The organism is Brevundimonas sp. C43 (assembly GCF_030732185.1).
GTDB lineage: Bacteria > Pseudomonadota > Alphaproteobacteria > Caulobacterales > Caulobacteraceae > Brevundimonas > Brevundimonas diminuta_C.
The window spans coordinates 2,116,334-2,171,312 of the sequence record NZ_CP132231.1; the positions used below are offsets into that span (position 1 = coordinate 2,116,334).

Below are 54,979 nucleotides of genomic sequence, written 5' to 3' on the forward strand. Positions count from 1 at the left end.
CTTTTTGGCCTGCCTCGCCGCCGTCGCCGCCTCCGCCGCCGACCGCGCCGCGCACGGCTGGGCCCGACAGCTGGGCGCGGAGGCCACCGTGCAGGTCCGCCCCCGCGTCGGCGAAACCGGCGACACCGCCGCCGCCCGCGCGGCCGAGACCCTATCGGGCGTCGATGGGGTGGAGGAGGCCGCCGCCCTGAGCCGCAAGGCGGCCGAGGACCTGCTGCGCCCCTGGCTAGGCAACGCAGTCCTGCCCGATCTGCCCCTGCCTCATCTGGTGACCGTGCGGTTGAACCGCGACGCCCCCGCCAGCGCCGTCACCCTGAGCCGCGCCCTGGCGGAGGCCGGGCTGGACGCTACGGTGGACGATCACAGCCTGTGGCGCGGCGAGGTCGAGCGGTCCGCCGGCATGATCAGGGTCCTGGCCGGCGCCGCCTTCCTGGCCGTCGCCTTCGCTGCGGCCGCCGCCATCGCCTATGCGACCCGGGCGGGGTTGGCGGCGGGTCAAGGCGTGATCGAGACCCTGAGCCTGAACGGCGCGACCGACGGGACCATCGCCTGGCTGTTCCAGCGACGGTTCGGCCTGATGGCGGCCGGTGCGGGCGCGATCGGTGCCGGACTGGCGGCGGTCCTTCTGATCCTCCTGCGGTTCATCGGCGGATCGGGCGGCCTGACGGCGGCCCTGCCCATCAGCTGGAGCGACCTGGCGTTGCTCTCGCCTTGCCCGCTGCTGGCGGCTACGGTTGCGGTTCTCGCGGCGAGATTCGCCGCCATGCGAATGCTGGCTTCAGGACGGCCGACAGAGGGAGGGGGCGCATGAGACTGTTGAGCGTCATCTTCATCGCCGGTCTGATCTGGCTGGTCGGCCTGTTCGCCTTCGCCCACCGGGTGCGCGAACTGACGCCGGCCGACGACCCCGCCCGCGCCGACGCCATCGTGGCCCTGACCGGTCCGTCGTCCGAGCGGGTCAACACCGCCATCCGCCTGCTGGAACAGGGCAAGGGCGAGCGGGTGCTGATCTCCGGCGTCAATCGCGAGGTGCGCCGTCAGGAGCTGCGCGACCTGACGCCCGGCTCCAGCCGTCTGTTCAACTGCTGCGTCGACCTGGGCTTCGAGGCCGAGGACACCGTCGGCAACGCCCAGGAGATCGCCGCCTGGAGCCGCGCCAAGGGCTATCGCAGCCTGATTGTGGTGACCTCCGACTATCATATGCCGCGTTCGCTGGTCGAAATCCGGGGCCAGCTGCCGGGCGTCAAACTGACGCCCTACGCCATCTCCACCCCGTCGCTGGACAATGCGCGCTGGTGGCGGGCGGCGGTGACCGCGCGTCGGATGACGCTGGAATACATGAAATATCTCGCCGTTCTGGGTCGTGAGGGCGTACGCCGAATCACCCGCGACCGGCCCGCCGCCGTACCGGCCGAGAGCGAAACCGCCACTGACGAAAAGGCCGCGCCCTAAGTGAACACCCTGCGTTCCCTGATCTTCACCGCCTGGCTCTATTTGTCGATGCCGATCATCGCCATCGGCCTGTCGCCGGTCCTGCTGCTGCCGCACCGCTATGTGCAGGGCGTGTGCAAGCTGTGGGCGAAGATCGTCCTGTTCGGCCTGCGCTGGATCGCGGGGGTCAAGGTCGAGGTGCGCGGGTTGGAGCACGCCCCGTCGGGCGCCGCCCTGATCGCGTCCAAACACCAGGGAATGCTGGACATCGTGGCGCTGCTGGCCGTCCTGCCCGACGCCTGTTTCGTGATGAAGAAGGAGCTGATGCCCCTGCCTTTCTTCGGCTGGTTCGCCTGGAAGGCCAAGATGATCGCCGTGGATCGCGCGGGCCACGCCAAGGCGCTGAAAGACATGACGCGACAGGCGCGCGACCGCCTGTCCGAAGGCCGCCAGATCGTCATCTTCCCCGAGGGCACTCGCAACGATCCGGGCGTGCCGGGCGACTACAAGCCCGGCGTCGCCGCAATCTATCGCGATCTGGAAGGCCCCTGCTGGCCCGTCGCCACCAACTCCGGCGTCCACTGGCCGGCACACGGCTTCCGCCGGTATCCCGGCACGGTCGTTTTCGAATTTCTTGAGCCGATCCCGGCCCAGCTGAAGCGCGGCGCGATGATGGCGTTGCTGGAAAGTCGCATAGAGACGGCGTCGTTGGCGCTGCTGGAGCCAAAGGCCCAGCTTGCGCATTCTGAACCGGCCTGACCTCCCCGCTCGGGCGCCACCCATGGAAACGCCCGATGCTTCGCCCCCTTCTGCTCTCCGTCGCCTTCGCCGCCGTCGCCGGCTCCGCCCTGGCCCAGTCGCAACCCTACGAGCAGATCAGGCCCGCCCCCCAGAACTGGACCGTCGATCTCGGCGCGGGCGTCCTTTATCGCAACGATTCCAACGGCGACACTGGCTCCAAGACAACGGTCGCCCCGTGGGTTTCGGCCAATTATCGCGACTTGGTTTATCTCAATCCGATCGACGGCCTGGGCTGGAACGCGATCAAGACCGACGACTTCCGCGCCGGCCTTCAACTGCGCCCACGCTTCTCGGCCGATGATATCGAAGGCCTGACGCTAGATCGTCCGGGCTTCGGCGCCGACCTGGCCGCCTATGCCTACAAGCGTCTGCCCGGGAATGTGGTGGTCGGCGGTCGGATCAGCCGCGACGTGTCCGACGTCAGCGAGGGCACGGAATACTACGCCTCGATCGGCCATCAGCGCGTGACGTCGGTCGGCCTTCTGAACGCCTCGGCCTATGTGCGCGGCGGCGATTCCAAACTGGCCGACGCCTACTACGGCGTCAGCACGGCCGAGGCGACCGCAAACGGCATCAGCGCCTATTCCCCCGGCGGCGGGCTTCAGGGCGCGGGCGCCAGCCTGGTCCTGCTGGTCCCCATCGGCGACAAATGGGGCGCCGGGGCCTTGCTCAACTACGAACGCCGCCTGGGCGACGTGGCCGACAGCCCCCTGTCGCAAAGCGACGACGCCGTCCGCACCGGCGTCTTCATCGCCCGTCGCTTCGGCGGCTGATAGCAATGCGGCGGCTGCGAATGCGGCCGCCGCTTTTACCCCTTTGATAAGGTGGCCGCGAACTCGCTGAGCGCGTCGATGACGGCGCGGTTCTGGTCTTCAGTGCCGATGGTGATGCGCAGGGCCTGAGGCAGGCCGTAGCCGCCGACGGGGCGAACGATGATGCCCTTGGTGTTCAGATAGTCGTTGGCGGCGGCGGCGCGCTCGGCGCTGTCGAACAGCACCAGCACGAAGTTGCCGGCGCTGGGCAGGACGTTCAGCCCAAAGCCGCGCAGGGCCTGGGTCAGGCGCGGCTTCCAGTTCGAGATCAGATCGCGCGACGCCGTCTGGTGCGCCTCGTCCGACAGGGCGGCCGTTGCGGCCTCAAGCCCCGGCACAGAGACGTTGAACGGCAGGCGGATACGGTCGATGGCTTCGGCGACCTTTAGCGGCGCATAGCCGAAACCGATGCGCAAACCGCCCAGGCCGTGGATCTTGGAGAAGGTGCGGGTGACGACGATGTTCCCGGCGTCCTTGGCCAGCGGGAAGGCGGTTTCCCAGTCGGCCTCGGTCACATATTCCGCATAGGCCTCGTCCACGACCAGGATGATGTGGGCCGGCAGGGCGGCGTGCAGGCGGCGGATCTCCTCGCCCGTATTGTAGCTGCCGGTCGGGTTCGACGGATTGGAGACATAGACGATTTTGGTGCGGTCATCGACCTGGGCCAGGAGCGCATCGACCTCGGCCTTGAAGTTCGGCTCGGGCGCCAGCTTGACCTGGGCTTCGCAACCCAAGGCGCTGATGCGGTAGGCGAGAAAGCCGTACTGGCCGCAGACAATGTTGTCGCCCGCCGTCAGATAGGTCTGGTTCAACAGGGCGAAGACCTCGTCCGAGCCGTTGCCGAAGATCAGCCGTTCAGGCTCCAACCCGTGCAGTTCCGACACCGCGTTCCGCAGCTTGGTCGCCCGGCCGTCGGGATAGATGTGAATGTTCTTGATCGCCGCCTCATAGGCCGCACGCGCCTTTTCGCCCGCGCCCAGCATGTTCTCGTTGGAGGACAGCTTCATCGGCTCGGCGACGCCGGCGATGGACGACTTGCCGCCGACATAGGGGGCGATGTCGAGGATGCCGGGCTTGGGGGCAGGGCCGTGTGGCGCGGTCGCGTCGGTCATGGAAAGCCTTGATCTCAGAAGATGGGGGCGGCGCCGATCACGCCGCTCATTCGGCCGGGCGCGCTCTTCAGCCGCCCGTCGTCGACCTGCACATAGCCCGTCAGCATGAACAGCTTCAACCCGCCCGCCGCCGCCAGCGGATCGGCGACCAGTCCCGCGTCGCCCAGGGCGTCCACGATCTTGGTCTCGGACCAGCCGCTGTCGGTGACCCAGAAGCTGCGGTCGTCGCCCGTGGGGCCGGATGTTTCTTTGGACACGACGAAGGCCTGTGGCCGGCCGCGCCGGTCGTCCGGCAGGGCGGCGACGATCTTCAGTTCGGGCCGCGCCAGCAGGCGGCCCCACCACGGCCGGTCGGGCGAAAGGTCGATCACGGCGCGCGAGCCCGCCTCGGCCGCCTTCAACGCCTCGTCGGCGGACAGGGGCCGCGACCGCAGGCCGTAGCGGTCCGTGGCCAGGGCCTGGGCCACGCCGCCACAGACGACCAGCGCGGGTCCGGTCGCTGCCTCGATCCGGCCCCACACCGCCTTGACCGCCGCAGCCTCATCGGCTGAAGCGCCGTCCAGCAGTTGACGCAGGGCGATGGCCGAGGCGTCGGCCCGGTCGCGCGGACCGGCGGCGACCCGCGCCCGCACCGCCTCGACCAGGGTGCGATCCAGCGCCAGCAGGGCGTCGTCGGCTTCGGGTTCGTCCAGCAGGGCCATCAGAACAGCTTGGGCGCCGGGGCCAGCGGGAAGGGGCCGAGCCAGGTGCGGCCTTCGCGGAAGACCAGCGTCAGCGGCAGCTGCTCCTGTCCCGTCGCCTCGGCCGCGCCCGCCGCTGCGGCGGCCCCGGCCGCGCCGATGCGGTTGACCGGCCCCTGACGCGTCGCCATCAGGCCCGCCAAGGCGGGCAGAGGCTTTTGCGCCTGAAGCTGGACCTGGCCGGTCAGCCGGCCGTTCGCATCGGCTCTCAGAACGTCGCTGGAGAGGGTCGCACGGCTGTCGCCGGCCTGCAGATCGCCGCGCACATTGCGGAACGTCCCGCCCGCCTTGGTCCAGGCCGAGAAGACGCCCGCCGCGTCGCCGCCGGTCTTCAGCAGGCTGGCCTGGCCGATCTCGGCCTCCAGCTGGGTCGTCAGGCGGCCATCCTGGGCGAAGCCTTCGACGGGGCCGTCCGCCCGCCCCTGCCCGTCCACCAGCTGGAACATGACATCGACGTCGTCAGTCGGCGCGGTCGAGCCTTCCAGATGCGGTCGAGCATAGAATTCGATGCGCGCCGCGCGGGCGATGGGGAAGGGTTCCGCGCCGGTCTGGGCCGTGAAGACCGGATTGACCATCTCCAGCGCCAGGTTGGGCCAGCGCTGATCGATGCCGCTGGCGCTCATGCGGATGGCGTCGCCCTTGACCGCGACCTCGCCCTTGCCGGCGCGGGTCAGCATCAGGCCTTGCGGAGCCACCACGACCCATTTGGTCGGCTGATAGGCGTTGGCCTCCGCAGTCAGTTCGGTCGCCTTGATCGCATGGCCCGACGGCGCCTGAACGATCAGGTTCGTCAACGCCACATGGGTGCGAAACGGCCAGCCGTTGATGGACTTGTCGGCGAAGCGGATGTCCCAGCCGTCCTGACGCAGGGTCCGGACCTGGGCCTCCAGCCGCATATCGATCTGGCGCGTCAGAAAGATCCACCATCCGGTCCAGGCCGCCAGCGCGATCAGCACCAGGATGAAGGGCGCATACAGGCCCTTGCGGCTGTGTCGCTTGGTCGTCAAGGCGTCGGTCATGCCGGACCTATAGCGCGCCGCACCTGGCGCTTCTAGGCGGTCAAGTCGGCCAGCATCGCGTTCGCCGCCCGCCGCGCATCCTCCGGCGCCAAACCCAGCAGAAGCCCCCGCTGACCGCCGTTGATCAGGATCTGATCGAACAGGATGGCGGTTTCGTCCATCGCGGTCGGCACGGCCTTTCGCTGGCCGAACGGGCTGACCCCGCCGACCTTGTAGCCGGTCAGCCGTTCGGCGTCGGCCGGCTTCATCATCTGGGCCGACTTAGCCCCCAGAACCGCCGCCAGCTTCTTCATGCTGACCTCGCAGTCGGACGGCACGATGACACAGGCCGGAGCGCCGTCGACCAGGACCATCAGGGTCTTGAACACCTGCTCTGGCGCCACGCCCAGCGCCTCGGCGGCCTGCAACCCCACGCGCGGCGCGTCGGGATCATAGTCGTAGGGAAACAGATCGAAGGCGACGCCGGCCTTGGTCAGGGCGACGGTCGTGGGCGTGGTCTTGGACATCCTACGTCGTCTCGGGGTTCAGGAAGTTGCGGGTCAGTTCGACCGCATCGGCCAGACCCATGCGCTGGACCTCGGTCCCGGGCGGCAGGCTGGCGAACAGGCGGGTGGGGGTGGCGGCGTCCAGCATCAGGAACACCCCCTTGTCGTCGCCGCGCCGGATCAGCCGGCCGAACGCCTGGGCGATGCGGGCGCGGGCCAGGGCATCGTCATAACCCTTGCCCCCCAACCGCTCGCGCCGCGCCTTGTGCAGCAAGTCCGGGCGCGGCCACGGCACACGGTCGAAAGCGAGCACCCGCAGCGACCGACCCGGCACGTCCACCCCGTCGCGCACGGCGTCGGTGCCCAGGAGGCAGGAGTTCTCCTCGACCCGGAACATATCCACCAGCGCCCCGACCTCCAGCGGATCGACGTGCTGGGCGTAGAGCGGCACGCCCGACTTCGCCAGATCCGGGCCCAGCCGCTCGTAGACCGCCTTCAATCGGCGGATGGCGGTGAACAGGCCGAGGCCCCCGCCGCCCGCCGCAAGGAACAGTTCGCGCATCGCCGCCGCCGTCTGGCGCGGATCGTCCTTGACCAAGTCGTTGACGACGATGACACGGCTGTTGGCCGCATAGTCGAACGGGCTTTCGACCTTCAGGGTTCGGGGCGGCTCGATCAAACGCGCCGAGCCGGTCCGCATCCGCGCCAGGTCGAACGGGTCTTCCTGCAAGGGATCGGACAGGGTGGCAGAGGTCACTAGCACCCCGTGCGACGGCACGATCACGGCGGCCTCCAACGGAACGGTCGGGTCGATCCAGTGGCGACGCAGCGCCACGTCGTGGATGCGGCCGAATGCGGTCTCGGCCGACAGCCAATCGACGAAATCGGGATCGGGCTGATCGCTCCCATCCTCCAGCGCCGCCAGCATCGACCGCCATCCCGGCAAGGTCATGCGCGCGCGCCGATCCAGCCCGCGCAGCGCCCCTTCGATGCGCGACCGCTGCGACCCGTCCAGCTCGGCTGCCTCGTCGTCGAGGATGTCCTCCAGATGCCGCGACAGGGCCAGCAACGGCGCCTCGATGGCGGCCAGGGCCTGAGCCGCCGCACGCGCCGTCTCCGCCACCGGATCGGTCACCGGCTTCAGCGCGCACTCCATGCCGAACTCGGGACCGCCGTACGTATTGGTCTCCGCCGTGCGGGCGCGCAGCTGGTCCAGGGCTGCGGCCAGGAAGGCTTCGATCGGGCCGATCGGATTGACCTCGCCCGAGGCCGGCGCGACGCGGCCCGACACGCCTTCCCCCGGCAGGGCGGCCGAGGCGCGGATGGCGTCCTGCAGCGCCTTCATCGCCGCCTCATTGTCGTTGACCATGTCGCCCAGCCGCTGTTCCAGCCCGCGACCGCGACGCCCCCGCCCCTCCGGCCCCCGTATCCAGCGGCGCAGCTCAGCCGCCTCCTGGCCCGACAAGCAGGCGGAAAAGGCGCTGTCGGCGGCGTCGAACAGGTGGTGCCCCTCGTCGAAGACGATCCGCTTCAGCGCAGCCGTCTCACCGTCCTGCTTCTGGCCCCGCGCCGAGCGCGCGCCGTCGAACGCCGCCTGGGTCAGGACCAGGGCGTGGTTGGCGATGACCAAGTCCGCGCGGCGGCTGGCGCGGATCGTCTTTTCGACGAAACAGGTGCGGTAGTGCGGGCAGGCGGCGTGGACGCATTCGCCGCGCCGATCCACCAGATTGGCCGCCCCCGCCGCATGGGCGGCCGGCATGGCGAACAGGCCGGGCAGCCAGCCGGGAAAATCCCCGCCCGTCATGTCGCCGTCGCGCGTATGCAGCGCCCAGCGCCCGGCCAGCGCCAGGCCGATCAGGTCGCCATTCCCCAGCTGAGCCGCCTGCACCATGTCCTGCAGATTGAGGACGCACAGATAGTTCTCGCGGCCCTTGCGGATCACCGCCTTCTTCTTGCGCTCGGCCGGATCGGGCCACAGCGAATGGCTCTCGCGGTCGATCTGGCGTTGCAGCGCGCGGGTATAGGTCGAGATCCAGGCCGCCCCCTGGTTCCGCTCGGCCCACAGGGAGGCGGGCGCCAGATAGCCCAGGGTCTTGCCCGTGCCGGTCCCCGCCTCGGCCAGCAGCATGCGGGGCCGACCCTCTTCGTTCCTCGGCGAAAAGGCGAAGGCGGCTTCGGCGGCGTAATCGGACTGCGTCGGCCGCGTCTCGTCCAGACCCGAGGCCTGAAGCAGCTTCTCCAGCCGGATGCGGGCGCTCTCGCTGTCGACCGGCGCCGATCCCGCCTCGCCGCGCGGCGCCTCGTCCTCCCATTCGGTCAGCCTCGACCAGACATCCATCCCCGACCCGCGATGCTGGCGCGCCCGTACGCCGCCGGCCTCCAGCGCCTGAACGACCAGCTCGCCCCAGGCCCAGCCCGCCCGCTGCATCGTCAGCGCCAGGACATAGGCCGCCTCGCGCTCCGGATAGGCCGGATCGGCCAGTTCGCGCAGCAGCAGTCCCGCCGCCTCACGCAGGGCCGCCGCCTGTTCCTCCGCCGACTTCGGCTCGGCCAGACCCAGCGACAGGGCCAACCCCGTCGGCGACGGCGCACAGAAGCGCGCCGGCCGCACGAAGGCGTAAAGCTCCAGCACATCCATCAGATCAGTCGATCGCGGCGGCGGCGTCAGCCCCAGCCGGCGCGCCGTCAGCGACGCATGCGCCACCATCACCGGCCCGGTGCTGAAGAACCCCTCGGCCGCCCCGCGTCCGATCTTCCTGGCCCCCACCTCGTCGCACACCGCCCCTGCGCCCGGCGGCGTGGCGAGGGCTGGCGGCAAGTTCGCCCACGGCTGGGCGCCGCTCAGGCGGGTTTCGGAAAGGACGGATTCGTCGAACACGTCCGATAGATAGCGAGCCTGGGGCTGAAACGGAACGGGAACATGCTATATCCCGTCCGTGACGACCGCCGCCGCTCCCGCAACGCTTCCGCCTCTGTTCGCCGACTGGTTCGCGTCGCGCGGCTGGTCGCCCCGGCGGCATCAGCTGGAGATGGTTGCGGCGGGGGAGGCCGGCCGCCACGCCCTGCTGGTCGCGCCGACCGGCGGGGGCAAGACGCTGGCGGGGTTTTTGCCCAGCCTGATCGACCTGGCCGAGCGCGGACCGAAGCCGACGACCGGGCCGGGGTCGGGGGTGCATACGCTTTATTTGTCGCCGCTGAAGGCCCTGACGACGGACGTCGAGCGCAATCTAATGACGCCGATCCGCGAGATCGGGCTGAACATCCACGTCGAGACGCGCACCGGCGACACCAAACAGTCCAAGCGCCAGCGACAGCGCGACTTTCCGCCCGACATCCTGCTGACCACGCCCGAGCAGCTGGCCCTGTTCTGCGCCTGGGAAGGCGCCCGGTCCTATTTCGCCGATCTGAAATGCGTGGTGCTGGACGAGGTGCACGCGATCTGGAGCGGCAAGCGCGGCGACCTGTTGTCGCTCGGGCTGGGCCGTTTGCAGAGCTTCGCCCCCGACATGCGCCGGGTGGGTTTGAGCGCGACCATCGAGGATCCCGATCTGATCCGGGGATGGCTCAGTCCCTCGCCCGGAGTGAGGGACGTGACGCTCGTCCGCGGAGACCCCGGCGCGCCGGCGGTCATCGACGTGCTGATCTCCGAGGGCAAGGTGCCGTGGGCGGGCCACACGGGGCAGCACGCGATCCCGGAGGTCTATGCCGCCATCCAGCGTTCGACCCTGGCGCTGATCTTCGTCAACACCCGCTGGCAGTCAGAGTTCGTGTTCCAGCAGCTGTGGGCCATCAACGACGAGAATCTGCCCATCGGCCTGCACCACGGCTCGCTGGCGGCCGAGCAGCGACGCAAGATCGAGGCGGCCATGGCGCGCGGCGATCTCAGGGCCGTGGTCTGCACCTCGACGCTGGATCTGGGCATCGACTGGGGCGACGTGGATCTGGTCATCCAGATCGCCGCGCCCAAGGGCTCCAGCCGCCTGGTCCAGCGGATCGGCCGCGCCAACCACCGGCTGGACGAGCCGTCTCGCGCGCTTCTGGTGCCCGCCAGCCGGTTCGAGATGCTGGAGTGCCAGGCGGCGCGCGAGGCCGTCGCCGACAACGCCTTCGACTGGGAGCCGGTCCATATCGGCACGCTCGACACTTTGGCCCAGCACGTCATGGGCGTCGCCTGTTCCGAGCCGTTCGACATGCAGGTCTTGTATGACGAGATCACCGGCTGCGGCCCCTATCGCGCCCTGATGTGGGAGCAGTTCGAGGAGGTGGTCGATTTCGTCGCCACCGGTGGCTATGCGCTTCGCACCTATGACCGGTTCGCGCGCATCGTGCGCACGCAAGACGGCCGCTGGAAGGTCCGAAACCAGCATATCGCCCAGCGCCACCGCATGAATGTCGGGGCCATCGTCTCTGCAGGAACGCTGAACGTCCGCGTCGCCAGCCGTCGCGGCGGCGCCTCGCGCCAGCTGATCGGCGGCCGCAAGGTGGGCGAGGCCGAGGAGTGGTATTTCGAACAGCTGACACCCGGCGACACCTTCCAGTTCGCCGGCCAGACCTGGGCGTTTCAGGGCATCACCGGGACCGACGCTCTGGTCACCCACGCCAATGACAGCGACCCCAAGATTCCGTCATGGGGCGGATCGAAGTTCCCGCTGTCCACGTCGCTGGCCGACCGGGTGCGGACGATGATCCACGACCGCGACCACTGGCGTGTCCTGCCGCCCGACGTGCAGGAATGGCTGGAGTTGCAGGAAACCCGCTCGGTCATTCCCGACGCCGAATCCATGCTGGTCGAAACCTTTCCGCGCGGCAGCCGGCATTTCCTGGTGGCCTATCCGTTCGAGGGCAATCTGGCCCACACCACCCTGTGCATGCTGCTGACCCGGCGGCTGGACCGGATGGGCGTCGGGCCTCTGGGCTTTGTCGTGACCGACTATTCGCTGGCGATCTGGTCGATCAAGCCGATGGACACGATCGATCTGGACGCCCTGTTCCAGCCGGACATGCTGGGCGACGATCTGGAAGCCTGGCTGGAGGAAAGCTTCATGATGAAGCGATCCTTCCGCAATTGCGCCCTGATCTCGGGCTTGATCGAGCGCCGCCAGCCCGGCGCCGAAAAGACCGGCCGGCAGGTGACCTTCTCCACCGACCTGATCTACGACGTGCTGCGCCGCCACCAACCTGACCATCTGCTGCTCAAGACCGCCCGCGCCGACGCCGCCTCCGGCCTGCTGGACGTGGCGCGCCTGGGCCAGATGCTGGCGCGGATCGAGGGACGTATTCGTCACCAATCCCTGAGCCGCGCCTCGCCCTTCTGCGTGCCCGTGCTGGTCCAGATCGGACGCGAGCGGGTCAGCGGAGACGCCGCCGAAATGATCTTGGACGAAAGCGCCGACCTGCTGATCGCCGAGGTCATGGACGACGCCGAGCCAGAAGCCGCCGCATGAACGCCGCCCTGCGTCAGACCCTGTCCCCGGCCCGCAAGATCTGCGGTTCGCTGAGCGTGCGGATCGCGGGCGAGGCCTGCGTACTGCGCTGTTCCGGAGCGATGTGGGTTCCGGCCCACGGCGCCCTGATCGTCGCGGACCTGCATCTGGAAAAGGGGTCAGCCTTCGCCGTGCGCGGCCAGCTTCTGCCGCCCTATGACAGCCGCGCCACGCTGGACAGGCTGGAAGCCGAGATTGTCGAACTGAACCCCGCCATGGTCGTGCTGCTGGGCGACAGCTTCCATGACACCAAGGCCATTCCCCGCATGGCGGCCGACGACCGGGCGCGGCTGGACGGGCTGGCGGCGGGGCGCGACTGGCTGTGGCTGGAGGGCAATCACGACCGCGAGGCCTTGAACCGCAGCATGGCCCGCGATGCGGAGGCGACCGTCCGCCTGCCCGGCCGGATCGTCGGCGACATGATCCTCGGCGCGCTGCGTCTGACCCACGAACCGGAGGCGCTGACCGCCGACGACGACCGTCGTGGAGAGGTCGCGGGCCACCTTCACCCCGCCGCCAAGGTCGCCGCCTATGGGCGCGGCGTGCGCCGTCCTTGCTTCGTCACCGACGGATCGCGCATCGTCCTGCCGGCCTTCGGCGCCTTCACCGGCGGACTGAACGTGCGCGATCCCGCCATCGCCGACCTGTTCGCCGCCCCTCCCCTAGCCGCCGCCCTGGGACGTGACCGGGTTCACGCCCTGGATTGGGCGATCCTGCGATAGTCTGTTTGTAAAGCGTTCAGCACGTCGCTTCACCGCATCTTGGCGGACGGCGATGCAGGATGACGGCGGATCAAGGTCACGGACACCCGCCTCATGCTCACGCCCCGTCGCATCGTCATGGCCGCCCGCCTCGGCTTCGCCCTGGCGGCCTTGGGCATGGCCGTCCTGATGCTGGGACCATTTCAGGGCCTGGAACAGGTCTTCGGGCTGAACGACAAGGCCGCCCACGTCATCGCCTTCTATGGCGTGGCCAGCGGCCTGTTCCTGATCGCGCCGAACCAGCGCCGCGACGACCTGGCCCTCTATGTCATCGCCGCGGCCTTCGGGGCTGAACTGCTTCAGGCCCTAACTGGCCGCAGCGTCTCGGTCATCGACTTTCTGGCGGGCGCGGCCGGCGTCGCCGCCGCCTGGGCGCCCGGCCGGATCGAACAGTTGCGCCAAGCCTTCCGCCGCCATCCGGATATGACCCTGGCCGAGATCGACCGCCTGGATCGCCGCCTGCGCCGTCGCCGCGCCGAAACCACCCGCCCGGGCGTCGCCGTCCTGCGCCCCTAGGGCTCCAGCTCGATGTCCCAATAAAGGAAATTCGATACCGCTTATTCTCGCCCTATCATCCTGATAATGCTGAAATTTTCCGGGATTTGAAAAATCTCAGCGGCGATTGGTCACCATATGGTCACCAGAGAAAGGAAACGGCCAGCAACGCGGATCGCTTCCAACATCTCGAAATATCCTAGCACGTCCGGCGTTCCAAGTCGTGTGCGCGCCGGCTTGAGACAGTTGCAGACATCCGGAAATCATCTGTTCCCTACCGAAACGAGTGTAGGATCGCGCAGATCAGTCCACGTATGAGAAGGGGCTCAACGGAGGTATCGAAGAGGACCCCATACGGCGTCAGCTCGCCCGCCGCGGCGAACGCGCCGCTTGGTCTGACGCTCTAAGGGTAGACCCGGCCATGACATACGGCCGAGGATTGGTGACCCCGTACACGTCGTTCTGCGCGCGCCAGAGCGCGTGCGGTCGAATCCCAAAAGGACATAGCTGCTGATCGCTGACCGCTTCGTCCGTCGACGGCTGGCCGGGCGACGCCCTCGAGCCTATCTGATCTGGAATGCCAGCCACGATACCCGCCGATACTTCCGCCCGCCTCGCCCGGCTGAAGACCATCCTTCAGGGCGTTACGCCCAAGGCGTTCGAGGAGGTCGCGGCCGCCCTGATCTCGGAGCTGCTCGACGTCGGCATCGCCATGGCCAAGAGCGGATTCCAGCACGGAGGGGATGCGGGGTCCGCGGGGCGTCAGGGACGACGGTTCCGGATCGAGACGAAGCGCTATGCGGACGGGACGGACATCAGCAATCGCGAGCTGCTGGGCGAGATCGATCACGCCCTGACGCGGGACAGGGCGCTCGAAGGCTGGTTCCTCGCCGCCACCCGCAAGGCGTCCGAACAGCTGGAACAGGATCTGCTGGGCAAGAGCGATGAGCTTGGCCTCCCTGTCGTGGTGATCGACTGGAAGCCGGATACCTTCCCGGCGCTGGCCGCCTTGTGCACCTGCGCTCCGGACGTCCTCGACAGCCTGGTCAACACCGAGGCCGGGGATCTAGCTCGTGCTTTGACGTCGGACGGCGCATCCGCGCTGGCCCGCCTGAAGCGCGAGATGGAGACTTGGAACCTCGGCTTCGACCGGCTGCGGACGCTGAGCCATGATTATCTCGACGCGGCCTGGATGGATCGCCGCCGGCGGGAGCGCAGGACCGCTTACCCTTTCGTCGACGATTGTCACCCATGCCCTGGGAGCGGCCCTGCTCGAACATCTGCGCCTGATCGAGGCGAGTGCCGGTGCCGGGGCGCTGGAGGGCAAACTCGCCGCCTCGCTCGACCCGATCGCGGCCATCGACGAGCGCGCCGAAATCCTGCGCGCCGCCGTCTCCATCATCCTGGAAAGCAATCCGGTCGGGCAGGAGGCGGTGCTTCGCCTGCTCGTCAAGGACTGGATGCAGTCGCAGAACCTGCCCGAGGCGCACCGTGAGGAGATCGTCCGTCTCGCCGTGCCTCTGTGCGGGCCGCTCCTCGATGTGGTCGAACAAACATGGGGTCCGGCATCGACCCTCGCCATCGACGCCCTGAGGCGTATGCCGCGGGATGACGCCGGGTCTAGGGACCTGGTCATCACGCGTTGCGAAGCCTGGCTGAAAACGATCTCCCGAGACGTCGACCTGCCCGCCCATCGCAACGAGGACGCGGACCGGGCGCGATCGAACCGGCTCGTCGACCGCGTCGGCACCGACGAGGACGGGGAACGGACGGTCCTCGGGGAGCGCCTGACGTTCGTCGAGCGCACCCACCACAACGGGCTCCGTGCGATCCCCACACTCCTAGACGGCTATCCGCTTCGCCCCGCCCTGCCCGTACTGTCCGCGGCCGCCTTCAACATGGCGATCCGCGGTCGGGAGAATTTCTGGGACGGACTGAAGTGGCTCTGTCTTCTCAACGGGATCGACGCGCCGGACGTCTCCAGCGCTCTGCGCGCGCATGCCGAGGCCTTGCAGAACCGAACGGCGGAAGACGGCGTTCATCCGCAGCTCGCGGCCCGCATCGGCGCCCTGCTCCTCTGGCTCAGCGGCGACGAGGATCTGGAAGGCGAGGCCGTCGCCACCGATCCCGGTCTCGACCGGGGGCCGGACTATCAGGCGGAGTATCTAGCCGACCCGGGGCGGAGCTTCTTCTCGCTCCAGCGACGCCACGCCAATCAGGTCGCCGGGGACACGACGTTGCCGCTGGCCCGACGCATCGACAAGGTCAGTCCCTTCCAGGTCGACCCAAGCCTGGATCTGCCCGCCGTCTTCGCGGAACAGCTTCGAGCCGGTACCGTCGAGTTCGACGTGTCGGAACTGGATGCCCACTTCGGCCGCACGGTCGAAGACAGCCGGTGGGAGGACATCGAGCCTGTCCTCGCCCGCTTCGCGCCGGACGCCCTGGCGGATCTGGTGCGACGCAAGCTCGACGGCCTGGCCGCCCGCGAGCCGGACAAGCGCCGGATCGGACTGTCGCGCTCGACGTCGGACTTCCTGCTGGCCGATCGTCTGTCGGACGAGACCCTGACAGCCTTGGCGGCAGGCGGGACGACCGAAGACGCTGATGAGGCTGAAAACGGATTTGCACGCAGTCGCGCCCTGCTCATCGCCGCGGCGGGTCTGTCGCCGGTCGACCGGGTGGCCTTCCTGCTCGACCGGGACGCCGATCTCTACAGCGACCTCGCGGAGGTGCTGGCCCCGCTCGACCCCGTTGAGGTGGACCGGCTCGTCGAACGCTACGGTGATGGGGCCAAGGCGGGCGACCTCATCCGCCTGCTGTCCCTTATCCACGCCAGCCCGGGCGTGGGCAGCTGGGACTGGTTCGTGGACAGGGCGCTGGATGCCGGGTTCGACGCCTCCGGCACGGCCAGTCGGCTGCTGTGGATCGCGGACCGCGTCCGCTTTGGTCGCGACCTTCAGTCCCGCGGCTGGTCCTGGGGGGCGGACCGGGGCGACTGGGACAACCATTACGGCTCCCTCGCCTTGGCCGAGGCCAATATGGGCTTGCCGTTTGAGGACAGCGTAGTGCGGATCGCCCCGTGGCTGGTTCCCCACGCCGTCGTCCTGCGCGGAAGCGACCCCGCCGACGCTGACCTGGCGTAGCCGCGCGGATCGTCCTGGGCGAGGGCGACGGCAGGCATGACGAGGACGGCCGCGGTGGCGGCGAGCAGGATCTTGATCATTCTGGGAGCTCGAAAATCTGTTGTTCGATAGGGGGAAGAGATCCCCCGTCGGGATCTCGGCACTGAGACGTTGTCCCTCGTCGAAACCCTTACGGTCCGAGGAAATAAATCCGCAGCCTCTGATCAGTTGGCTGGCGCTACGCTCGCCCGATCAAAAAAGGGCCGCCACCCCGAGGGGTGACGGCCCAGATGTCCCGCGTCGTCGACAGGGGGGCTGGAATGGACGCGGGCCAACGGCGGTGCGCAGCGGGGAAGGAACGCTGCGCCGCCGATCTCTAGAAGCGGTAGCGCACGCCGAGACGGACCCCGCCGCCGCTTTGTCCCTCACCGAATCGACCTTCGGCCTGGAGGGACGCCTGCAGCCCTTCCGAGAGCTCGACCTGCACGCCCGCGAGCGCGCGCCCATATCCTCACGGTCAAGGGAGCGATTCCTGGTGACCGAACGATCCAGGGCGCCGAACGAGAGGAGCGGGCCGATGGCGCGACCGAGTGGATCCTGCCGGTTCGGCTGAAACACCGGCACAACGCGGTCTTGATCGAGGCCGAGGGCCAATCCCCGATCGCAGCCAATCGGATCGATCGCGCCCTGGTCAGGGCCGTCGCCATGGCCAAGCGATGGACGGCCGACCTCAGGACCGGTCGTTATGGATCGACCACCCAACTGGCCAGGACCGAGAATCTCTGTGTTCGTTACCTTGGCCAGATCCTGCCCCTGGCCTACATGGCTCCGGATCTAATGGAGCAGATCATCTCGGGGCGTCAGCCTCAGGCCCTGTCGCTCGGCGCCTTGATCGCCCATCCCTTCCCGATGGACTGGAACGAGCAGCGCAGGCTGTTCATGGCCATTGGCGCGGTCGGCTAGACCCCGACACCAGACTTCTCGATCAGAGACCCAGTCCCGCCGCCGGTCCTCCGGCGGCGGCTCAGTTCGGGCTAACCCTTCTCCGCGAACAGGCACCGCCAACCCGGAAGTGGAAATGTGGGCCTGGAGAATGGGGCGGGGCACAGCCGGCTAAACAGCGCGGAAATCCTCTCCACGGAGAGATTGGCGCCCGAGTTAACCGTCTAACTGTCTGAAAAGAGTGGCCAGTCTCCCCCCTCCCCGGCTGGCCGGTGAAAGGGGGAGACTGATTGGTGGTGGAGCACCCCCCAGGCGCGCCGCTCTGACACGTTCAACTCGGCCCGCACCTTGTCGATACAGGCCCAGAGACGGGCAGGGCTCAGAAGTTCCCTCGGGCCGTATCCGACAGGATCAGCTTGTCCAGCGTCAGGTCCGACACCGCACGACGCAGTCTGGCGTTCTCAAGCTCCGGCGCCTTCATCCGTTTGACCTGATCGGTCTTCATCCCGCCGAACGCCGCCCGCCAGCGGAAGTACGTCATCTCCGTCACCGCGATCGTCTTCAACGCCTCCGAGATCGACTTGCCTTGCCCCGTCAGCACCTCGACATGGCGCAGCTTGGCTATGATCTCTTCGGGCTTGTGACGCTTCCTGGCCATCCTTGGCTCCATCCATTCCGGTCCGCAGACCAACATAGGGGATGGATCACTTAAAAGGGCGCAGACCACGATCGCGGATACGGTAAGCCTCAGGGCAGTTATTCTCGGCCTGCGCCGTGATGCATTCGGCCAGCAGACCCTCGACCGCGGCCTTCAGGGCGGCTGCGATCAGAGGGGCGGCAGTCCGTTTTCCGAACGACACGTTCAGCTCGTTATTTTCCGCAGTTTGAGCGCCAGAGCGACCGTGAGCACGCCCGCGACGATGGCCCAGGCGCCGATCAGCCAGACCAGGGCCAGGGCGCCGGCGCCGGGGGCGGCGATGACGGCCAAACCGAACAGCACAGAGATCGCGCCGGACAGGATCAGCAGCCACTCCTTGCGGATCGTCTTGCGCAGCTGGATGGCGCCGACGATCTCGAAGATACCGCGCGCGATGGCCGCCGCGCCGATGATGACCACAAGGGCGACGGCGGTCAGGTCGGGCAAGGCCAGGGCGACCGCGCCCGCCGCCAGTCCCACGAGTCCCACGACGGCCAGCCACCAGCGCGGCGCCAGGCCGCCGCCACGGATGGCCCCGAGCAAGGCGAACGCGCCGTCCAGAATGGCGTAAACTCCGTAGAGGATCACCAGCGTCAGCAACGTCACCTGAGGCCAAACGAAGGTCAGGACGCCGAAGGCAATGGCGGCCAAGCCGCGCAACAGCAGCAACCACCAGGCCCGGCTCAGAAAATCTCCAAGCGGATTGAAATGCGTATCCATGAGTTCAGCCCCGTCATTTGCGGCGTCATTCGCCGCGTGGAGGCCGGGCGTCATCGCCCGACCGGAAAACTACCAGCCGCCGAAACGGCGCACGATCAGAATCCCCCCGCGATAGCCATCTCCTGTTCGTCTCGAGCCTGGATCAGGGGGCTGTCGGCGACGTCGCTCATTGCCCGCTCGGCGTTGGCGAAAGTCGCCACGGCCCAGCGGTCGCCGATCGGCGTCAGCATCAGGAAGGCGACGCCGGTGTTCCGGACGCCGCTTCCCGGCGCATAGGGCGTAAGACCGGTCACACTTGCCGCGTCGGCGTCGACGCCGAAATAGGCGTCGTTGCTGCGGGCGTCACCGCCTCGCGCATACAAGGTGCTCTGCAACAGGCCGATGCGCGTCACGCCCTGGTGCGAGGCCGAGGCGTAGTAGGTCGTTCCGTCGGTCTGGCCGCTGATGTCGCGCATGACACGTCCGCCGACCGAGATGTTCCCCGGAATCCGGACGAAGCCATAGACCGCCATGTCGGCGCCGAGGTCGGGCAGGTCCAGCCCCTCGATAGCCGACTTACCGCAATAATGCGGCCGAAGCTGCACGCCCGCCCTCAGCCCGTCGTCGGCCACGATATTGTAGCCGAGCCCGTCGAGCGGATTGCCGTAGACCCGGTTGCGCCAGTTGAAATCGGCCCAGGGCGTGGCGTTCACCCGGTTCGCCTCTCGCCCGGTCGAGCTGAAGCCAGAGACCGCCCCGGCGCTGATGTCGACGTTCCATTCCGGTGTGTCCGGCACGGGTTCGAACGGCTGGGGCTGGGCCGACGCCGCCCCGGCGACCGCCATCCCCAGAACGACGCCCAATGCGGCGCCGAGGGCGCCGGCCAGCATATTACAGGCGCCGAGACGCCGGAAACCGGGACGCGGCATCATGGTTGCTCCTGGTTGACCGGTGAATTCCATCCGCCGCCCAAGGCTTGATAGAGGGCGACTGCATTCAGCAGCTGGTTTTCGCGCAGTTGAACGATCATAAGTTCCGCGCTGAACAGGCCACGTTGGGCGTCAAGCTCCTCCAGGTAGGCGGCGTAGCCCGCGCGGTAGCGGTTGCGGGCGTGGAATAGGGCTTCGTCCTGGGCCGCGCGCTGGGCTTCGGCTTGGCGGGCCTGGGTCTCCAGACGCGTCGTGCCCTCCAGCGCGTTCTCAACCTCGGCGAAGCGACGAAGCGGAGCAGGATCAGGAAGCCGTCATCCTGATCGGCCACGCGTGTGGCTTCCGCTTCGACCTCCTGAAGTCCGCGCTGGAGCAGCGCCATGATCAGGGCTTGTCGGTCGGCGAAATTGCGAAACAGGGTGATCCGCGCCACGCCCGCGCGCTGGGCGATCAGATCAAGCGGCGCGTTCAAGCCCATCTCGACGAAGGCGGCTTCGGCGGCGTCCAGGAGTTGGGTGCGGTTCTGTTGGGCGTCCGCCCGGTGTCTGGCCATGCGGTCGTTGGATGGGACCAGTCCGCCGCTGTCAAGCCCGCCAGCAGGAGGGGCGGGCGACTCGACGGCGGACATCGTCGATTTCGTTTTCAATCGCCCCGGCGCGCCTTGGCCTGATGGTCGAGCCAGTCGCGGGTGTCGCTGAGCCAGGTGTTGACCTGCGCGGCGGCGGCGTCGCGGGTCAGGTCGAACCGGGTCTGAAGGCGCGAAACCAGCAGATCGATGTCCGCCTCCACCGCCTCGCGCCGGTCGGCCAGGTCCGCCCTGGCGTCATCGACCTGGGCCTTCGCGGCCGCCCAGCGATCGGCCATCACGGTGTTGAAACGGTCCCCTTGGGCCTGGAGGGTTGCGACCGGCTGATGCTCCTTTTGCCAGCGGTTCATGGCTTCCTCGGTCTGCTCCGCCGCGAGGCCGAACTCCCTCTGGACCAGGCCCGCGATCTCCCTGAGGTTGCCCTTGATCGCTCCGGTCTGGTCATCGAGGCTTTCGGCCCACAGGCGCTGTATGCGCCCCGAAATGATCTTCCATTCGCCGGCCAGCTGGTTCTTGTTCATCGAAGCGGTCCGTGTGCTTGGCTGTCTGGGACAGGCTGAGTGATATGGATTTTATCTTTTAATCCCGCTCCACGGATGCACCTTGATGTGGATCAATCACCGGTCGGGGAGAACTGAGGGCGTCCGCTTCGTCCACTTCGACGCGCGGCCCCGGCGGTGTGACGTCCCGGGCGTCATCTGCGATCGTGCGCGTGTCCGAGGGCGCGACCGCCTCGGCGGGGGCGGCCTGGGGCTGACGCGTCACCGGAGCCTTTTGGGAGATGTCGGAAGTGATCGCCTCGGCGACGTCCAGAACCAAGGCGCCTAGCGGCAGGTCGGAGCTTCCCGACAAGCCCGGGCCGGACACCAGGCTGCTGCCCAGCAGCCGGACCACCTCGGGGCTCTCTGAGAAGACTGAATGGTTCAGCCGGTCACGGCCGCGGACATCGGCCAGATTGATGACGGTGACGCCGCCGGTCCGCTCCAGCTGGCTGCGGATAGGCTCCTCGGAGGGGTCGAGGGCGCCGACGCGTTGCACGCCTCCGGCAAGCAGGCGCGAAACCCGCAGGGCCTGGTCGTCGCGCGAGACCAGGAAGGTGAAATGGGGCCGGTCAGGGCCCAGAACCGCGACCTGCTGGGCGAAGACGTCCACGTCCAGGTCCGGCGCGGCGAGGATCACATTCTCGATCTTTGGGTCGACCCGTCCCTCGCGGATCGCGTACTGGCGCAGCGCCTCGACCGCGATCCAGCTGCCCATCGAATGAGCCATGACGGTGACCTCGGTCACATTCGGATTGCGCGCGGCCAGCCGGAGCAACTGTTCCAGGGCGTCGCGTGAATAGTTGGCGCTTTCCCTATCGTAGACATAGGCATAGATCCGGCCCAGCGAGGGCCATGTGAACAGGACCGGCGCGGCCTGGATGCCGGAATCATTCGTCAGCTGGGCGAGGGAATAGACGGCCCGGTCGAACGGCACATTGAAGCCGTGCACGAAAATCAGCAGGCGGCCTTCCTTCAGTTGCGCGTTCATCCACGCCTCGGCCGAGGCGTCGTCGACGACCGGATCGATGGAGAGGGTGGCGAACTCCCGCGCGGGATCGGCCTCGCGCCGACGCGGCCATTCGACGGCGCCGATCTGGTGGGCAGGAGGGATCGAGACGTCGACCACCATGGCCGTCAGGTGTTCCCCCCTCTTGCCTGAATAGACCACGCCCGGCGCCTCGGTTGGGGCGCGCGTGGAATAGACCAGCATGCTGATCTCCTGCACGCCCGGATGGGGCGTGGTGATCGGCAGCAGCACGCCGGACGGCGCGGTTGCGCACGCCTGGACCCCCAGGCCGAGAAACAGCAGAAGGCCCAGCGCCAGGGCTCGGGGCAGGGAGCCTGGACCGGCCCAGGCCGTTCGAAAGGGAATCATTGATCGCACGCCTGGATGCCGCTACCGATTATTGGAACTCGACGTATCATTTGGGTTCGCGCTGATCCAGTCAGATTATCGGTGTCGACCCGATGCCAGGACGACGCGAGGAAATAAGTGTTGAATCGAACGGCGCGCGCCGCGGCGAGCCTTCTCATCGTGGTCCTGGCGGTCTTCTGCGCCCTGGCGATCCGCTACTGGGTCCCGTGGCCGGTCTGGATTCGCGATGCGGGCGCAGTTGCGTTCCCCGTGCTGGTCCTGGGGCTGTGGTTCGCGCCGGCGCGATGGCGGCGCGCGAGGCGCGGCGTCGCGGCCGCCATGCTCGCCATTGTCCTGACGGCTTACTGGACCAAGTCGCCAGCGCCTCAGGACTGGCGCGACCTGCATGCTCAGGAGGCTTGGGCGGTGATTGAGGGCGACCGGGCGACCATCCACAATTTCCGCGACGCCCTACATGATCCTGGCGTCGCGTCGACGCCGCGCTGGACCACAGCGACTTTCGATCTCGCGACCCTCGAGGGGATGGATCTGATCCTCCAGCCGTTCGGCGACCTGAAGGCGATGGAGCATGTGATGCTGTCGTTCCGGTTCGCCGACGGCCGTCACGTCGTCGTCTCCATGGAGGCGCGCCAGGCGAGGGGCGCCGAGTTCGACCCCCTGGCGGGCTTCTTCCGGCGCGACCCCATCTATCCGGAACTGGCCACCGAGCGCGACCTGTTCTGGGAGCGGTTGGCCAGGACGCCGCCGGACGAGATCCAGATCTATCCGATCCGCCAGAGCCCTGAGGTCGTCCGCGTTTATTTCGAGCGCATCCTGCGGTTCACGACCCAGGTTCACGAGCGCCCCAAGTTCTATTCGACCCTGACCGAGAGCTGCATGACCTCCTTCATCAACCTGGCGCCCGAACGTTTCGCCTCGGTGCCATGGTATGATTTGAGGCGCTGGATTCCCGGCTATGCCCTGCCGCTGTTCCAGCAGCTGGGTCTCGTCGACGACACCATCCCCGCCGATGCGCTGGCGCGGGTCAGCAGCCTGCCAACCGATGTTCGACCCCCGTCGGAGTTTCCGGACGATGCGTCCTGGAGCGCCTATCTCCGAGCGCAGCTTTCAGCAAGGTGATCCGCAGCGGCGCCTCTCGGTGCGAGCTAGATATTCCATGGCCGCGCGAATATATGGCTAGCCATATATTTCTGTCAGGTGGAATGATGAGCGCTCTCTACACAACCAAGGTACACGCCGTCGGCGGCCGCGCCGGCTCTGTTCGCAGCGAGGACGGATTGCTCGACCTTCCACTCGCCCTGCCCCCGAGCCTTGGCGGCAAGGGAGACGCGACCAATCCGGAACAACTGTTCGCCGCAGGTTACGCCGCCTGCTTCGGCAACGCCGTGATCCACATCACCCGCAATCGGGAAAAGAAGATCGGAGACGACGGCGTCGAGGTCACCGCGACCGTGGGCATGGAGCCCAATGCCGGTGGGGCGTTCGCCCTTACCGTAGCGCTCGATGTCACCATCGCTGGCGTCGATCAGGAGGCGGCCGAAGCGATCGTCGAGGAGGCGCACAAGGTCTGCCCCTATTCGAACGCGACCCGGGGCAATATCGATGTCGCGCTTTCTGTGAAGACGCGGTGAAACCAGACACCGATCCGGCCGAAGGGGAAGACCTGCTCAGGCTCGACCATCAGGTCTGCTTTCCGCTCTATGCGGCGACGAACCTCATGCAGCGGCTCTACAGGCCGCTTCTTGAACCCCTGGGCCTCACCTACGCCCAGTATCTCGTTATGCTCCTATTGTGGGCGCAGGCGCCGATGTCCGTCGGAAAACTGCGTGCCTGCCTCCATCTCGACATCGGGACTTTGAGCCCGCTTTTGAAACGCATGGAGCGGAGCGGGCTCATCACACGGCGGCGCGACGCCGACGACGAGCGCCGCGTCCTCGTCGCACTGACACCGCTGGGGTGCGCCCTGCGGGATCGCGCCCGAAGCATTCCCGCGGAACTTTCAAGGAAGACGGGCATGAGGCCGCGTCAGGTCGACGACCTCCGCGAGCGGGTGCAAACGCTGGTCACGCAGCTGGCGGGCGCCCAGGCCTAGACTGCAGGGAAGGGCTGACTTGGGGATCTTCGATGCCGCAACAGACCCGGCAGACTTGGCGCCGCAGCCTGAATCAGCGCCCGACAAAGGGGCTTCCCAGGTCGCCGACACGTTATGACCCGCTCTTGGATCGAAACTGTCCCTACACCCCCGGAACTGAAGTGCGATGCGAGGCGCCGCCGGACCCAGGTTGAATTGCGTCAGCGCGTCTTGATGACCTTCATCGTAGATCCTTGAGCAGCACCTTGGCCGCGCTGCGTCCGCTGGCGCCCCACACGCCGCCGCCCGGATGGGTGCTGGCGCCGGTCAGATAGACGCCGTCGATCGTTGTCTTGTAACCGGCCAGGTCTGGCAGGGGTCGGAAACCGAACATCTGGTCCATGCTCATTTCCAGATGGGTGACGTCGCCCTGGACGAGGCCGATCCGGCGCTCGATCTCCAGCGGCGACTGGATGTAGCGATCGATCAGCTTGCCCTTCATGTTGGGGGTGTATTCGCAGACCACGTCCCAGATCTTGTCGGCTTCGCGCTCGGCGATGTCATCCCAGTTCTCACCGTCGAGATGGTAGGGATGATAGGAGGACCAACTGTAGAGCAGGTGCTTGCCCTCGGGCGCCAGGGTGGGATCGACGGCGGTGAAGCTCATCTGCATCACCGGCGGATAGTCGGGCGTGCGGCCGACACGGCCCAGGTTCATCGATCGCGTGAGGGTGTCGACGGTGGGACACAGCAACTGCATGCCGTGATGGCATTCGCCCACCCCACGGGTGTTGAGCGCCTGGCCCGCATACGCCGGCAATTCCGAAACCGCCTGGCGCACCATGAAGCCCGACCCATTCATCACCTTCAGCGCCTCGAGCCGGCGCACCAGGTTCGGCTCGACCAGATCGCGATCAAGCAGCTTCAACAAGGCGGTCTGGACGTGGCATCCAAACAGGACGGTCTTGGCCTGCACGGTCTGGTCGCCGGCGCGGACCTCGAAGCGGGCGCCGCCGGCCGAGGAGAGGCTCGAAACCTTTTCCACCTCCGCATTGGTCAGGATCGTCCCTCCCATGGCTTCGAAGGCGCGGCCCAGGGCGACCGAGACCATGCCCGAGCCGCCGATGGCGCGATAGGCGCCGTCCTCGTGGATCATGCCGTAGTGGCCCAGGATGGTGGCGCTGGAGGCCGCGTCCGGATGTGGGCCGTTCTGCGCCCCCAGCCAGACCAGGGCGGCCTTCAATTCCTCGCTCTCGAACAGTTCCTCAAGCAGCCGGGTGGAATCGATCAGAACCTGGCGCACGAGGTCGTCGGCCTTGAGCGCGGTGCGCACCGCCCCGGGTCGGGAGAAGGCCGCCTTGATCACAGAGGCGATCGTCTGTCCCATCTGGGGCGGCGCCGACATCGCCGGCCATATCAGCCGCTGGACGTCGGCCCAGGTGGTCATGAACTCGCGATATGTTTCGGCGTCGCGCGGATTGATCGCCGCAATGCTGTCGCAGGTCTTGTCCAGGCTACGGTAGAAGGTGATGGCCTTGTCCGTGCCCCGAATGGGGTAAAAGCCCCATGGGTCCAACTCAATATATTCAAGACCGTGCTCGGCGAGACCAAGGTCCTCCATGATGCCCGTGGTCGGGAAAAGCACATGGATCGAGGAGCCTATATCGACCTTGTAGCCGCCGAACATTTCCTCGGTGCAGGCCGCGCCGCCGATCACCGGCCTGCGTTCCAGCACCGCCACCTTCTTGCCCGCCTTGGCAAGATAGCAGGCGCTGACCAAGGCGTTATGGCCCGCGCCGACGACAGCGACATCATAGGTTGGCATCGGAACACTCCTGTTGGAAAGGCGAAGGAGCCGAGGCGGCCCCCAGTAAAAGCTCGACCACCGCGGCAACATGGCGGCGACGGTCCTCGGCGGTCTCTTTGGGGTCGACGCCGAACAACATCCGCCGACGCGGGCCGACGACGGCGGCTTCAAACAGAATGGTGGCCATGCGCTCGACGTCGGGCGCCTCAAGCTCATGGCGATCCGCCGCCCCGCCGAGGATCGTGGCGATGACACGCACGGGCCGGGCGCTCGAACGGTCGAACATGGATTGCACCAGATCGGGATCGTGATCCCGCGCCCACAGCAGCAGGCGCTCGATGGCCCGGAGTTCGGTCTCCGCCGACGCCTCGAGCATTTCCGAGAGCAGAGAGGCGAGCCCGGCACGCCAGTCTCCATCCAGCACCGGCCGACGCAGCGGCGCCAGCCGGAGTTCCACAGCGTGGTTCAACACAGCCAGAAACAGGGCCTGTCGCGTCGGAAACCTCGCATAGAGAGTGCGCTTGGACACATGGGCGGCCTGGGCCACCGCGTCAATCGTGGCGCCTTCCAGATCATTTGCGCACAAAAGCTGAAGGGCGATGCTCAGGATGTGAGTCTCAAGCTTGGCGGCGACGTCCTGGGTGGGCCGACCGCCTTGGGCCGGGCGCGGCTGCAGCACGAGATCCTTGGTCGCCGCCTTCATCATGGGTTGTCAACGCAAACGGTCCGAAAGCGTTCCGTTTTAGGCTCCTAGAGCCTCTAGACCTCCGCTGGCCCCAGAACAGGTGACCGCCACGGACAACAAGTTGGACCCTGCAACCTATGCGACCGATGCAGTACCATGTACGCTAGGGCAGTAGGTCAAGTTAGCGACCACATCGGTGGGGCGGCATGCTCGCCAGCCCGAGCGGCCCCGCCGCGATAATTCCATTCTCGTTCGACGTGTTGAACTGAAGGTGCAAAGCGGCCTGCCCTGGAAGGCAAAGCATGTCGCCCGGCCGCCGCCCTCGACAAGGCGAAGCGTCCCGCTGGCAACCCGGACAGAGCAAAGCTGGGCGGATTAAAAAGTCAGGATAAAGCAGCCCACGACAGAAAAACTCTGTCGAAATCGCCCCTTCACGTGCCGCTAGGGTACGATCTGCGCGAAGTGACTGTATTCAACTCGACGAAGTTTGCGGCCTGCTGCAGGGCCTGATGTGCCTCCGGAATAGGCAAGCCGACCCAGACATGGGGCATATCCGGATACTCGAACATCTGTACGACCCTTGGAGCGCGGCGGGCGACACGACGAGCGTCGCTATTCAGGAGATCGCGTGTGCCGGATAAAATGGCGACGGGCGGTAGACCGTCGAAGGAACCGAACAGGGGGCTGACGCGCGAATCCTGCGGGGACACACCATTCGCATAGGCCCTTCCCGCCGCCAAAAGTCCCGGCGGCGCGAGGATTGGATCTCGGGGAGCCAGTGCGCGTTGTTCCGGATCGGACAGGCTCACGTCGAGCCAGGGAGAGAACAGCACCAGGGAGCCCGGCATCGGGCGTGCATCGTCGCGCAAGGCCATCGTGACCGCCAGGGCAAGGCCACCCCCTGCAGAATCGCCCATGATGGTGATCGTGTCGGCGCCGCTCTTATCCGCCAGATGGCCATAGACCCGCCTGACCGCATCATGCGCCGCCTCCCAGCCCGTCGTCGGTGTCAGCGGATAGATCGGAACGGTGACGCTGGCCCCGGTGAGCGCGATGAGTTCCTCGATGATCTTCCAGTGCACGGAAATCAGATCCCAAGCATAGGCGCCGCCATGAAGATAGAGGATCCTGTGCGCCGACGCGTTCTCGCGCGGCTGCACGACAAAACTTCGCACCCCCGCGATCTGTTCGTCCCGAATCAGGAACTTGCGCAGCAGACGCCGGCCAGGCAGCGCCGGTCCGTTCGTCTGCTTCTCCAGCGCATCTGCAAGGAAGTTTTCGCCGTCAGTGAACGCCTTTCGCGCGTTCACAAGACGGAGGATTGCGAGCAGAAATTTCGCTCGTAAACTCGTCATCGGTTTTCCCGCCAGTCGGCGCACTGCGGAGGCTCTAGCATCGCGTCTCTCAATAGCACCAGCCGGACAGATTCCACACACGTAGCCGATGGCCCAGAACAGAAAGGTGACCACATAATCGGCGCTGGTGTGGATGGCAAAGCCCTTGAGCGAGCTCGACTGGGCAGCGGATTCTTTGATCTCACAGATGGGTGCTGTCATCTGTGGACGGCTCCTGACGTGATGGTGTGGACGACCTCCGCCTGACGGGCTGTTCTGGGTGTGTCGTCATCAGGGACGTCACGTCTAGGAGCGGTATCATGCAGACCATCGCTGTCGTCGGGCTCGATCTGGCGAAGACTGTTTTCCAGGTTCACGGTGTAGCCACAGACGGCACGGTCGTCGTGAGACGGCAACTGCGGCGCGGCCAGGTGCTGGCCTTCTTCCAGTCGATTGGGCCGTGCCTGATCGGGATCGAGGCGTGCGCCTCAGCCCACCACTGGGCGCGTGAACTGATGGCGATCGGCCACGATGTTCGGCTCATGCCGCCGGCGTACGTGAAGGCCTATGTGAAGCGCGGCAAGACCGACGCCGCCGACGCTGAAGCGATTGCCGAGGCTGTCACCCGGCCGACCATGCGGTTCGTGGCTGTGAAGTCGAAGGCCCAGCAGGCGGTGTTGATGCTGCACAAGACCCGGGATCTCCTGGTTCGTCAGCGAACGATGCTGATCAACGCACTGCGGGGCCACCTCGGGGAGTTCGGCATCGTCGCGCCTCAAGGTCCAGCTGGGGTGCGGGCAGCGCTGAAGAGTCTGCGTGAAGAGGGTCAGGCCCTGCCGGATCTGGCGCATGCCGCGCTTGGCGGGCTGGCAGAACAGCTCGAACACCTTGGCGCAGAGATCAGCCGTATGGAGCGTCGGATTCTCGATTGGCATCGGCAGGATGAGACGAGCCGGCGACTGGCGACCATCCCAGGCATCGGGCCGATCACTGCCAGCGCCATGGCGGCCAGCGCGCCAGATCCGAGTCTCTTCCGTTCCGGTCGGCAGTTTGCAGCCTGGCTGGGACTCACGCCGCGGGCCAATAGCAGTGGCGGCAAGGAACGCCAGGGCGGCATCAGCAAGATGGGTGACAGCTACCTTCGACGTCTCCTGGTCGTCGGGGCCACGGCGGTCCTGCGAATGGCCCGGCAGCGAGGACGCGAGGGCTGGGTCGGCAATCTCCTCGAACGCAAGAAGCCGAAGGTCGCCGCCGTGGCCTTGGCCAATAAGACGGCTCGCATCGCCTGGACCCTGATGGCGCGACAGGAGGACTACAAGCCCACAGCGGCATAGAGATCGGGCCGGTCTTCACCCAGGACCGGCGCCGTAGACGAAGGAGTGGTGAGACGTGATGACGAACCGGCCGCAGCCGGGGATCGGTGAAACCCAGGGGGTCAGAGCGCCTCGAGCGCGTTGACGTGATTAGGGAGCCGGTCCGCGGACTTCATCAGGGCCAGCAGCGCAAACAGCTGCATCAACAGGCCGAACACATGACTGCACTCGACCGAGCGCCAACGTCGTTTCCACTCTTGCGTCTTGGAGGTCGTCCACACATGACGTCCCTGATGACGACACACCCAGAACAGCCCGTCAGGCGGAGGTCGTCCACACCATCACGTCAGGATACCGCGCTCCACGCCCGGGACCAGGTCGAGCAGCATCTGAAGGGCTGGGACGACGGCTATTTACTCCTGGCCGTCACAATGCGTCTTTGCCGTTGCGGGTGGGGGCCGCAATCGCCATGACCGCGAGTTCCCTGCTGGTGCTGCTGAATGCGTTGCGAGATTGACCGACGGGGCAGTCCGGGGGCCATCCGCCCTCGGCGCCGGACGAACACCGACACCTCATGTCTTGCGTTGAGCGCCGGTTTCGACCCAGCACGGCTGTGGGATTTCGATAGAGGGCCTTTCGCGCGGGCGCTCGGACGACGGGGAACGTCCGGCGATCCTCAGATCTGGAGCCAAGAGACGCCAATGGCTCGGCAGCGATCGCGGGGAAGATGTTGAGCGGAGCACGCTTGTTTCTAGCCCGCCGCTACGAACGATCTGATGGCGATTGCCATGGAGTTCCGCTCAGCAGCCTGCGCCAAAAGTCCGTTCTGCGAATTGGGCGCCCTAAGTCTGATCCGCACGATCCCATCCGCGCATGATGACCCCCTACTCGACGTCAAGATATGCTGATCGCGCATGCCGTCATCCTCCCGCCGAGCGCAGTCAGGAGGATGTGCCCCGGCTTCTTCGGCGCAGCGGTCAGATTCGCTCCGCCGAAAAGACATATATTCATTGGGCGTCACCCGTGGTTGTCTCGATCTGCGCCGGTTAGGGCGCCGCCTGTCGAGGCGCGACCAGCTTAGGGAAGTAGGGCGGCGGCTTGCAGGGCGCGCCGGCGATCAGCGGATGCACCTTGGCGAGTTTCACACCGAGGCATTGCGTTACGAAATCGCCCGCGTCATAGGCCCCTGGCGCGCCTTCAAATGACTGGTGGTGATAGACGGCGTTTCGCGCATCCCGGATGCGGTCGAGCCAAGTCACCGCGAGTTGCTTCGGAACCATTTGCCCCTTGAAGACGAACTTGGGCGCGAAGAGCGACCAGTGGTCCTCAATCAGGAAGACGAGGTGTCCGAAGTCGCAGGCTGTCAGGAGCTCGTTCCCGGTGCGAAAGCTGGTGACCGCGACCTTCTTGTCGATCAGGGACTGCAGGATTCGCCCCATTCGGTAGGGAATCTCGCGGTTGACGTCGACGTTGCCGATGCGCGTCACCGACCGGGGATCCCACGCGCTCGACATCAGCCCTTTGAGTACAGGGTTCCACCAACCTTGGATGCCGTAGTGGGTCTCCAGCTCGACGGCGAGGCTCGCGCGCAGGGCGGTCTCGACCGTGTGGAACATCGGGAACATCTGAGCGTGCTCAGCGACCTTGCGATTGTAGATTCGGTAGATCGCGTCGCGGATATCGCCCTCAGCCGGTTCTTCCGGCAGCTTCTTTTTCGCGGTCGCCGCGATCTCCTGGATGGCGCCGCTCAAAAGCTGCGAGCTGACGACCGACAGGTCCGTTCGGAGACGGTCGATTACGGCTTGGTCGGGTCGCTGCGGCAGGGCGTCGATGAGGGCGTTCAGGGATTCTGTGATAGACTTGGTCACGCGCCGACGCCCCCGCTCCAGCCCGGCGCATTGACGAACCGGGAAACAAACCTCATATTCACGGCACTCCAGCCACGTCGTTCCGTGGGTTCGTTACCAGCCGCAAGGCTGGCGTGGAATGAGTCTAAACAGACTTCCAAGGGCCGCCGCGAGGCGGCCCTTCTACTTTGGGCCTCGATCCGAGCGGTCAGGCCGTCGCCTTCCACCTCGTGCGTCGAGACCGGATCGGTCACGGCTCCACCAAGGGTTCAAGTCTTGAGCGAGAGCTGCAGCTTGTCCTGATAGACCCTGATGCGCTTTTTCGCCCTGGCGACGACGTCGTCGTAGAAGAGGATTTCGGAATAGGTCTCGCCCAGTTGTCGCCTGGCCACCGGGTCGCGGAGCTCACCTGAGGAAAACCAGCCCGTGCCGGTCGGAAACTGGGTCCAGGTCTCGCTCAGCAGCCAGATGTCGTGATCGGTGACGTCGGTGCTGTCCCGCCGCATCGGGAAGAAAATGCTGTGAATGATCCGTTCGTCCTTGCGGCGGACATCCGGTTGATCAGCGCGCCGCCATCGTCCGAGCCGTGGGCTTCGAGATAGGCCTGCGCCTGCTCGAACGACTCCACCCAGATCGAGAGCGGGTTTTCCGGAAGCGTGTAGTCCGACCAGTCCTCCTCGGGCGAGTAGAAGGCGACATCCGCAGAGACCGCTGTTCCAGGATGGTTGTTGAGTGTGACTGCGCAACTGCCCGCGTTGTTCACCACATAGGCCTCGAAGACGGCTTCGCAGTGCGGGCACTCTACCTCGGTCTCGCCTTCGGAATTCAGGTCCGACATGCTTTCGGCTGCGCTCCAGTCCGGCTCAGGCACCTCCGCGCTCGTGACCGCCAGGGCCTGGCAGTCCGGGCATGTGAACTGGATCTGCGTCTCGAAACACTGGGTCATGCGGGCGCGGTCCTCTTGAATGGGCGGGGGTCGGCATTGGGCCGACCGCGCGAACGCCAGATATCGCGGAACAGGACCGACTTCGCCCCCAAGTTGCTGTCTCTGGACAGACTATCACAGGACCGGAGTAGAACGACGCCCTCCGAAGCTCCCAATACGCAACAAGTTCGTTGATCGTCCGCAAAAAAATTGCGGGTTAAGCGCAATCTATTGGCGGTCAAAATATAACCTTGCATTGCATCAAATATATCTGCACTAATTTGTGTAATCGGATCGGCTCCCCCCGTTTCCCGGTCCGCCCATTGTTCAGTCGAGGGCGTCATGCAGACTTCCGAACCACGAGACCCCTATGGAGCGGCTCTGGGTGCTCTAAAGCGGTTCGCCGAGGCGGGCCGGTTTGTCCCGGGCGAGCCGATCGTGGTGACGGAACTGGCGGCGGAGGTGGGACTGAGCGCCACCCCGGTCCGGGAAGCTCCAGCACCTGGCTGAGTTTGGATGAGCCCTTCAGCCTCGCGCCGGCAATGGACGCCGCTCCGTCGTGTTCCTACAGTTGCCCCACCTGAATGTTCGGAAGGTCACGCAGTGACAGAGGCGCTTCTCAATCAACTGGTCGAAACGGTAACCGTCTCCCGCCACGCCTGTCACTTCCAGGATCGGGTCCGTACGGCGTCCCTGCGGCTCCCGGCGAATATGCACGATGACATCGACTGAGTTGGCGATGACACGTGTCGCTAGCGGAGACCCGACCTCGGCGAGCAGATCCTCTAGCCGAGAGAGGGCTCCAGCCGCCGAATTCGCGTGGATCGTCGAAAGGCCGCCAGGATGCCCGGTGTTCCAGGCCTTGAGCGTTTCGAGCGCCGCCGACCCTTCGCGCATTTCTCCAACGACGATCCGATCAGGTCGCATGCGCAAAGCGTCGCGGACCAGGTCGACGACCCCGATCGGCGCAGGGTGGCGGCGTGTGAGGGTGGCGACGAGATCCCACGCGGAACATTGAAGTTCGGGCGTATCTTCAATCAGGAAGACACGGTCGTTCGCGAACGCCGGCTCGGCGAGCAGCGCATTTGCCAGCGTCGTCTTCCCCGACCCCGTATCTGGCTGCAGACCCTTCCATCCTGTCGGCGCAAGGCTCCGGCAAGAGGCGCGGCGCTCGGCGCCCACATCGCCTACCTCGGACGCATGGGCGCCGGAGAGGATGGGGAGCAGGCCGTGTTCTTCGGACCGGTCCGCGAAGGCATCGATGCGGCAGGCGCGACGGAGGGCTGGGCGAAAGACCGGCACCACTTCCGCTTCATAATTTCACCGGAGCATGGCGACCGGATTTCGGACCTGCAGAGCTACACAAGGGAGGTCATGTCGAGGGTCGCCGACGATCTCGGAGAGCCTGGGCTGAACTGGATCGCGGTCTGCCATTTCGACACCGACCAACCCCATGCCCACGTGCTCGTTCGGGGTCGACGAAGCGACGGCCGGGATCTCGTGATCCCGCGCGACTACATCGGTTACGGCTTTCGTGCACGAGCCCAGGAAGTGGCTCAGGAACGCCTCGGAGACCTCAGCCGTCAGGACGCCGAACGTCGCGTCTGGCGTGAGACCGAGGCCGACCGGTTCACTGCCTTCGACCGCCGTCTCATCGCAGCCGTGGACGACGGCGGCTGTGTCGATGACGGCGTCGGGGGTACTGACGCCTGGACCGCTTTGACGCGTGGACGGTTGCGTCATCTAGAGACGCTGGGCCTTGCGACACGTGTGGGCCGACGCTTCCGGTTGGCGCCTGACATGGAGGCGCGACTGCGACGGCTTCAACTATCGAAGGATGTCATTCGCACACTGAACCAGCGGCGTCTGGACGGCGCGCGGTCAGCCGAACAGCTGGGCAAGGCGCCGGTCCATGGCAAGGTGGTCAAGGCCGGTTTCCACGACGAACTGGGCGGCTCCGCCTTTGTGGTAGTGCGCGCTGCTGACGGCTCCGAACACTATGGCCGGCTGAGCGTCGGCAAGACCCCGCCAGCCATAGGAAAGACGGTCACTCTTTCGCTGGACGCCCGCGGCTTCGCTCAGGTCCTCAACGGTAAGCAGCTCGGACAGGACCTAGGTCGGTGACGGCTCCCACGATCCGGGTCTGAACTCGCGGTTTCAGAAGGAGACGGGTCTCGTGGAGCATCTCCCAGCGACTGCTCAAGCTCAGTTCATCTCGGACCGCGGCATGGGCGGCGGGGACGGCGTCATGTCGAGGCTGTCGATCATAATGTCGATCTCGGCTTCCACGAGATCGAGGTCGGCGCCGCTGAACAGCTGGGCCGCCGCCTCGCGCCAGGCTGCGCGCAGCAGTGTGCGGCAGTCATCGGGGGCGAGGTCGTCCAGATAGACCAGACCCCGCTCGGCCAGCAGGCGTTTGGCGACCCGCCCGGCCCGCACGGCGAGGTCGCTCGTTCCGGCGCCTTCGTCGTCCGCTCGGTCGCCGCGTCTGGGTGGCGGGGGACGACTCATGCTTCGGCCTCAGGCGTTGCCGCGGACGGCCGCGCCAGCCAGCACGCGAGCGCGGAAGGACTCGGCGTCAAACCCCGTGTTGCGATCGTCGATCGCCATGAGAGGTTCGACGGCGGCCGCCGCGACGACATCGGCATGGATGTAGTCCATGCCTTCCTCCTCTCCCGGCAGCGTCCACGCCCGCAGGCCGTGATCGTCGTGCAGACGCGCCAGCGCTTCGAGCCGGAGCTGGATGACGAAGGCGATCAGGGCTCGATCTCCAGTCTCCTCTTGCTCCTCAAGGAGCTGGAAGATCCGAAACGCACGAGCCTCGTAGGACTGACGATCATCGGCCGGCATCTCCGCGAACGCTTCGAGGGCGGCGGTCAGGAGGTCGGCCGGGATCGCCGTCGCCATCGCGCGCTTGGTGAAGCTCGTCATCCGATTTCTCCGACCATGATTGACCGAGACGTGCCCGACTGAGGGCGACAGGGGGCGCGCCGTCCCTTCCGGACTTCAGATAGCCGCGATCGCTCCATTCCGCCATGATCGGCCCTTGGAAGTCGTTTGGATAAGGGACCGTCGGATCGGCGGCGTCTAAGGGAGCCGAGGCACGTCCGAAACAAGTGTCGGGGGGCCCGGCGCACCGCCTGTTCTGTCCATATGGAGACAATCGAATGAGATTCCTGCCCGTTCTGATCGCCGTCCTTGTCGGCGCCTGTCAGCCGATACCCTCCACCGACGCCGGTGACACCGCCGTGTCTTCACCGACGTCCGCCGCTGCTGACTGCGCGGCGCGAGGCGGCGAGATGAAGCCGGTCGGGCGGGCGCAGACCCTTCAGTGCGTCGTGACCTACGCCGATGCCGGCAAGCGCTGCACCACCGGATCGGACTGTCTCGGCGACTGCCGCGTGGACGACGCGCCATTCCCTGCCGCCGGAAGCGCCGCGGTCGGGCGCTGCCAGGCCGAGTCCCAAGTATTTGGATGCTACGCGCGCCTAGAGGATGGCAAGGCAACCCCAGCAATCTGCGTCGACTGAAGCCATCTCCGAAGCCTGCACGGGCTGACGCGCGTTTCGATCCGAGCGTCAGCCCGAGACACAACACCCACACTATCGCTCAACAGCCCACACGCCCAGCAGGGGCGGCCTCCCTCTCCCCAAAATCGCTTCCGCAGGAGGCAGCCGACCCGTCCGACATGTGGATATGGCCCCCGCTCTTCACAAGGCCGTGAAGTTGTTCGGACGAGGGGACAAAGAAGAAACCAGACGGAACAACCCGGACACTGACGAGGTAATCGAAGCGACAGCATAAGCCATTCAGGTCGGTTGCGGCTTATTTCTTTCAGTGCTTGCCTGATTACAGTTCTGGATCAGACGGAAAGGAGCGCCACATGGCCGGTCTACATCTTCACGGAACTGAGGAAATGCTGCTGACCCGCAAGGAAGCGTCCACCGAGCTTCTGCGGATGGGCATCCGCCGTTCGCCATCGACCTTGGCGAAGGTGTTCTGCACGCGGTCCGACGGACCGCCCTGCACCCATCTCGGGCGAACGCCCTACTACCCCAAGAGCCTGCTACACGAGTGGGCGCGCAGCCAGCTGTCGGGCCTCAGGTCCTCGTCAAGCCAGCCACGTCAGGCTGGACATTGGGGCGAGGCCGCTCACGAGGACGCCTAGCTCCCATTCCCATCCCAGTCTCTTCGGCCGCCCGGCGATCCGCCGGGCGGCCTTCTTTCAGTGGGCCGTCTGTCCTTCTTCAACCGACCAGCCCGCGAGAGAGGCGGCGACGCTCTCGCTGATCCTGTCGGCGGCCGCACGAACCGGGTCGTCCGCCAGGTGGGCGTACCGACTGGTGGTGCTGACGTGACTGTGGCCGAGCAGTTTTCCGATGAGCTGGAGACCTTCACCGCCCGCCAGGCCCGCGCTCGCGAAGCTGTGCCGGAGATCATGAATCCTCAGGTCTTCCATGCCCGCCCGTTTGCGAATGCCGACCCACGCCCAATCGAGGTTGGCGATCGGACGTTTGGGATCTCTCCGATCCGGGAACACATAAATGCTCCCGTTCGAGAGCAGGCCCTCGATCAGCTTCAGCGCCGCGCTCCCGAGACGGATGACCTTGGCCCCCGTCTTGGAATCCTCAAGCCGGAGCATCCCCATGTTGCGATCGATCTCCGACCACTTGAGCCTGGCGATCTCGTTCTTGCGGGCGCCGGTCAGCGCCAGAAGGCGGATGATGTTGATATGGCGAGGATCGCCCCCGTGCTTCTCGAGTTCCGCGAGGACATCGCCGAGCCGCGCCAGCTCGGCCGGGGAAAGGAAGCGATCCCGACGGTTGTCCTTGTAGCGTTTCACGCCGCGCGTGGGGTTGGTCTTCACGAACTCCCGCTCGACGGCGAACGTGAAGATGCCGCCCAGCAGACCGACCGTGCGCGAGGCCGCATGAATGCCGCCGCGGGTGTGCGGCGTCGCCTCTCCACGAATGCGTCCCGACCCGACATCGACCATCAGCCGCTCGATGTCCGCTCGGCCGATATCGGTGACCTTCATCCGGCCGAGGCGCGGCTTGATGTGGCGCGCGATCCGGATGCGGTCGATCCTGAGGGTCGTCGCCTTCTTCATCGTGACGCCCTCCTTCATGTAGAGGTCGCAGAGCTCCGACATCGTCAGTTCTTCGCGTCGTTCGACTTTGGTCCCCTGAGGGTCACCACCTGACGCGACTTCGGCCAGCACAGCGGCCGCTCTTTCGCGGGCTTCCTCGGCGGTCACAACACCATGGCGAGCGATGTGAAGCAGGCGGTCGGCGCCGCCGATCGTCCTGTACCGAACGACGTAGGTTTTGGTGTCGCTGACAGCGACGCGCACCCCGAAACCCTTGAGCTGCGTGTCCCAAAGGGTGAACCGCACCCCTTCGGACGTCAGGGCGTCGACCAGGCGTTTGGTGATCTTTCCGGACCTCGGGTTCTGAACCATTCGATCTCTCCTCGGGCCCACGAGGGGCCGCGTTTCTGGTCCCGGTTTTGGTCACCACATGGTCACCAGCCGGGAGGATTTCGGAGGATAATCGAGAAATCAGCGGTAAAAGAACGAACCCTGAACCTGCCCACCACAAGGGTGTTTGAGCCATTTCGAGCAACTGAAAAGAACCCTAAGGTTCGAGCTCTATGTCCCAATAAAGATAGTCCAGCCAGCTCTGATGCAGATAGTGCGGCGGGAAGCGTCGGCCGGCGTCCTGAAGCTGCCAGGCGTTGGGGCGATAGGGTTCGCGGCGGATCGGCATCATGGCCTGGCGCGGCGTTCGCCCGCCCTTGGCCAGATTGCAGGGGCTGCAGGCCGCGACGATATTGTCCCAGGTCGTGCGTCCGCCCTGTGAGCGGGGGATGACATGGTCGAACGTCAGTTCAGCCGACTGACCGCAGTATTGGCAGGCGAAACCGTCGCGCAGAAAAACGTTGAATCGGGTGAAGGCGGGGCTGCGGTCCTGATCCACATAGCTGCGCAGCGCGATCACGCTGGGAAGCTGCATCTCCATCGACGGCGAGCGGACGACCTTGTCATACAGGGACACCACGTCCACGCGGTCCTGATAGACCGCCTTGACCGCCTCCTCCCACGGCCACAGCGACAGCGGATAATAGGACAGCGGCCGGAAGTCGGCGTTCAGCACCAACGCGGGAAAACCGGAGGGCGGTCGATGGAGAACCTGCATCAGGCCCTCCCGCTCAGACGGGGGGATTTTGAGGCGACAGAGGTGAGGACACGTCTCCTTCCCTAGTCTTGTGAGATCAGCCTACCCCTGATTCCCGCTCATCGCCATGACCAGTGTGCAGCGTTTTCGTGACGTCTTGTCTCAGACCCCGCGCGCGTGGGTCGGAAATCCCGGCAGGGTCCAGCCCCAGCGCAGGGCGGCCGCACGCAGCAGGAAGCCGGACAGCGCCGCGGCGATGGCGGCGGGCCAGACGCCGACGCCCGGCGCCCTCAGCACCATATAGACCGTCGCCGCCAGGATCGCGGCCGTGACGTTGATCTCTCGCCGCAGCAGGATCGACGGCTGGCCCGCCAGGGTGTCGCGCACCACCCCGCCGAAACAGGCCGTCAGCGTGCCCATGACGATGCAGATAAGGGCCGGCGCCCCGGCCGCCTCGGCCTTGGCCGCCCCCATCACGCCATAGGCCGCAAGACCCACGGCATCCAGCCACAGCAGGGCGCGGAACCGCCAGTCGCGCTGCCCCACCAGCCACAGGGCCGTCGAGGCGAACAGGCAGACTGCCAGATAGCGCCAGTCCTGCACCCAGAAGACCGGCAGGCCGAGCAACAGGTCACGCAGCGTCCCGCCGCCCACGCCGGTGATGGCGCCGAAGAAGGCGAAGGTGACCACGTCATGCTTCTCGCGCGCGGCGGCCAGGGCGCCGGTGGCGGCGAAGACCGCCACGCCGGCGAAATCCAGCGCGGTCAGCACGGTCTGCGGACTACGCAGCGGTTCGGTCAGAGCCGGATCGAGCGGGGTCATGCCGGCGCATCCAGCGCGATCTCGCCGCGCTTCACGCCCGTGTACCAGGCCCACAGCAGGTGCGTGGCGACCGCACGATAAGGCCGCCAGACCTCGGCGCGGGCATAGGCGCCCTTCTGATCGGGCCGCTCCTCTGCGCCGTCAGCCCAGCGGATCGCCTCCTGCAAGGCCACGTCGCCGCCGGGAAAGACATCCAGCCGCCCCTCGCACATCATCAGATAGGCCTCGGCCGTCCACAGGCCCACGCCCTTCAGCGCTGTCAGGGAGGCGATCGCCGCCTCGTCATCCAGATTGGCCAGGTGCTCCAGATCGATCTCGCCCGCGATCTGCGCCCGCGCGATCCCCTGACCATAGGTCGCCTTCTGTCGCGACAGACCCATGCCGCGCAGTTGGTCCAGATCGTGCGCCAGCAACAGCTCGGGCGTGATACCGCCCATGCCTTCGCGCAGCCGCGCCCAGACCGAAGCGGCCGAGGCCACCGACACCTGCTGCTCCACGATCATGCGGAACAAGCCTTCGAACCCGCCCACTCTCAACCGCCACTCCAGCGGCGGCGTCTGGGCGTCCACGCGCACGAGCGCCGGATCGGCGGCGACCAGCGCTTGGCGCGCGGCGGCGATGTCATCGGGCGTGGGTGCGAACGGCATTCGCCATGCTTACGGCCCGTCGCGCTTGTCGGAAAGAGCGGGGGCGCCGTTGAGGGCCGCAAACCGCTAGAGAGCGTCTTGATGTTCGCCACCCGCTTCGCCCCCTCGCCGACCGGCCGCCTGCACAAGGGCCACGCTTTCTCGGCCCTGACCGCCTGGACGGCGGCGAAGGCGGCGGGCGGGCGGTTCGTGCTGCGCATCGAGGATATCGATCCGACGCGATGCCGGCCGGAACATGGGGCGGGCATTCTGGAGGACCTGGCCTGGCTGGGTCTGGACTGGGAGACGCCGGTTCGGCGCCAGTCCGATCATCTGGACGACTACGCCGCCGTGATCGAGAACCTGCGGGCGCGAGGCCTGCTCTATCGGTGTTTCCGCACGCGCAAGGAGATCCTGAACGCCATCGGCGGCGCGCCACACGGGGCGATGGAGGCGGCGAGGCCCGGCCCGCATTCAGCGAACGAGGAGGCGCACCTGCTGGCCTCGGGCGCGCCGTTCGCCTGGCGGCTGTCGCTGGATCGGGCGCGGGAGGCCTTGGGCGAGGCGGCCTGGAACGGCCTGAGTTTCGTCGAGGAGGGCGAGGGCCCGAACGACGAAACCGGCGTCGTCGCCGTCGATCCCGAGGCGGCTGGCGATGTCGTCCTGGCGCGCAAGGATACGGGCGTCGCCTATCATCTGGCCGTGACCCATGACGACGCCTTGCAGGGGATCACCCATGTGATCCGGGGCCAGGACCTGTTCGAGGCCACACATGTGCAGCGGCTGATTCAGACCCTGATGGATTGGCCGGCGCCGACCTATCGTCATCATGCCTTGCTGGAAGGGCCGGACGGGCGGCGCTACGCCAAGCGCGATCGCTCGATCACCCTGGCCGAGCTGAGCGCCGGCGGATTGACGCCCGACGCCCTGCGCGCCGAACTGGGCTTCAGCTCCGCCGGCTGAAGATGCGCGAGGCGCCGTAGCCGGTCAGGGCGGCCAGCACCACGCACAACACGCCGTATAGCCACGGCCGCCGGTGCGCGAACTCATAGATGTCGCGCTCCAGCCCCACCTTCTCGACCGTCAGCGTCAGGTTGGACACCGACTGCGGCTCGCCGTCCTGAAACAGCCAGACCTCGGCGTAGTATTTGCCGGTCGGGGCGACGGTGGGCAGTGTGACCTCGGCGCGGAACAGGCCCCGGTCAACGAACTCGACCCCTTGGGAATCGGTGTCGTAGAGGGCGGCGGCCTCCTTCAGCCGGATCACGGCGCGGCGCCAGTCCAGATAGTCGTCGCCCAGACGGCTGACGACCACGTCGCGCACGCCGTAGCGGGTGACGGTGCGGCTTTCCTCGGGCGCATCAATGCGAAGGTGATCGACGCCGACGCCCAGGCGGCGCAGTTGGCCGAAGTCGGCGATGTCGCTGAGCGGGCGCGTCGAGGCCGTCATGTAGAAGCCGGGCGCGCCCTCGAACAGCACCGGTCGGCTGTTCAGCCACACACCGGACGTGCGCGTCTTCTTGACCAGGCGGATGGGCGCGTCCGGCCCGCGCACAACGACCACGACGTCCGCCGGTTCAGGCGTCGGATTGAATACGGCGCCGTAGAGGACAATCGACGCACCCCGAAAACTGCTGTCGACCCGGACCTGGGCGTCGGTCAGGGCGGCGGCGACACGCAGGTCGCCGGTCGTCGCTTCAGATCGATCGAGCGGCGGGGCCGCAACGGCGGGCGGAGGGGGAGGAAGCGCCTGCATCAGTCGGCGATCCCCGGCGCGATCATGAAGATGTCGTTGGGCCGCACGAACAGATCCAGTCCCATCTGGATCCCGACCAGAAGCACGATCAGGCCCAGCGCCGCGCGCAGTTCCTCAGCGCGGAACCGCCCGGCGAAGCGCGCGCCGATCTGGGCGCCGACGACGCCGCCCAGCAGCAGGATGGTGGACAGGACGATGTCGACCGTCTGGTTACGCCCGGCCTGAAGAATGGTGGTGATGGCGGTGGTGATGATGATCTGGAACAGGCTGGTGCCCACCACGGCGCCCGCCCTCATGCGCAGGATATAGAGCATGGCCGGCACCAGGATGAAGCCGCCGCCAACCCCCATGATGGCCGACAGGACGCCCGCAAAAACGCCCAGGCCGAACGGCGGCAGGGCGCTGATATAGAGGCCCGACTTCGGAAACTTCATTTTCAGCGGCAGACCATACAGCCACATCGGCCGCCGACGCTGCTTGTGCGGCGCGGGCAGCCCCCGGCGGCGGCGCAGGATTTCGGTCAGGCTCTCGTTCAGCATCAGAATGCCGATCGCGCCCAGGAAGACGAGGTAGGACAGGGCCACGACCAGATCGGCCTGGCCCAGCAGGCGCAGGTAGCGAAACAGCTCGACCCCCGCCAGGGCGCCGGCCGCGCCGCCGGCCGCCATCACCGACCCCATCTTGAAATCGACCGAACCCGCCCCGGCATAGCGGATGACGCCCGACGTCGAGGAGGCCACGACATGGCTGGCCTGGCTGGCGACCGCGACGGTCGGTGGAATGCCCAGGAAGACCAGGATCGGCGCCATCAGGAAGCCGCCGCCGATGCCGAACAGGCCGGACACGAACCCGACCACCGCCCCCAGGATCACCAGGGTCGGCCAGTTCACCGAAACCTCGGCGATCGGCAGATAGATGTCCAAAGGACGCGCCTTCGGCTGGAGCGGACACAAGAATCGCCGTCGGGCGGGCGAGGTCGGGGACGACCGGGCGACCGATAGCCGCCCGGCGCCTGGGAATCTAGCCCGTGGCCTGCGTTTGGGCTTGGGTCTGCGACTGGGCCACGAAGGCGTCGGCGGCGGTGCGGGCCGCGCGCTGGGCCGTGGCGCTGGCCGTTGGGCGCAGGCGCGTGACGGCGGCCTGGGCCTCCGCATCGCCGCCACGCGCGGCGATCATGTACCACTTCAGCGCTTCGGTCGGATTCTTGGCCACGCCGTCGGCGCCCGTCTCATAGATGCGCGCGACGTTGTACTGGCTGTCCGGCAGGCCGCGCTCGGCCGCGTTCAGCAGCCAGGTCAGGGCCTCGGCCTGATTGGTCGCGCCGCCGTCGCCTTCATAGAGCTGCATTCCATAAAGATGCATCCCGCGCGGATCGCCGCCCTCGGCCGCGCGACGGCCCCACTGACGGCTTTGGGCCGGGTCGGCGGGCACGCCATTGGCGCCGTCCAGATACAGCTGACCCAGATAGGTTTGGGCGGGGGCGTAACCCAGGTTGGCGGCGCGCTTCATGCCGTCCAGGCCAGAGTTGTCGCCGGCCTCCAACTTGCCGATCGCCGCCTCATAGTCCGCCGCGCCAGGGCCGCCGATGTCGAAGGTCGCCTTCGGGCCGGTCGGCGTCACCGCCGACGCGGCCAGAGGCACGGCGCCGTTCGTTGTCGAGCCGCCGAAGCTGGGCATCTCGAAGTCCGGGGCGCCGCCGTCGGTCAGGGACAGATAGCCATAGACGCCCCCGGTCAGGGCGACCGCAGTGACCGAAGCCAGAAAGGTCTTCTTGACCGTCGAGCCGTCTTTTGACGCCTGCCGGTCCAGCCGTTCCTGCAGCTTGGACTTGCCGCCGCGCTTCAGGCCGAAGCCCGACCGGGGCGCAGGCTCCGGCTCGGACGGCGCGGTGATCGCAGCACGGGCGGCGTCGATGGTGCTGCGGGTCGAGGCGGCGCGGCCCGCGGCGGCGGCGGCTTCCATGCTGGAACGCAGCCGGCGCGGATCCACGAACTCGGTCTCGCCGCCGAAATCGTCGTCGTCCGCGTCCAGGACAGCGGCGTCACGCTTTTCGGTCGGTGCGGTCGAGAAGCCCGGCGACGTCGCTTCCAGCGCATCCTCGACGTCTGCGCCGCCGAAACCGCTGAAGGGCTGGATGATGGGCTCGACGCCGTCGGGATCGACCTGGCGCATCGGCATGTCGTCAGCCAGCGCCTCGACGGGCTCGGCCTCGGTCTGGGCGACGGGCGAAGAGGGGAAGGGCGCGGCGGTCGCGACTTCGGGCGTCACCGGATCGCTGGACCAGGCGTCCTGGTCGGTGAAGGTTTCATCGGGGAAGGCGGCGGCGCGCCAGTCGCCTTCGATGGATGCGGACTGGATCGGCGCCTGTATCGTCGCCGAGGCGGCGCGTTCCAGCACCTGTCGCGCCGGGGTCCACGCGGGCTCGTTGTCCAGCGGCTTGTCACGGATCGGCGTCGGCGCGCGGGCGTCGATGCTTTCGCGGGCCTCGGCCAGCAGACGGGCGGTGCGTTCCTCGCTCAGACGCATCCGCTCGGCCAGCTCGCCGGAGGCGCGGTCGTAGCGCTGCTCGATCTTGTCCGAGCTTTCCGACAGGCGTCGGCCGATGTCTTCCAGCGCCTGCTGCGAGCGGCGCTCGGACTGGGCGATGCGATCGCTCAGCTGGTCAGAGATGCGGGTGATCTCGCCGCCCAACTTCTCCAGGGCGATGGCGTGGCGATCGTCGCTGGCGGTCAGGCGTTGGTCGACGCGGTCGACGTGGCGGGCGAACTCCTGGTCCAGGCGCGCGGCGCGGCGGGCGACCTCGGTCTCGATGGTCTGGCTGACGACGTCGGCGGCGGCGTGGGCGACGGCGTCGGTGCGACCGTCGTTGTCCGCCTCGACCTTCTTGACCCGCGCATTCAGGTTGCGGGCGATGCGCAGGACCTCGCGGCCCATGGCCTCAAGGCTGATGGCGCCCTTTTCTTCGGACGCCTTCAACTGATCGCCGACAGCCTGGACGGCGCGTTCGATGCGGTCGATGCGCGCGCCGGTTTCGGCGGCGTCCAGGCGTTGCATCATCTCGGCGCGATTGTTGTCAATCTGACGCGACAGGCTTTCGGCCAGTTTCTCGAAACGGGCCAGGTCGCGGGCGCCTTCCGGCTCGACGCGGCTTTCGGCCGTCCGCATCCGCTGGTCCAGCGCGGCGAACGAGCGTTCCAGCGTCTTCAGAGCTTCGGTCGTACGGTTCTGGGCCTCGTCCAGACGCGCGCTGACCTGGGCCAGCATTTCCGTGCCGACGCCGGGGCCGGCGGCCTTCTCGACCGCCTCCATCCGCTCGCGCAGATCACTGACGCCCAGACGCTGGCGTTCCTCGATGTCGTACAGGCGCCCGGTCAGGGCGCCCAGGGAGGTCTCGATCTTGCCGAAGGCTTCCTGGGTCGACGGGCCGGTGTCGCGTTCGAAGGCGCGCAGGCGGCGATGCCCTTCGCGCAACTCCTCGGCGATGTCGTCGATGCGGCGGGCGGCGCCCTGGGCCTCGGCCTCCTGCCCGTCCAGCCGGCGCATCAGGCCCGCGACGGCCTGATCCACACCCTGAATGGCGACGGTCGAGCGGCGTTCGGCGGCTTCCAGCCGCGCGGCGATCACATCGATGGAGGCGCTGATCCGCTGCTGGCTGTCTTCGACCTCATAGGCGTCGTCCAGACGACGGCTGCGGTTGCGGCGTTCGTATTCGGCGGCCTGGGAGCGACGCGGCAGGGTGGCGTAGCCCTCCTCCTCGTCTTCCATGATCATGGAGTTGAGCCATTCGCCCAGCGTCATGCCGGACCGGCGCGCCAGATCCTTGGCGACCTCGCGTGCTTTGGGATCGATTCCCTTAACGCTCCACGGCGCTGCAGCGCTCACTGATTCGTCTCCCAGCCCATGCGACGAAGGCTATACCGTCAATATCGAGGGTGTAAACTGATGGTTAACCGCAATATCTAGCAGCGATATCCCAATCCTGTGGACATCGCGCCAGACAGCCGGATTTGTGAATCATCTCGGTTAACGCGGCATGAAGATTAACCTCCCGGCAAGGGTTCGCTTGCCAAGCGCCGCGGCTTTCGCCACCTGCGGCGCATGAGCCTGACCACCACCCTCGTCCTGCTGGGCGTCGCCCTCATCGTCATGGTCTTTTGCGGATGGCGCGGCGCGCGGCCGCCGGATCCGTTCAAGGGACCGCGCCTGATGCCGTGGCGGTTCCTAATGGTAGGCGCGGCGGCGATCGGCATGCTGCTGCTGATCCATCTGGCGACGCTGTTCGGGGCCGAGCGTGCGCCCTGGATACCTGGCGCCTAGAGACGGGAACCCGATGACGGCCGGTCGGTTGAACCTTGCGAACCACTCAAGGAGAGACCGCGTGTCCGACAAACTGACCCCCGCCGAGGCCGAGAAGGAATTCTGGAAGAGCCTGAAGGAGTCCAACACCGGCATGCTGGGCATCGACCGCCCCGGCTATCACCACCAGCCCATGACCGGTTTCGGCGAGGACGAGACGGGGACCATCTGGTTCTTCACCCGCGACGATACCGATTTCGCCCGTGACGTCGCTGGCGGCGGCCAGAACGGCATGTTCTGCTACCAGGCCAAGGACGGCAAGGTTCAGGCTTGCATCCACGGCCGTCTGGCCATCGATCAGGACCGCAGCCGTATCGAGAAATACTGGAACCCGGTCGTCGCCGCCTGGTACCCAGACGGCAAGGACGACGCTCATCTGACCCTGATCCGCTTCGACGCCGACGACGGCCGCGTCTGGGTGTCCGACAAGGGCGCGCTGGGCTTCGGCTATGAAGTCCTGAAGGCCAACCTGACCAAGAGCGTCCCGGATGTCGGCGGCGTGTCGGACGTGAAGCTGTAGGCTTCGACGCTTCAGAAACCAGAATGGGCGGACCCGATCGGGTCCGCCCTTTTTTCTTTTAGCCGCCGAAGCACCAGGCCAGCACGGCCTTCTGGGCGTGGATGCGGTTTTCGGCCTCGTCCCAGACCAGAGAGCGCGGCCCGTCGATGACGGCGTCGGTCACTTCCTCGCCCCGGTGGGCGGGAAGGCAATGCAGGAAGACCGCCTCGGGATCGGCGAGATTCATCAGGGCTTCGTCGACGCCGTAATGTTCGAACGCCGCCAGGCGCGCCTCATAATCCTGATCCCCCATGGAGACCCAGGTGTCGGTGACGATGACGTCGGCGCCCTTGACCGCCTCTCGCGGATCGCTGGTCAGCGTAACGGCGTCGCCGCCCTTGGCCAGGTCGCGCAGGTCCGGGTGGTATTCCGCCGGGCAGGCGACGTTCAGATGGAAGCCGAACTTGGGCGCCGCGTGCATGAAGCTGTGGCAGACGTTGTTGCCGTCGCCGATCCAGGCGATCGTCTTGCCGGCGATCGGTCCGCGATGCTCCTCTATCGTCTGCAGATCGGCCAGGATCTGGCACGGGTGCGACCGGTCGGTCAGGCCGTTGACCACCGGCACGGTCGAGACGCGGGCAAACCGCTCGACATCCTCGTGATCGTTGGCGCGGATCATCACCGCATCGACCATGCGCGACAGAACCCGGGCGGTGTCCTCCACCGGCTCGCCGCGCCCCAGCTGCATGTCCGAGGCCGTGGCGATGATGGACGCGCCGCCCAACTGGCGGATCGCCGCGTCGAAGCTGAACCGCGTGCGGGTCGAGTTCTTTTCGAAGATCATCGCCAGAACGCGGTCCTTGCCCGGCGCATCGGCGTCGGCGCGCCCCTGGGGCCAGCCCTTGCGGGCGGCCTTGCGGGCATGGGCGTCGTCCAGGATGGCGCGCAAATCCGCCGCGTCCAGCCGGTGGATGTCGAGGAAGTGCCGGACCATATGTCTAGCTCCGCTCATCCCCGCGAAGGCGGGGATCTAGTGCTGTGGGCGACAGCCGCCCGTCGGGTGTTTCATCCGTCGATCCCGCGTTCTCGAAAGAACTGGGTCCCCGCTTTCGCGGGGATGATCGGATGTCGGGCTCAGGCCGCCAGCTTTTCGCGGGCGACCTCGCAGGCCGCTTCGAAACGGGCCACGGCTTCGCGGGCCTCATCCAGCGTCAGGTTCAACGGCGGCAGCAGGCGCACGCAGTTGTCGCCGCCGCCGGCGATCAGCAACTGCTGCGTGTCGCGCGCCAGGGCCATGAACTCGCGATTGTTCGGCACCATCTTGATGCCGATCAGAAGGCCTTTGCCGCGGACGTCGGCGATCACATCGGGGAAGCGTTCCTGAAGGCCGGCGAACTGCTGCTTCAGGTAGCCGGCGACCTCGTTAACGTTGTTCAGCGTCTCGGGGCTGTTGATCAGGCTCAGCGCCTTCTGGCCCACGGCCATGGCCAGGGGGTTGCCGCCGAAGGTCGAGCCGTGGACGCCGACCGTCATGCCCTTGGCCGCCTTGGCCGAGGCCAGGCAGGCGCCGATGGGGAAGCCCCCGCCCAAGGCCTTGGCCACCGCCATGATGTCCGGCGCCATGCCCGCCCATTCGTGGGCCCACAGCTTGCCGGTCCGGCCCATGCCGCACTGGACCTCGTCGAAGATGATCAGGACGCCGTGTTCGTCGCACAGGTCGCGCAGCCCCCGCAGGCACTGTTCGGGCATGGCGCGGCATCCGCCCTCGCCCTGCACGGGCTCGACGATGATGGCGGCGGTCGTGGGGTTGGCGATGGCGGCCTTGATCGCCTCGTGGTCGCCCCACTTCAGCTGGTGGAAGCCCTGCATCGGCGGGCCGAAGCCCTCGGTATAGCTGGGGTTGGCGGCGGCGTTGATCGCGCCATAAGTCCGACCGTGGAACGAGCCGTCGAAGCCGTAGATGTCGATCCGCTCAGGCGCGCCGTTGGCCGAGTGGTATTTGCGCGCCGTCTTCAGGGCGCATTCGACGGCTTCAGTGCCCGAGTTGGTGAAGAACACCACGTCGGCGAAGCTGGATTCGCACAGGGCGTCCGCCAGCGCTTCCTGACCCGGAATGCGGAAGATGTTGGAGACGTGCCACAGCTTCTCGGCCTGGTCCTTGACCGCCTGGACCAGTTCGGGGTGGGCGTGGCCCAGGCCGTTGGTCGAGATGCCGGCGACGCAGTCGAGATATTCCGTCCCGTCGGTCGCCCACAGACGCGCGCCTCGGCCGCGTTCCACTTCCAGCGGCGCGCGATTGTAGACACCCATCAAATGCTCAGTGGACACGGGACCAAGACCTCCAAAAGCGAGACGGCCCCGGCGCGAGCGCGACGGAGCCGGATCAATACGGTCAGGCGTTGTCGGACGCGCGAAGGTCTTAGTCAACACCGGCGCAGAGGACGCTCCGCGCTCGCACATCGACGATCAAGACACGCAGCGCATGCAGTTGGTCCGTCTCCAGCACGCGCAGAGGCAGGATGAAGTTGGTGTTGGGCGAGGCTGCGAAGATCAGGCGATCCTTCTCCTCCACCACCGCGACCAGATTGCGCCAGCCGATGCAGGTTTCGAAATCCGCCCCCGACAGCGCCAGACCCCTGTCATCGATGCGCCAGTCGGTTGGCTTCTGCGCGATCAGCGACCGGCGCGTCGCCGCCATGACCCTGTAATGCGCCAGGACCGACAGCCCGATAAAGCCATACAGCCCGACCAACTGCAGGCCGACGATCCAGCCGATCCGCTCCAGGGGAAGGCCGAGGCAGACGGCGATGGTCGCCAGCATGGCGCCGCCGAGAAACAGCACTGGCAGGTTCGCCCAGCGCCGGACGACGGGCCACGCCTTGACGGCCGCCCGCCCCTCCTTCGGCGTCGGCTGGACGCCGCGAACCTCGATGACCGTCGTCACTCGCCGCCGGGCGTGGTGGCTGGCGCAGCAGGCGCAGTCTCAGCGGCGACCGCTGCGTCCTTGGCCTGGATTTCGACCAGCTTCTTGTCCAGGGCCAGGCCCAGGTCGGCGATGAACAGGCCGAAGCGGGCGACGTCGACGCCCTTCAGATACGACAGCTTGTCGTCAGTCGTATGGATGCGCTGGAAGACGGGCGGGACGAAGCCCTCCTTCAGGCCGTTGTCCTTGCCGCCGTTGAAGGCCAGCCACATCTGGTGGGCGCCGACCGCATCCTGGGTGCCCATCGACACCACCGGCACGCCTGCGGCCGAGAAGGCGCGGTCGTCGCTGGGCGGATAGGTCGGATAGGGCATGCAGTCGAAGCCGCGTTCGGCGCACAGGCCGCGCAGCGTCTCCAGCACGAAGGCCGACTGCGGCCCATTGTTCTCGCCATACATGACCGTCTGGCCATAGGCGGCGACATCGGCGTTGATGACGGCGGCGATCCGGTCCTTGCCGTGTTTCTCAAGGAAGGCCTTGGCGCCCAGGAGGCCCAGCTCTTCCTGGTCGGTGAAGACGAAGACGAAGCGGTGGGCGACCGGCTGACCTTCCAGCGCCATGTCCAGCGTCTTGGCCGCCTCCATCATCGCCATGACCGAGCCGACGTTATCGACGATGCCCTGCGACAGGGTTCCGTCGCGCAGTTTCACCGCGTCATAGTGGGCCGTCAGGACGATGTCCTTGTCGCCCTCGCCCACCGTGACGACGACATTGGCGCCTTCCATCGGGCCGGAGGCCTGGTTGCCGCCCTCGAAGGTCTGGATTTCGGGCGTGAAGCCCAGCGTCGTCAGGAAGCCGACCAGGACCTGGGTCCGCTCGGCGTTGGTGGGCTTGATGAACTGGGCGGCGCCGGCGGCGATGTCGGGGCGGTCGCCGGCCTGGGGCGTCGCTTCCTGAGCGAAGGCGGGACCAAAAGCGGATGTGGCGGCGAACAGGGCCGTGGCGGCGACGAGCGAACGAAACAGCATGAAGCGGACCTCTCGGGGGAGCGATCCGCAACAGGTAGCGATCTAGCTCTTAAGGCGCCAGCCCGAGCGGAACACCAGCCAGCAGACCACGCCCATGACCGCCATCAGCACGGCCGACCCTATGACGCCGACCGTCAGATGGCTCTCGGCATGGCCGATGAAGCCGTAGCGGAAGCCGTCGATCAGATAGAAGAAGGGGTTGTAGCGGCTCAGCGTCCGGAACGGCTCGGGCAGGTTCTCGACCAGATAGAAGGTCCCCGACAGGAAGGTCATCGGCATGACGATGAAGTTCTGGACCGCCGACAGGTGGTCGAACTTCTCGCTCCACAGCCCCGCCAGCACGCCGGTCATGCCCATGATGAAACAGGCGGCGAGGGCGAACCAGACGATGGCGAAGATGTTGGCGATGCCCAGCGGCGCGAACGGCAGCACGCAGATCGCCGTCACCAGACCGACCGCCAGGCCGCGCGTCGCCGCCCCCAGCGTAAAGCCCAGCGTCAGCTCCAGCGGGCTGAGCGGCGGGGTCAGGAAGTCGGTGGCCGTGCCCATGATCTTGGCCTGGATCAGGCTCGACGAGGCGTTGGCGAAGGCGTTGTTCAACATGGCCATCATGATCAGGCCGGGCGCGACGAACAGGGCGAACGGCGTGCCGTGCAGCGGCGGCCGCGCGTTCTGAAGCGCCACCACGAACACCAACATATAGAGCAGCGTCGTGACCACCGGCGCCGCCACCGTCTGGGCGCCCACCTTCCAGAAGCGACGCACCTCGCGCAGATACAGGGTCTGCACCCCGATCCAGTTGATCCCCGGATAGCGACGCGGCTGCGGCAGGCCGGCAGGCCGGGTGGAGATCAGATCGGGCGTATCGGTCATGGCCCGCCAGATGCGCTCGACCGCCGCGCTTCGCAAGAGATCAGGCGAGATCGTCCCGAAAACGACGGCGCCGCCTTAACCTTAACGATGATTCAATATCTGGTTTCTGTGGACAGGATGATTCGCACATCTTGCGTCTCTTAACGGCTGGTTTACGATTAGTTGTAGGTCAAGACCCCGGAGGGGGAGCCTGGACCTAGATATTGAATCCAAACTCGCTGGAGGGTGGCATGACCGCAGGCTGGACCGACGACCGCGTAGGCGCGCTAAAGAAGCTCTGGCTTGAGGGCCAGTCCGCGAGCCAGATCGCCAAACAACTGGGCGGCGGGGTCACCCGCAACGCCGTGATCGGCAAGGTGCACCGTCTGGGCCTGTCGGGCCGGGCCGCCCCGTCGCAACCGGCGCGCACCGTCGCTGCGACCTTCCGCACCGCGCGTCCGCGTCCGGCGCCGGCCGCACCGGCGCAGCAACCTTCGGCCCCGCGCCGTCTGGAAGCCGTCCAGCCCAAGCCGGTCGAACCCGCCGCGCCCGTCCCCGCCCCGATCCCGGACCTGCCGGGCACGGCGACCGTGATGACGCTAGGCGCCCACATGTGCAAATGGCCGATCGGCGACCCGTCGTCGCGCGAGTTCAGCTTCTGCGGCCGCCGCTCGTCGGAAGGCGTCTATTGCGTCGAACACGCCCGTGTCGCCTACCAGCCGCAAGTCCGTCGCGGCTCCAAGGAAAGCGGTTCCGATCTGGCTCGCAGCCTGCGTCGTTACATTTAAGGGCGCTACCGCGCTTCGCGCGACTTGAGCGCGGCGCTTCGCGCAGGGCGCACGACTGCGCTCAAGTCGCGAGCGACCGCGTCGCGAACGTAGCGCCAAAAAGATGCTCCTTAGGGAGCCGACTTCCCCCTCGCGGCTCGCGCAAGCGGCCGGCGAGACTTCAGGGGCGGGGCTGCGGTTCATCCGGGTTGACGCAGCCCCATCCGCCCTTCGATCAGTTCAGCACCCGCCGCGCATCCGGCGTATCCAGCGAAAACGCCGGAATCTGCGCCTCGAAACTGCGCCCGTCCGCATCCGTCATATAGTAGGCGCCCACCATCGAACCGCTGTCGGTGCCCAGCGGACAGCCCGAGGCGTAGGCGTAGCTGCCGCCGGGTTCGATCACCGGCTGTTCGCCGACCACGCCGGGGCCGCGCACCTCTTCGACATGGCCGTGGCCGTCGGTGATGGTCCAGCGACGCGCCATCAGCTGCACCGTCGAACCCGTCAGGTTCACGATCTCGATCTGGTAGGCCCAGACCCAGCGTCCTTCGTCGGGATCGGACTGGCCCGCCAGATAGCTGGGCCGCACCCGGATCAGGATGCCGTTCGTCTCGGCGGTATAGGCAGGACCATCGTGCATGGGCTATATGCTCGCCCCGCCGCGCGCGGGCTGCAAGCGCGACTTGGAGACAAGTCGTGAAAACCGTGTGAGACAGACGCCATGAGTTCCTTCCAAGCGCCCCGTCCCGGCATCCTGCCCGCCCAGTCCATCGAGACATTGATCGCCACAGGCGCCGTCACGTCCGACACCCCCTTCGACCACGACCAGGTCCAGCCGGCCAGCCTGGACCTGCGGCTGTCGGATCAGGCCTGGCGCGTCCGCGCCTCCTTCCTGCCCGGCCGGCGCAAGGTCGAGGACCGCATCGCCGACGTGGCCATGCACGCCATCGAGATCACCGAGGCGGGCGTCGTGCTGGAAAAGGGCTGCGTCTATATCGTGCGCCTTCAGGAACGGCTGAAACTGCCGAAAGGGTTGATCGCCCGCGCCAATCCGAAAAGCTCGACCGGCCGCGTCGATGTCTTCGTGCGTCTGCTGACCGATCAGGGCGCCAGCTTCGATGACGTCGCCGAAGGTTATGACGGCCCGCTCTATATGGAGGTCGCGCCCCAGACCTTCTCCATCCTGGTCCGTCCCGGCACGCGCCTGAACCAGTTGCGGCTCAAGGCCGGCGATCCGCCCAAGCTGGAAACCCGCTCGGTCGGCGTCGATCTGCAGGGCGGCGACATCGTCGGCTTCCGCGGGCGACGCCACGCGGGCGTAGTGGATCTGGACCACATCGACGGCCACGATCCGCGCGACTTCTGGGAGCCGCTGAGCCTGCGCCGTGGCGAACTGCTGCTGGATCCGGGCGAGTTCTACATCCTGGCCTCGTCCGACGACGTCGAAATCCCGGTCGACCAGGCCGCCGAAATGACCCCCATCGATCCGTCGGTCGGCGAGTTCCGCGTCCACTACGCCGGCTTCTTCGACCCCGGCTTCGGCACCGACGAAGCGCACGGCGCGGGCTCGAAAGGCGTGCTGGAAGTCCGCACCCACGACACGCCCTTCCTGCTGGAACACGGCCAGATCGTCGCCCGCCTAGTGTACGAGCCCCTGACCGAACGGCCCAGCCGTCTGTATGGCGAAAGCGGCAGCCACTATCAGAACCAGGGCCTGAAACTGTCGAAGCATTTCAAGGGGTGGTGATTGAGGTGAGCGAGGGGTGCTAGTGAGCGAGAAGTGAGCCGAGGCCGAGAACGCCGCACCGCTCTTCGCTCACCTCTTGCTCACTAGCACCCCTCGCTCACTCCTACTCACGTCAACCGATCCGCCTTCCTCAGCCCCGGGAACATCGTCGCCCAGGCCCCGGTCGCGGCCAGGGCGCCGAACCCGCCAAACACCGCCGCGCCGACCGCGCCCAGCAGCCGGACCATGACGCCGGAATAGGCCTCGCCCAGTTCGTTCGAGGCGCCGATGAACAGCATCGACACCGACGACACCCGCCCGCGCATGTGATCGGGCGTGGCCAGCTGGATCAGGGTCTGGCGCACATTGACGCTGATCATGTCCGCCGCCCCGCCGATGAACAGGGCCAGGCCCGACAGCCAGACGATGCGCGACAGGCCAAAAGTGATGGTGCACAGGCCGAACACCGCCACCGCCGCGAACATCCAGCGCCCGCCGTTCTGGCGGATCGGATAACGGCTCAGATAGATGGCCATGACCATGGCCCCCACGCCGAACGAGGCCCGCAACAGGCCGAACCCTTGCGGTCCGACATGCAGGATGTCGCGCGCGAAGATCGGCGTCAGCAGGGCCACGCCCGCCAGCAGCACCACCACCAGATCCAGCGAAATGGCGCCCAGCACGATCTTTGTCTTCCACACATAGGCCAGCCCCTCTTTCACCGAGTCGACCGGCGACAGCGGATTGGCCTGGGGCGCGGGCTTGCCGCTGGTGCGGATCAGGATGAAGGCCGCGACAGCCAGCAGGAACATTCCCAGCGACACCGCATAGGCCAGGGGCACGTTCACGCCCACGATCACCCCGCCCAGGGCCGGACCGGCGATGGCGCCGGTCTGAAAGGCGATGGACTGGGCCGCGATGGCGGGCGGCAGGGCCTTGCGCCCCACCACCATCGGCAGGAAGGCCTGGCTGGCCGGCGCCAGAAACGCCCGCGCCGCGCCGAACAGGGCCGCCACCGCCAGCAGACCCCACAGCGGCGGATTGCCATGCAGGGCCATGGCCAGGAACGATCCCGCGCAGGCCGCCTCGACCAGGATCGATATCCACACCGTGCGCTTCCTGTCGCGCCGATCCGCCATCGCCCCGGCCGGCAGGGTAAAGGCCAGAAGCGGCAGGAACTGACACAGCCCCACCAGACCCAGATACAGGCTGGCCTCCTCGACCGGATGATCGCGCCGGGCGATCTCGTAGACCTGCCACAACAGAGCCGACGACTGGATCTGGATCGCCAGCACAGCCACCACGCGGCCGAACCAAAGCAGGCGGAAGTCGCGAATGCCCCACGGGCTGGACGGGCCGTCTGGCCCCCCAGCTGATGAAGATGGCGGAACGGGCGGGGCGGCGGGGCCGGTTTCGAGGGATTCTGCGGTCA

The 54,979-nt window shown here is 66.9% G+C and carries 57 protein-coding genes and 1 pseudogene (3 of these 58 running past the window's edge); 22 read left to right on the forward strand and 36 right to left on the reverse strand.

The annotated features are described in order from the left end of the window. The 4 genes in view from Q9R14_RS10700 to Q9R14_RS10715 are tightly spaced (at most 35 nt apart) and all read left to right on the forward strand, a layout consistent with a single transcriptional unit that may run on beyond the window. Positions 1-811: the 3' portion of an ABC transporter permease gene (locus Q9R14_RS10700; RefSeq protein WP_306002373.1), read on the forward strand. 104 nt of this gene lie to the left of the window's left edge; the window shows 811 of its 915 coding nt (coding positions 105-915); its start codon lies off the left edge, out of view; its stop codon occupies positions 809-811. After that, positions 808-1,452, forward strand: coding sequence for a YdcF family protein (locus Q9R14_RS10705; RefSeq protein WP_306002374.1), 645 nt, complete (start codon positions 808-810; stop codon positions 1,450-1,452). Before Q9R14_RS10700 ends, Q9R14_RS10705 begins: the two co-directional genes overlap by 4 nt. After that, complete coding sequence (locus Q9R14_RS10710; protein ID WP_066552743.1) at positions 1,453-2,190, forward strand: 1-acyl-sn-glycerol-3-phosphate acyltransferase; 738 nt, start codon at positions 1,453-1,455, stop codon at positions 2,188-2,190. Between the two features lie 35 nt (positions 2,191-2,225). Continuing rightward, positions 2,226-3,005: a MipA/OmpV family protein gene (locus Q9R14_RS10715; protein ID WP_306002375.1), complete on the forward strand. Its 780-nt coding sequence runs from the start codon at positions 2,226-2,228 to the stop codon at positions 3,003-3,005. A 35-nt stretch (positions 3,006-3,040) separates the two neighbouring features. Here Q9R14_RS10715 and hisC read toward each other — a convergent pair whose 3' ends face one another. The 5 genes from hisC to Q9R14_RS10740 are packed head-to-tail and all read right to left on the reverse strand — an operon-like array spanning position 3,041 to position 9,278. Continuing rightward, positions 3,041-4,156, reverse strand: coding sequence for a histidinol-phosphate transaminase (gene hisC / locus Q9R14_RS10720; protein ID WP_306002376.1), 1,116 nt, complete (start codon positions 4,154-4,156; stop codon positions 3,041-3,043). A 14-nt stretch (positions 4,157-4,170) separates the two neighbouring features. Continuing rightward, entirely contained in the window at positions 4,171-4,857 is a 687-nt protein-coding gene (locus tag Q9R14_RS10725) for a hypothetical protein (protein ID WP_306002377.1), read from the reverse strand. Next, entirely contained in the window at positions 4,857-5,915 is a 1,059-nt protein-coding gene (locus Q9R14_RS10730) for a DUF2125 domain-containing protein (RefSeq protein ID WP_306002378.1), read from the reverse strand. Before Q9R14_RS10730 ends, Q9R14_RS10725 begins: the two co-directional genes overlap by 1 nt. A gap of 32 nt (positions 5,916-5,947) precedes the next feature. Then, positions 5,948-6,421, reverse strand: coding sequence for a Cys-tRNA(Pro) deacylase (gene ybaK, locus Q9R14_RS10735; protein ID WP_306002379.1), 474 nt, complete (start codon positions 6,419-6,421; stop codon positions 5,948-5,950). A gap of 1 nt (position 6,422) precedes the next feature. Then, positions 6,423-9,278, reverse strand: coding sequence for an ATP-dependent DNA helicase (locus tag Q9R14_RS10740; protein ID WP_306002380.1), 2,856 nt, complete (start codon positions 9,276-9,278; stop codon positions 6,423-6,425). A gap of 58 nt (positions 9,279-9,336) precedes the next feature. Between Q9R14_RS10740 and Q9R14_RS10745 the strand changes: the two genes are divergently transcribed. The 5 genes from Q9R14_RS10745 (at position 9,337) to Q9R14_RS10765 (ending at position 17,224) form a co-directional block, all read left to right on the forward strand. Continuing rightward, positions 9,337-11,844 (forward strand): ligase-associated DNA damage response DEXH box helicase, encoded by a 2,508-nt coding sequence (locus Q9R14_RS10745; protein WP_371929717.1) that lies wholly within the window; start codon positions 9,337-9,339, stop codon positions 11,842-11,844. Continuing rightward, the gene (pdeM, locus tag Q9R14_RS10750; protein ID WP_306002381.1) at positions 11,841-12,605 is read left to right on the forward strand and encodes a ligase-associated DNA damage response endonuclease PdeM; all 765 of its coding nucleotides are present in this window, start codon (positions 11,841-11,843) and stop codon (positions 12,603-12,605) included. The genes Q9R14_RS10745 and pdeM overlap by 4 nt, the downstream gene beginning before the upstream one ends. Positions 12,606-12,698: 93 nt before the next feature. Then, on the forward strand, positions 12,699-13,160 hold the full coding sequence (locus tag Q9R14_RS10755; protein ID WP_306002382.1) for a hypothetical protein: 462 nt from the start codon (positions 12,699-12,701) through the stop codon (positions 13,158-13,160). A gap of 1,148 nt (positions 13,161-14,308) precedes the next feature. After that, positions 14,309-16,282, forward strand: a complete 1,974-nt coding sequence (locus Q9R14_RS10760) for a hypothetical protein (RefSeq protein ID WP_306002383.1) — start codon at positions 14,309-14,311, stop codon at positions 16,280-16,282. 612 nt (positions 16,283-16,894) lie between these two features. After that, positions 16,895-17,224 carry a hypothetical protein gene (locus tag Q9R14_RS10765; RefSeq protein WP_306002384.1) on the forward strand — a complete coding sequence of 110 codons (330 nt, stop codon included), beginning with the start codon at positions 16,895-16,897 and terminating at the stop codon, positions 17,222-17,224. Between the two features lie 242 nt (positions 17,225-17,466). Here Q9R14_RS10765 and Q9R14_RS10770 read toward each other — a convergent pair. From Q9R14_RS10770 to Q9R14_RS10795, 6 genes and pseudogenes are all read right to left on the reverse strand, one after another. Then, positions 17,467-17,861 (reverse strand): annotated as a pseudogene (locus tag Q9R14_RS10770) (transposase); the annotation flags it as partial. A gap of 204 nt (positions 17,862-18,065) precedes the next feature. Then, positions 18,066-18,620, reverse strand: coding sequence for an HdeD family acid-resistance protein (locus tag Q9R14_RS10775; RefSeq protein ID WP_039248748.1), 555 nt, complete (start codon positions 18,618-18,620; stop codon positions 18,066-18,068). Between the two features lie 95 nt (positions 18,621-18,715). Next, entirely contained in the window at positions 18,716-19,531 is an 816-nt protein-coding gene (locus Q9R14_RS10780; RefSeq protein ID WP_295708539.1) for a MipA/OmpV family protein, read from the reverse strand. 94 nt (positions 19,532-19,625) lie between these two features. Continuing rightward, positions 19,626-20,156 carry a TetR/AcrR family transcriptional regulator gene (locus Q9R14_RS10785; RefSeq protein ID WP_306002385.1) on the reverse strand — a complete coding sequence of 177 codons (531 nt, stop codon included), beginning with the start codon at positions 20,154-20,156 and terminating at the stop codon, positions 19,626-19,628. Between the two features lie 14 nt (positions 20,157-20,170). After that, positions 20,171-20,635, reverse strand: coding sequence for a hypothetical protein (locus tag Q9R14_RS10790; protein WP_249750966.1), 465 nt, complete (start codon positions 20,633-20,635; stop codon positions 20,171-20,173). A 58-nt stretch (positions 20,636-20,693) separates the two neighbouring features. Further along, the gene (locus Q9R14_RS10795; RefSeq protein ID WP_287901638.1) at positions 20,694-22,031 is read right to left on the reverse strand and encodes an alpha/beta hydrolase; all 1,338 of its coding nucleotides are present in this window, start codon (positions 22,029-22,031) and stop codon (positions 20,694-20,696) included. A 120-nt stretch (positions 22,032-22,151) separates the two neighbouring features. On the opposite strand from Q9R14_RS10795, the gene Q9R14_RS10800 reads away from it, so the two are divergent. From Q9R14_RS10800 to Q9R14_RS10810, 3 genes are all read left to right on the forward strand, one after another. Next, positions 22,152-23,150: a DUF4105 domain-containing protein gene (locus Q9R14_RS10800; RefSeq protein WP_039248749.1), complete on the forward strand. Its 999-nt coding sequence runs from the start codon at positions 22,152-22,154 to the stop codon at positions 23,148-23,150. Positions 23,151-23,236: 86 nt separating this feature from the next. After that, a complete protein-coding gene (locus Q9R14_RS10805; protein WP_039248765.1) occupies positions 23,237-23,662 on the forward strand; it encodes an Ohr family peroxiredoxin in 426 nt (141 codons plus the stop codon). Further along, positions 23,659-24,123, forward strand: coding sequence for a MarR family winged helix-turn-helix transcriptional regulator (locus tag Q9R14_RS10810; protein ID WP_039248752.1), 465 nt, complete (start codon positions 23,659-23,661; stop codon positions 24,121-24,123). The genes Q9R14_RS10805 and Q9R14_RS10810 overlap by 4 nt, the downstream gene beginning before the upstream one ends. Positions 24,124-24,343: 220 nt before the next feature. Here the strand turns inward: Q9R14_RS10810 and Q9R14_RS10815 are convergent, their stop codons facing one another. The 3 genes from Q9R14_RS10815 to Q9R14_RS10825 all read right to left on the reverse strand — a co-directional run bounded on the left by Q9R14_RS10815 (position 24,344) and on the right by Q9R14_RS10825 (position 28,150). Continuing rightward, positions 24,344-25,927 (reverse strand): NAD(P)/FAD-dependent oxidoreductase, encoded by a 1,584-nt coding sequence (locus Q9R14_RS10815; protein ID WP_249750962.1) that lies wholly within the window; start codon positions 25,925-25,927, stop codon positions 24,344-24,346. Further along, complete coding sequence (locus Q9R14_RS10820; RefSeq protein WP_287901642.1) at positions 25,914-26,615, reverse strand: TetR/AcrR family transcriptional regulator; 702 nt, start codon at positions 26,613-26,615, stop codon at positions 25,914-25,916. Before Q9R14_RS10820 ends, Q9R14_RS10815 begins: the two co-directional genes overlap by 14 nt. 410 nt (positions 26,616-27,025) lie before the next feature. Continuing rightward, on the reverse strand, positions 27,026-28,150 hold the full coding sequence (locus tag Q9R14_RS10825; RefSeq protein WP_306002386.1) for an alpha/beta hydrolase: 1,125 nt from the start codon (positions 28,148-28,150) through the stop codon (positions 27,026-27,028). A 98-nt stretch (positions 28,151-28,248) separates the two neighbouring features. Here Q9R14_RS10825 and Q9R14_RS10830 point away from each other — a divergent pair, with 98 nt between their 5' ends. Continuing rightward, entirely contained in the window at positions 28,249-29,262 is a 1,014-nt protein-coding gene (locus Q9R14_RS10830) for an IS110 family transposase (RefSeq protein WP_114150059.1), read from the forward strand. A 101-nt stretch (positions 29,263-29,363) separates the two neighbouring features. Here Q9R14_RS10830 and Q9R14_RS10835 read toward each other — a convergent pair whose 3' ends face one another. From Q9R14_RS10835 to Q9R14_RS10850, 4 genes are all read right to left on the reverse strand, one after another. After that, the gene (locus Q9R14_RS10835; RefSeq protein ID WP_271652833.1) at positions 29,364-29,522 is read right to left on the reverse strand and encodes a hypothetical protein; all 159 of its coding nucleotides are present in this window, start codon (positions 29,520-29,522) and stop codon (positions 29,364-29,366) included. Between the two features lie 765 nt (positions 29,523-30,287). Then, positions 30,288-30,992: a hypothetical protein gene (locus tag Q9R14_RS10840; RefSeq protein WP_306002387.1), complete on the reverse strand. Its 705-nt coding sequence runs from the start codon at positions 30,990-30,992 to the stop codon at positions 30,288-30,290. A 365-nt stretch (positions 30,993-31,357) separates the two neighbouring features. Then, positions 31,358-31,594 (reverse strand): hypothetical protein, encoded by a 237-nt coding sequence (locus Q9R14_RS10845; protein WP_306002388.1) that lies wholly within the window; start codon positions 31,592-31,594, stop codon positions 31,358-31,360. Next, complete coding sequence (locus Q9R14_RS10850) at positions 31,546-32,034, reverse strand: hypothetical protein (RefSeq protein WP_306002389.1); 489 nt, start codon at positions 32,032-32,034, stop codon at positions 31,546-31,548. The genes Q9R14_RS10845 and Q9R14_RS10850 overlap by 49 nt, the downstream gene beginning before the upstream one ends. 321 nt (positions 32,035-32,355) lie before the next feature. On the opposite strand from Q9R14_RS10850, the gene Q9R14_RS10855 reads away from it, so the two are divergent. Then, entirely contained in the window at positions 32,356-32,523 is a 168-nt protein-coding gene (locus Q9R14_RS10855) for a GntR family transcriptional regulator (RefSeq protein ID WP_306002390.1), read from the forward strand. A gap of 15 nt (positions 32,524-32,538) precedes the next feature. Here the strand turns inward: Q9R14_RS10855 and Q9R14_RS10860 are convergent, their stop codons facing one another. Then, complete coding sequence (locus Q9R14_RS10860; RefSeq protein WP_306002391.1) at positions 32,539-33,315, reverse strand: ATPase, T2SS/T4P/T4SS family; 777 nt, start codon at positions 33,313-33,315, stop codon at positions 32,539-32,541. 72 nt (positions 33,316-33,387) lie between these two features. Between Q9R14_RS10860 and Q9R14_RS10865 the strand changes: the two genes are divergently transcribed. Next, on the forward strand, positions 33,388-34,137 hold the full coding sequence (locus tag Q9R14_RS10865) for a DUF3363 domain-containing protein (RefSeq protein ID WP_306002392.1): 750 nt from the start codon (positions 33,388-33,390) through the stop codon (positions 34,135-34,137). Positions 34,138-34,218: 81 nt separating this feature from the next. On the opposite strand, the gene Q9R14_RS10870 is transcribed toward Q9R14_RS10865, so the two are convergent. Both Q9R14_RS10870 and Q9R14_RS10875 read right to left on the reverse strand, forming a co-directional pair. After that, positions 34,219-34,524: a hypothetical protein gene (locus Q9R14_RS10870; RefSeq protein WP_287105437.1), complete on the reverse strand. Its 306-nt coding sequence runs from the start codon at positions 34,522-34,524 to the stop codon at positions 34,219-34,221. 9 nt (positions 34,525-34,533) lie between these two features. Then, complete coding sequence (locus Q9R14_RS10875; protein WP_287105436.1) at positions 34,534-34,944, reverse strand: hypothetical protein; 411 nt, start codon at positions 34,942-34,944, stop codon at positions 34,534-34,536. 236 nt (positions 34,945-35,180) lie between these two features. Here Q9R14_RS10875 and Q9R14_RS10880 point away from each other — a divergent pair, with 236 nt between their 5' ends. Together Q9R14_RS10880 and Q9R14_RS10885 are read left to right on the forward strand one after the other, a co-directional pair. Then, entirely contained in the window at positions 35,181-35,543 is a 363-nt protein-coding gene (locus Q9R14_RS10880) for a hypothetical protein (protein WP_306002393.1), read from the forward strand. Positions 35,544-35,896: 353 nt separating this feature from the next. After that, positions 35,897-36,181: a hypothetical protein gene (locus Q9R14_RS10885; RefSeq protein ID WP_287105434.1), complete on the forward strand. Its 285-nt coding sequence runs from the start codon at positions 35,897-35,899 to the stop codon at positions 36,179-36,181. A 57-nt stretch (positions 36,182-36,238) separates the two neighbouring features. Here Q9R14_RS10885 and Q9R14_RS10890 read toward each other — a convergent pair whose 3' ends face one another. The 4 genes from Q9R14_RS10890 to Q9R14_RS10905 all read right to left on the reverse strand — a co-directional run bounded on the left by Q9R14_RS10890 (position 36,239) and on the right by Q9R14_RS10905 (position 39,658). Then, entirely contained in the window at positions 36,239-37,474 is a 1,236-nt protein-coding gene (locus Q9R14_RS10890) for a tyrosine-type recombinase/integrase (protein ID WP_287105433.1), read from the reverse strand. Positions 37,475-37,649: 175 nt separating this feature from the next. Beyond that, complete coding sequence (locus tag Q9R14_RS10895) at positions 37,650-38,210, reverse strand: HNH endonuclease (protein ID WP_026108602.1); 561 nt, start codon at positions 38,208-38,210, stop codon at positions 37,650-37,652. A gap of 141 nt (positions 38,211-38,351) precedes the next feature. Then, positions 38,352-39,011, reverse strand: a complete 660-nt coding sequence (locus tag Q9R14_RS10900; RefSeq protein WP_306002394.1) for a trimeric intracellular cation channel family protein — start codon at positions 39,009-39,011, stop codon at positions 38,352-38,354. Beyond that, the gene (locus tag Q9R14_RS10905) at positions 39,008-39,658 is read right to left on the reverse strand and encodes a DNA-3-methyladenine glycosylase 2 family protein (RefSeq protein ID WP_306002395.1); all 651 of its coding nucleotides are present in this window, start codon (positions 39,656-39,658) and stop codon (positions 39,008-39,010) included. Before Q9R14_RS10905 ends, Q9R14_RS10900 begins: the two co-directional genes overlap by 4 nt. 78 nt (positions 39,659-39,736) lie before the next feature. Between Q9R14_RS10905 and gluQRS the strand changes: the two genes are divergently transcribed. After that, the gene (gluQRS, locus tag Q9R14_RS10910) at positions 39,737-40,600 is read left to right on the forward strand and encodes a tRNA glutamyl-Q(34) synthetase GluQRS (protein ID WP_306002396.1); all 864 of its coding nucleotides are present in this window, start codon (positions 39,737-39,739) and stop codon (positions 40,598-40,600) included. On the opposite strand, the gene Q9R14_RS10915 is transcribed toward gluQRS, so the two are convergent. The 3 genes from Q9R14_RS10915 to Q9R14_RS10925 form a co-directional block, all read right to left on the reverse strand. Further along, on the reverse strand, positions 40,584-41,393 hold the full coding sequence (locus Q9R14_RS10915; RefSeq protein WP_306002397.1) for a TIGR02186 family protein: 810 nt from the start codon (positions 41,391-41,393) through the stop codon (positions 40,584-40,586). The genes gluQRS and Q9R14_RS10915 overlap by 17 nt on opposite strands. Further along, positions 41,393-42,316: a sulfite exporter TauE/SafE family protein gene (locus Q9R14_RS10920; RefSeq protein WP_017506607.1), complete on the reverse strand. Its 924-nt coding sequence runs from the start codon at positions 42,314-42,316 to the stop codon at positions 41,393-41,395. Before Q9R14_RS10920 ends, Q9R14_RS10915 begins: the two co-directional genes overlap by 1 nt. A 97-nt stretch (positions 42,317-42,413) precedes the next feature. After that, positions 42,414-45,275, reverse strand: coding sequence for a hypothetical protein (locus Q9R14_RS10925; RefSeq protein WP_306002398.1), 2,862 nt, complete (start codon positions 45,273-45,275; stop codon positions 42,414-42,416). A 216-nt stretch (positions 45,276-45,491) separates the two neighbouring features. Between Q9R14_RS10925 and Q9R14_RS10930 the strand changes: the two genes are divergently transcribed. Together Q9R14_RS10930 and Q9R14_RS10935 are read left to right on the forward strand one after the other, a co-directional pair. Further along, on the forward strand, positions 45,492-45,710 hold the full coding sequence (locus tag Q9R14_RS10930) for a hypothetical protein (protein ID WP_306002399.1): 219 nt from the start codon (positions 45,492-45,494) through the stop codon (positions 45,708-45,710). Between the two features lie 61 nt (positions 45,711-45,771). After that, positions 45,772-46,269, forward strand: a complete 498-nt coding sequence (locus tag Q9R14_RS10935) for a pyridoxamine 5'-phosphate oxidase family protein (protein ID WP_017506610.1) — start codon at positions 45,772-45,774, stop codon at positions 46,267-46,269. Positions 46,270-46,327: 58 nt separating this feature from the next. On the opposite strand, the gene argF is transcribed toward Q9R14_RS10935, so the two are convergent. The 5 genes from argF to Q9R14_RS10960 form a co-directional block, all read right to left on the reverse strand. Beyond that, the gene (gene argF / locus Q9R14_RS10940; RefSeq protein WP_306002400.1) at positions 46,328-47,242 is read right to left on the reverse strand and encodes an ornithine carbamoyltransferase; all 915 of its coding nucleotides are present in this window, start codon (positions 47,240-47,242) and stop codon (positions 46,328-46,330) included. Positions 47,243-47,382: 140 nt separating this feature from the next. Continuing rightward, complete coding sequence (locus Q9R14_RS10945) at positions 47,383-48,576, reverse strand: aspartate aminotransferase family protein (protein WP_255353562.1); 1,194 nt, start codon at positions 48,574-48,576, stop codon at positions 47,383-47,385. 91 nt (positions 48,577-48,667) lie between these two features. Further along, positions 48,668-49,192, reverse strand: a complete 525-nt coding sequence (locus Q9R14_RS10950; protein ID WP_306002401.1) for a YcxB family protein — start codon at positions 49,190-49,192, stop codon at positions 48,668-48,670. After that, entirely contained in the window at positions 49,189-50,199 is a 1,011-nt protein-coding gene (locus tag Q9R14_RS10955; protein ID WP_306002402.1) for a M28 family metallopeptidase, read from the reverse strand. Before Q9R14_RS10955 ends, Q9R14_RS10950 begins: the two co-directional genes overlap by 4 nt. 42 nt (positions 50,200-50,241) lie before the next feature. After that, entirely contained in the window at positions 50,242-51,072 is an 831-nt protein-coding gene (locus Q9R14_RS10960) for an ABC transporter permease (protein WP_306002403.1), read from the reverse strand. Positions 51,073-51,302: 230 nt separating this feature from the next. On the opposite strand from Q9R14_RS10960, the gene Q9R14_RS10965 reads away from it, so the two are divergent. After that, a complete protein-coding gene (locus Q9R14_RS10965; protein WP_017506617.1) occupies positions 51,303-51,839 on the forward strand; it encodes a GcrA family cell cycle regulator in 537 nt (178 codons plus the stop codon). A gap of 214 nt (positions 51,840-52,053) precedes the next feature. On the opposite strand, the gene apaG is transcribed toward Q9R14_RS10965, so the two are convergent. Next, positions 52,054-52,461 (reverse strand): Co2+/Mg2+ efflux protein ApaG, encoded by a 408-nt coding sequence (apaG, locus tag Q9R14_RS10970; protein ID WP_017506618.1) that lies wholly within the window; start codon positions 52,459-52,461, stop codon positions 52,054-52,056. 81 nt (positions 52,462-52,542) lie between these two features. Here apaG and Q9R14_RS10975 point away from each other — a divergent pair, with 81 nt between their 5' ends. Further along, positions 52,543-53,568 carry a 2'-deoxycytidine 5'-triphosphate deaminase gene (locus tag Q9R14_RS10975; protein WP_306002404.1) on the forward strand — a complete coding sequence of 342 codons (1,026 nt, stop codon included), beginning with the start codon at positions 52,543-52,545 and terminating at the stop codon, positions 53,566-53,568. A gap of 107 nt (positions 53,569-53,675) precedes the next feature. Here the strand turns inward: Q9R14_RS10975 and Q9R14_RS10980 are convergent, their stop codons facing one another. Continuing rightward, positions 53,676-54,979: the 3' portion of an MFS transporter gene (locus Q9R14_RS10980; RefSeq protein ID WP_306002405.1), read on the reverse strand. It continues 1 nt past the right edge of the window; only the last 1,304 of its 1,305 coding nucleotides appear in the window; the start codon is cut by the window's right edge — 2 of its three bases fall inside, at positions 54,978-54,979; the stop codon is at positions 53,676-53,678. Continuing rightward, positions 54,977-54,979, reverse strand: partial view of a cupin domain-containing protein gene (locus Q9R14_RS10985; RefSeq protein WP_306002406.1) — the 3' end only. It continues 474 nt past the right edge of the window; 3 of the gene's 477 nt are visible here — the last part of the coding sequence; the start codon falls outside the window, past its right edge; its stop codon occupies positions 54,977-54,979. Before Q9R14_RS10985 ends, Q9R14_RS10980 begins: the two co-directional genes overlap by 4 nt.

Bases quoted from the DNA above. Each gene is read 5' to 3' on its own strand.
- Q9R14_RS10705 (WP_306002374.1), top strand. From the start codon at position 808: ATGAGACTGTTGAGCGTCATCTTCATCGCCGGTCTGATCTGGCTGGTC.
- Q9R14_RS10715 (WP_306002375.1), top strand. From the start codon at position 2,226: ATGCTTCGCCCCCTTCTGCTCTCCGTCGCCTTCGCCGCCGTCGCCGGC.
- hisC (WP_306002376.1), bottom strand. From the start codon at position 4,156: ATGACCGACGCGACCGCGCCACACGGCCCTGCCCCCAAGCCCGGCATC.
- Q9R14_RS10725 (WP_306002377.1), bottom strand. From the start codon at position 4,857: ATGGCCCTGCTGGACGAACCCGAAGCCGACGACGCCCTGCTGGCGCTG.
- Q9R14_RS10730 (WP_306002378.1), bottom strand. From the start codon at position 5,915: ATGACCGACGCCTTGACGACCAAGCGACACAGCCGCAAGGGCCTGTAT.
- ybaK (WP_306002379.1), bottom strand. From the start codon at position 6,421: ATGTCCAAGACCACGCCCACGACCGTCGCCCTGACCAAGGCCGGCGTC.
- pdeM (WP_306002381.1), top strand. From the start codon at position 11,841: ATGAACGCCGCCCTGCGTCAGACCCTGTCCCCGGCCCGCAAGATCTGC.
- Q9R14_RS10755 (WP_306002382.1), top strand. From the start codon at position 12,699: ATGCTCACGCCCCGTCGCATCGTCATGGCCGCCCGCCTCGGCTTCGCC.
- Q9R14_RS10760 (WP_306002383.1), top strand. From the start codon at position 14,309: ATGATTATCTCGACGCGGCCTGGATGGATCGCCGCCGGCGGGAGCGCA.
- Q9R14_RS10775 (WP_039248748.1), bottom strand. From the start codon at position 18,620: ATGGATACGCATTTCAATCCGCTTGGAGATTTTCTGAGCCGGGCCTGG.
- Q9R14_RS10780 (WP_295708539.1), bottom strand. From the start codon at position 19,531: ATGATGCCGCGTCCCGGTTTCCGGCGTCTCGGCGCCTGTAATATGCTG.
- Q9R14_RS10785 (WP_306002385.1), bottom strand. From the start codon at position 20,156: ATGTCCGCCGTCGAGTCGCCCGCCCCTCCTGCTGGCGGGCTTGACAGC.
- Q9R14_RS10790 (WP_249750966.1), bottom strand. From the start codon at position 20,635: ATGAACAAGAACCAGCTGGCCGGCGAATGGAAGATCATTTCGGGGCGC.
- Q9R14_RS10795 (WP_287901638.1), bottom strand. From the start codon at position 22,031: ATGATTCCCTTTCGAACGGCCTGGGCCGGTCCAGGCTCCCTGCCCCGA.
- Q9R14_RS10805 (WP_039248765.1), top strand. From the start codon at position 23,237: ATGAGCGCTCTCTACACAACCAAGGTACACGCCGTCGGCGGCCGCGCC.
- Q9R14_RS10815 (WP_249750962.1), bottom strand. From the start codon at position 25,927: ATGCCAACCTATGATGTCGCTGTCGTCGGCGCGGGCCATAACGCCTTG.
- Q9R14_RS10820 (WP_287901642.1), bottom strand. From the start codon at position 26,615: ATGATGAAGGCGGCGACCAAGGATCTCGTGCTGCAGCCGCGCCCGGCC.
- Q9R14_RS10825 (WP_306002386.1), bottom strand. From the start codon at position 28,150: ATGACAGCACCCATCTGTGAGATCAAAGAATCCGCTGCCCAGTCGAGC.
- Q9R14_RS10830 (WP_114150059.1), top strand. From the start codon at position 28,249: ATGCAGACCATCGCTGTCGTCGGGCTCGATCTGGCGAAGACTGTTTTC.
- Q9R14_RS10845 (WP_306002388.1), bottom strand. From the start codon at position 31,594: ATGCGGCGGGACAGCACCGACGTCACCGATCACGACATCTGGCTGCTG.
- Q9R14_RS10850 (WP_306002389.1), bottom strand. From the start codon at position 32,034: ATGACCCAGTGTTTCGAGACGCAGATCCAGTTCACATGCCCGGACTGC.
- Q9R14_RS10855 (WP_306002390.1), top strand. From the start codon at position 32,356: ATGCAGACTTCCGAACCACGAGACCCCTATGGAGCGGCTCTGGGTGCT.
- Q9R14_RS10865 (WP_306002392.1), top strand. From the start codon at position 33,388: ATGTCGAGGGTCGCCGACGATCTCGGAGAGCCTGGGCTGAACTGGATC.
- Q9R14_RS10870 (WP_287105437.1), bottom strand. From the start codon at position 34,524: ATGAGTCGTCCCCCGCCACCCAGACGCGGCGACCGAGCGGACGACGAA.
- Q9R14_RS10875 (WP_287105436.1), bottom strand. From the start codon at position 34,944: ATGACGAGCTTCACCAAGCGCGCGATGGCGACGGCGATCCCGGCCGAC.
- Q9R14_RS10880 (WP_306002393.1), top strand. From the start codon at position 35,181: ATGAGATTCCTGCCCGTTCTGATCGCCGTCCTTGTCGGCGCCTGTCAG.
- Q9R14_RS10885 (WP_287105434.1), top strand. From the start codon at position 35,897: ATGGCCGGTCTACATCTTCACGGAACTGAGGAAATGCTGCTGACCCGC.
- Q9R14_RS10890 (WP_287105433.1), bottom strand. From the start codon at position 37,474: ATGGTTCAGAACCCGAGGTCCGGAAAGATCACCAAACGCCTGGTCGAC.
- Q9R14_RS10895 (WP_026108602.1), bottom strand. From the start codon at position 38,210: ATGCAGGTTCTCCATCGACCGCCCTCCGGTTTTCCCGCGTTGGTGCTG.
- Q9R14_RS10900 (WP_306002394.1), bottom strand. From the start codon at position 39,011: ATGACCCCGCTCGATCCGGCTCTGACCGAACCGCTGCGTAGTCCGCAG.
- Q9R14_RS10905 (WP_306002395.1), bottom strand. From the start codon at position 39,658: ATGCCGTTCGCACCCACGCCCGATGACATCGCCGCCGCGCGCCAAGCG.
- Q9R14_RS10915 (WP_306002397.1), bottom strand. From the start codon at position 41,393: ATGCAGGCGCTTCCTCCCCCTCCGCCCGCCGTTGCGGCCCCGCCGCTC.
- Q9R14_RS10930 (WP_306002399.1), top strand. From the start codon at position 45,492: ATGAGCCTGACCACCACCCTCGTCCTGCTGGGCGTCGCCCTCATCGTC.
- argF (WP_306002400.1), bottom strand. From the start codon at position 47,242: ATGGTCCGGCACTTCCTCGACATCCACCGGCTGGACGCGGCGGATTTG.
- Q9R14_RS10955 (WP_306002402.1), bottom strand. From the start codon at position 50,199: ATGCTGTTTCGTTCGCTCGTCGCCGCCACGGCCCTGTTCGCCGCCACA.
- Q9R14_RS10960 (WP_306002403.1), bottom strand. From the start codon at position 51,072: ATGACCGATACGCCCGATCTGATCTCCACCCGGCCTGCCGGCCTGCCG.
- Q9R14_RS10965 (WP_017506617.1), top strand. From the start codon at position 51,303: ATGACCGCAGGCTGGACCGACGACCGCGTAGGCGCGCTAAAGAAGCTC.
- apaG (WP_017506618.1), bottom strand. From the start codon at position 52,461: ATGCACGATGGTCCTGCCTATACCGCCGAGACGAACGGCATCCTGATC.
- Q9R14_RS10975 (WP_306002404.1), top strand. From the start codon at position 52,543: ATGAGTTCCTTCCAAGCGCCCCGTCCCGGCATCCTGCCCGCCCAGTCC.